Genomic DNA, 53,043 nt, shown 5'->3' with positions numbered 1-53,043 from the left:
TTCACCCGGCTCGGCCAGCTCGCCTCCCTGGATGCGCGGGAGGCGGCGCGGCGCTTCGGCGAGGAGGGGCCGGGGCTCGCCGCCCGCGCCCGCGGCGAGGACAGCCGCCGGATCGACCCGGCGCGGGAGACCAAGAGCGTCAGCGCCGAGACCACCTTCGATGCCGACCTCGCCGATCTCGCCGCGCTGGAGGCGCCGCTCTGGCGGCTGTGCGAGAAGCTCGGCCGCCGGTTGAAGGAGAAGGAGCTGGCCGCCGCCGGCGTGGTGCTGAAGCTGAAGACCGCGGGCTTCGCCCAGCGCACGCGCAACACCCGGCTGCCCATCCCGACCCTGCTGCCGGAGGTGCTGTTCGCCGCCGCCCGCCCGCTGCTGGCGCGGGAGGCGGACGGCACCGCCTTCCGGCTGATCGGCATCGGCGCGCAGCCGCTGGCCCCGGCGGCCGGCGCCGACCGCGGCGACCTGGCCGATCCGGGCGCGCCGAAGCGGGCGGCGCGGTGGCAGGCGGTGGAGGCGGTGCGGGCGAAATTCGGTGAGGCGGCCCTGGGGCTGGGGCGGGGGTTGAAGGGGCGGTAGGGCCGAGGCCGGACCGGCCGCCTCGCCGCCAGGCGCGACCCGCGCGCCGCGACCTGCTCAGCCGCCGAGCTGCGACCGCACCGCCGCCAGCTTCTCCGGGTTGCGCACGACATAGATCGCGCCGATGCGGCCGTCGCGGAGCTCGAGCGCCGTGGTCTGCGGCAGGCCGTCCGCCTCCAGCGTCACATAGCCCGGCAGCCGGTTGATCCGGCCGAGATGCACCAGCGGCACGGCGGCCTCGACCCGCTTGCGGGCGAGGCTGGCAAACAGCCGGACGATCCGGTCGACGCCGCGGATCGGGTTCAGCGCCGCTTGGCGCCGCCCGCCGCCATCGCTGAGCAGCACCGCGTCCCGCGCCAGCAGGTCGCGCAGCGCCGCCTCGTCGCCCCGGCGCGAGGCGGCGAGGAAGGCGCCGGCGATCCGCCGTGCCTCGGCATCGGTCACGGCCTGGCGGTGGGGCTGGTCCCGGCCCTCCTCCTGCAGCCGGACGCGGGCGCGGGTCGCCAGCTTGCGCAGCGCCGGCTCGGTGCGGCCGAGCAGGCCGGCGATCTCGGCGAAGGGCGTCTCGAACAGGTCGTGCAGGATGAAGACCGCGCGTTCGGCGGGCGAGAGCCGCTGCAGGGTCAGCAGGAAGGCGACCGAGAGGTCGTCGGCGAATTCGCGGGCCGCCTGCTGCGGCGGCTCGGGGCTGTCCAGCACCGGCTCCGGCAGCCAGGGGCCGACATAGGCCTCGCGCCGGTGCCGGGCGGATTTCAGGTGGTCCAGGCTGAGCCGGGCGGCGGCCTTCAGCAGCCAGGCGCGCGGCACCACCACCTGCGCGCGGTCGGTGCCGTGCCAGCGCAGGAAGACCTCCTGGGCGATGTCCTCGGCGGTCGCCCAGGACCCCGTCATCCGGTAGGCGAGCCCGATCAGCTCGGCCCGCAGCGGCACGAAGTCGCCGACGGGGTCGGTTCCGGAAGCGGGCTCGCCCGGCATGCTCAGGCCGCCGCGGCGGCCACCGGCGCCTGGCCCGGCACTGCGCGGAAGCCGATCGCCAGGCGGTTCCAGGCGTTGATGGTGGCGATCAGCAGCGACAGCTTGACGATCTCCTCCGCCGAGAAGTGCGGCGCCAGCGCCGCATAATCCGCATCCGGCGCATGGCTTGCCGCGACCAGCGTCAGCGCCTCGGTCCAGGCCAGCGCGGCGCGTTCCCGCGGCGTATAGTGCGGCGCCTCCGCCCAGGCATCCAGCAGGAAGAGCCGCGCCGCGGTCTCGCCGGCCTGCAGCGCGTCGCGGGTGTGCATCTCGATGCAGAAGGCGCAGCCGTTGATCTGCGACGCCCGGGTCTTCACCAGGTGGATCAGGCCGGGTTCCAGCCCGCTGGAGGCCACCGCCCGTTCCAGCGCGAGCATGGGCTGCAGCACCTTCGGGGCGACGGCGAAGTAGTCGAGGCGGGGGGTCATGGCGGGCTCCTGCAGGGGTTTCGCCCCAAGGACGAGGCAGCGGCGCCGAATGTGACCCGCCGCCGGCAGAAAAATCCGCCCGTCGCCGTCACATCGCCCCGCCCCGCCTCGTCCTGAACCGGACAAATGGAGCGGCAGGGCATGAGGATCGTGGTCATCGGCGGCACCGGCCGCATCGGCGCGCAGGTGGTGGACCGGCTTCGCCGGCAGGGGCACGCGGTGCTCGCCGCCTCGCCCGCCCGCGGCATCGACAGCGTGACGGGCACAGGGCTGGCGCCGGCGCTGGCCGGCGCGCGGGTGGTCGTCGACCTGTCGAACGCACCCTCCTTCGAGGACCGGGCGGCGATGGAATTCTTCCAGGCCTCGACCCGCAACCTGCTGGCCGCGGGGGCGGCGGCGGGCGTCGGCCACCATGTCGCGCTCTCGATCGTCGGCACCGACCGGCTGCAGGAGAACGGCTATTTCCGCGCCAAGCTGGCGCAGGAACGGCTGGTCGAGGCAGGGCCGGTCCCCTGGACCATCCTCCGCTCGACCCAGTTCCTCGAATTCCTCGACGGCATCATCGAGGGCGGCGCCGGGCCGGGCGGCATCCGGCTGCCCGCGGCGCGGTTCCAGCCGATCGCCGCGGCGGATGTCGCGGCCATGGTGGCGGATGCGGCGCTGCAGCCGCCGGCCAACCGCATGATCGAGATCGCCGGCCCCGAGCGCGTCGGCATGGCCGAGCTCGCCGGCCGCTACCTGGCGGCGCGGGGCGATGCGCGCCGCGTCGTCGCGGACCCGGCGGCGCGGTATTTCGGCGCGGTCATCGACGACCGCGCGCTCACCGCCGGGGAGGACGCGCGGCTCGGCCCGACCCGCATCGCCGACTGGCTGCGCGCCGCCGCGCCCGCCCATGCCTCCTGACCGGGACCTTGCATCCATGCCGCGCAAGACGATCGCCGCCCTCGCCTTCCTCCTGGCCTCGATCGCCGCCGCGGTGGCGCAGGGCCTGCCGCCCGGGGAGGCCCGGGTGACCCAGATCTATGCCCATCCGCTGCCGAACCTGCCGGGCAAGAGCCTGAAGGGCGTGCTGGTGGAATACGGGCCGGGCAGCGGGTCGCCCCCGCATACCCATGCGCCATCCGCCTTCATCGCCGCGACCGTGCTGGACGGCGCGATCCGCAGCCGGATCAACGGCGGGCCGGCCCAGGTCTACCAGGCGGGCGAGAGCTTCACCGAGCTGCCGGGCGACCACCATGGCCTCAGCGAGAATGCCAGCGCCACCGCGCCGGCGCGGCTGCTCGCGGTCTTCGTGGTCGATACCGCCGATGCGGTGCTGACCATCCCCGACCGGCGCTGAGGCCGCATCGCGCCTACTGCGCCGGGATGGTCACGATCGGCGTCGGCTGGCCCTGGCCGCTTTCCGCCAGCACCTGCAGCACATGGGCGAAGGTGAAGGCGCCCTTCGACCTGTAGTCGCCCGAATCGATCCAGAACCACCGGCCGCGGTACTGCACCGCGGCGTAAGGGTCGGCCGGGGCGCGGTCGCCCTGCCGCACCCGGATCAGCCGGTCGCCCGGCTCGGTCGGCCGGGTCTCGCCATGCGCCACGTCGGCCGCCGAGACCTCGATCTGCGCGCCCAATTCGTACAGCACCTGCAGCACCGACCGCGTCAGCACCGCCATCTGGCCGGGCCGCCGCGGCTGCCGGCCATAGACCACCTCCAGCTCCCGCGTCCCCGGCGGCAGGCCGAGCAGCCGGCCCACCTGCCGCGCCGCCTCCCCGGTCGGCCCGTTGCCGTCGCCGAGCGCCAGGAACACCCGCGGCGAATGCGGACCCGGCTCGAACCGCAGGCTGACCGCGCCTGCCGCCTGGATGGTCCGCAGCGCATGCATCAAGGCGAGGAACCCGCCCGAGGGGTCCTGCGACTGCCCCTCCTGCGTGGTGGCGTTCGGCAGCCCGTTCACCGACTGCACGCCGAGCCGGAACAGCAGGTCCATCGGCGCGCCGCTCTGCGCCAGCGACAGCAGCTCGGCCGGGGCCAGCGGCCGCAGGTAGGACTGCGCGAAGCGCTGCCCGGTCACCGGGGTGAAGGTGAAGGTCGGCCGCGCGGTGTACTGCACCGTGCCGCCGACCGTCGCGTAATTGCCCGGCCCGGCGCTGGGATAGGCGTTCAGCCCGAGCTGCCCGGTGCTCTGCAGCTGGTAGCCGGAGATCACCTGGCTGACCGACAGGAAGCTCGGCACGTCGGCGTAGCGCAGCCGCACCATGTTCAGCAGCATCTGCCGCTTGAGCCCTTCCCCCAGCGCATCGGCATAGCCCATCTGGTCGCCTTCCAGCCGCTGCGGCCCGACGGCGGCGTTGCAGCCGGCGAGCCAAAGCGGGAGGCAGGACAGGGCCAGCGCGGCGCCGAGGCGGCGCCGGGATCGGGGCGGAGTTGGCAGGGGCATGCGGGACCAACGCGGCAGCGCCGCCGCGGATCGCCCGGCCCGGCATCGCCGCGGTGACAACCCGGGCGCTTGCCCTGCCCGGCCGGGACGCTCCAGGCTGGCGAGGGAGGAGGCCGCGATGGACGACCCGGACACCGACGACCACGCCGCCGGCCGCATCGCCGCCCGGCCCGGCCCGGCGGCGGACAAGCCCTGGCCGCTGCCGCCCGGGCTGCATCCGCTGGGGCTGGGCGGTGGGCGCGACGGGCTGCTGCGCGTCCCGGCCGCCGCGGCCCCCGGGGCGCTGCCGCTGATCGTCATGCTGCACGGTGCGACCGGCGACGCGACGCGGGCGCTGCGCCGCATCGCCCCGGTCGCCGAGGCCGCGCTGCTGGTGCTGCCGGACAGCATCGGCCGCAGCTGGGACGTGCTGGAGGGCGGCTACGGGCCCGACATCGCGCGGATCGACGCGGCGCTGGCCCGCATCCTGGCGGACTGGCCGGTCGATCCCCGGCGGATCGCGGTGGCGGGCTTCTCCGACGGCGCCTCCTACGCGCTGTCCCTCGCGCTGATGAACGGCGCGCTCTTCACCCATGCGCTCGCCTTCTCGCCCGGCTTCGTGGCGCCGCTGCGGCTGGAGGGCCGGGCGCGGCTCTTCCTCAGCCACGGCACCCGGGATGCGGTGCTGAACGTCGACCTCTGCAGCCGCCGCCTGGTGCCGAAGCTGCGCCAGGCCGGCTACCCGCTGATCTACCGGGAATTCGAGGGCGGGCATGAGGTGCCCGAGGACATCGCGGTGACGGCGCTGGCCTTCCTGATGGCGGCGTGACCGCCGGCCGGCTATTCGGGCCGCGCGAAGGTCTGGTGCGGCACCCGGATCCGGCAGCGCAGCCCGGTCAGGTGCCAGGCATGCTCCATGCTGCCGCCGATCTGGCGGATCAGCCCGGTCGTCAGCCGGGTGCCGAAGCCGTGCCGCTCGGGCGGGCAGTCGATCGGCGGGCCGCCCAGCTCGGTCCATTCCAGCAGCAGGTCGGCGGAGTCCGGCTCGACGTGCCAGCGCAGGTGCAGCGATCCCGTCGGCACCGAGAAGGCGCCGTGCTTGGCCGAATTCGTCGCCAGTTCATGCAGGAACATGCCGAGCGGCTGCGCCGCCTCGGCACTGATCCGCACCGCCGGCCCGTCCAGCCGCAGGCGCCCCGGCGGACCGGCGAAGGGGGCCAGTTCGCGCTGCGCCAGCAGCTGCAGGTCCGCCCCTTCCCAACGCGCCTCGGCCAGCAGGGAATGCACCCGGGCCATGGCCAGGATCTTCTGCTCCACCCGCCTGGCGAACTGCGCCGGCTCGTCGCGCGGCACCAGGCGCAGCAGGGCGGCGACGACCGCCAGGACATTCTTGGCGCGGTGGTCGATCTCGCGCCGCAGCAGGGCTTCCCGGCCCTGCGCGACGACGGTGCGGTCGAGCACCGCCAGCAGCCCCGCCAGGGCCAGCACGGTGAGCCCGCGATTGGTCCACATCACCCCGCCATGCGTGCCCGGCAGGCTTGCCAGGCCGATCAGTCCGGCCAGCACCGTCAGGCTGCAGGCCGCTGCGCCGATGCCGGCCAGCCAGCGCCGCGAGCGGCTCCCGGCGGCGAGGACCATGGCGATGAGGTAGAAGACGCCGACCACGAAATCGGCCGGCGTGACGCAGTCCAGGCCGAAGACGCCGGCGGTGAGGAGCGTCGACAGCAGCTGGCTATGCGGCAGGGAGGCCCGCCGCATCCCGTTCCGCAGGGCGGCAAGGGCGCCACCGGCCCACCGCTGCCGCTTCACTTGAACCTTCCGGGCGGGTGACAATACACCCTTTTCTCTGCGGCGGTTGATCGAGCTTATCAAGCGGAATCCTGTGCGAAATCAGAGTATCCGTAACGCTTGAGTTGGTATTCGCGGATTTGAGCCGCCGTTTCCGGTGGTTATTGCACAAGGACCGGTGAGATCACGTCGACAGGATGGCGCGGATGCTTTCCGCCCGGCGGCGTTGCTGGACCCGTGGTGGCCGGCCGGGCTGCCGCGCCGGCGCCGCCGGCATCCCCCGGTTGAGCCCCACCGCCGCCGGTGCGAGGCTCGCCGCCAAGCAACCGGAGGGAACGCGGCATGGACAGCATCGAGGAGGGCCTGAAGGGCAAGGTCGCCATCGTCACCGGCGCTGGCTCCCGCCCCGGGGAAGGCGTCGGCAACGGCCGCGCCGCCGCCATCCTGCTGGCCCGGGCCGGGGCCAGGCTGGTCTGCGCCGACGCCATCATCGGCTGGGCCGAGGATACCAGAAGGATGATCGAGGCCGAGGGCGGCGAGGCCGTCACCGTCGAGGCCGACGTCACCAAGCCCGCCGATTGCCGGAGGATCGTCGAGGCCGCGACCGCCCGCTGGGGCCGGCTCGACGCGCTGGTCAACAACGTGGGCATCTCCGGCCCGAAGGGCACGGCGGAGGAGGTGGACCCGGAGGACTGGGCGCAGGGCCTGCTGGTGAACGTCACCTCGATGATGCTGATGGTGAAATACGCCGTGCCGGCGATGCGCGCGGCGGGTGGCGGCGCCATCGTCAACATCGGCTCGGTCGCCGGGCTGAAGGGCGGGCACCCGTCGCTGCTCTATCCCACCTCCAAGGGCGCGGTGGTGAACATGACCCGCGCCATGGCGGTGCATCATGCCAAGGACGGCATCAGGGTGAACTGCGTCTGCCCGGGCATGGTCTACACGCCGATGGTCCAGGCCAACGACATGACGCCGGCGAAGCGCGAGGCGCGGCGGAAGCGCAGCATCCTGCAGGTCGAGGGCTCGGGCTGGGACATCGGCGCCGCGGTCGCCTTCCTGTGTGGCGGCAATGCCCGCTGGATGACCGGGGCGATCGTGCCGGTCGATGCCGGCGCCACGGCGATCGCCGCCCTGCCGTCCGGCATCGGGTAGCCGGCCAGGGTCTTTCCTCATTCCCCTCGGCGGCATCCTGGCGCAGGATGCCGCCGACACGGGATTGTGATGAACCAGATCAGCAGCGCGCCGGCACCCCGGCCACGCTCCGAGGGCCGGCAGGACCAGGCGCCCTGGCGCGCCGCGGCGCTGCCCGCGGCGGCGCTGCTGCTGCCGCTGCTGCTGCTCGGCGCCAATGCCTGGGTCGGCTGGCAGGCCGCCTGGCGCGGGGCGGCGACCGAGCTGTCCCGCACCGCGGATGCGGCAGCGGAATACGCCACCCGCGTCCTGGCCGGCTACGCCTTCGCGCTCGGCCGGATCGGCGACCTGGTGCGCGGCCTGCCGGATGCCGGGATCACCGCGCGGGAGGCCGAATTGCACGCCGAGCTGCACCGGATCCTGGCCGACCTGCCGCAGGCCGAGGCCGGCTTCGTCATCGACCGGCACGGCTACCCGCTGCTCGGCGCCAACATCTTCCCGATCCCGCGCGGCGTGCCGACCGCCGTCGACCGCAGCTTCTTCCTGGCGCTGTCCGGGCCGAACCCGCCGGCGCTGCATGTCAGCGAGGTCTATCGCAACAAGTGGGACGGCACGCCCTTCTTCGCGCTCAGCCGGCGCCGGGTCGGTGCCGGCAACGGCCTGCCCGAGGGCGAATTCGACGGGCTGATCAACGTCTCGGTCTTCCCCGACACGATCGGCGAAGGCATGCGCTACCTGCTGCGGGAGGCCGACGACGCGCTGTCCCTGGCCACGGTGGCGGGGGTGGTGATCGGCCGCACCGGCGGGCTGCCCATGGCCCGGAGCCAGAGCACCCGGCCGCTGCCGGACGGGATCGACCGCGAGTTGCTGCCGGACGTGACCTCGATCGTCGATGGCCGGCAGCAGATGATCGCCCGCCGCCGGATCGAGGGATTCCCGCTCTATGTGGCGGCGCGGCGGCCGCATGCGACGATCCGCGCCGCCTGGTGGCGCGACCAGCGGGCGGCGCTGCTGTTCGGCCTGCCGGCCACGCTGGGGCTGTTCCTGCTCGCCCTGCGGGTGCAGCGCGCCCAGGCCCGGCTGGGCGCGGCGCTGGACGAGAGCGAGGACTGGCTGCGCCGCACCACCGAAGGCGCCGGCATCGGCACCTGGGAGAGCCACCGCGACCGCGGGACATTCGTCATCTCCGCCCAATGCCGCCGCGTCGCCGGCCTTCCCCCTGGCCGCAACTCGGTCAACCTCGCCAAAGTCCTGGCCCTGATCCCGCCGGCGGCGCAGCGGGAGATCACCGCCATGATGGCGACCGCGCGGCGGACCGGCCATGCCAGGATGGAGCTTCCCATCCAGCGGCCCCGGCCCGGCCTGCCGCCCGAGCCGGCCTGGCTGGCGGTGGAGGCGCAATGCCCCGAGCCCGGCGGCGCGGCCGCGGGCCGCGTGGTCGGCATCGTCTACGACATCACCGCCCGCCGCGCGGCGGAGGAACGCGCCGCCCTGCTGCTGCGCCGCAGCGTGGAGCAGCAGGAGGCCGAGCGGCTGCGCATCGCCCGCGACCTGCACGACCGGCTCGGCCAGCATCTGGCGCTGCTGCACCTGGAACTCGGCGGGCTCGCCGCCGACCCGGCGCCGGCCGCCCGCGCCGTCCGGCTGCAAGCCATCGCCTGCGCGATCGGCGAGGAAGCCAACCGCCTGGCGGTCGAGCTCCGCCCTACCGCGATCGACGACCTCGGGCTGGAGACCGCGCTGCGCCAGCTGGTCGAGGAATGGGGCAGCCGCACCGGGCTCGGCAGCGAGATCCACCTGCGGCTGCACCCGGGCCGCCTGCCGCTGCCGGTCGAGACCACGCTCTACCGCATCCTGCAGGAGGCGCTGAGCAACGTGGTGAAGCATGCCGGGGCGACGCAGGTCGGCGTCACCCTCGAGAGCAGCCGGTATCAGCTCCGCATGGTGATCGAGGATGACGGGGTCGGCATGCGGCCGGGCGGGCGCGGCGCCGGGCCGGCGGCGCTCGGCCTGCGCGGCATCCGCGAACGCCTGGCGCTGCTCGGCGGCAGCCTGGAGATCGAATCGGCGCCCGGCCAGGGCACCACGCTGCTGATCGGGGTGCCGCTGTGAACCGGCTGCGCATCCTGCTGGCCGACGACCACCCGGTGGTGCTGGCCGGCATCCGCGCCCTGGTCGAGGCGGAGCCGGACATGGAGGTGATCGCCACCGCGGCGGACGGCACCGCCGCCTTCGATCTGGCGGACCGGCTCCGCCCCGACGTCGCGGTGCTCGACATGTCGATGCCCGGGCCGAACGGCGCCGAGGTGGCGGAGCGGATCGCCCGCTACTGCGCGCAGTGCCGGGTGGTCATGCTGACGGTGCACGAGGACCGCGCCTATGTCCGCCGGCTGCTGGAGGTCGGCGTTGCCGGCTACGTGCTGAAACGGTCCGCCCCGGCCGAGCTGGTGCGGGCGATCCGCGCGGTGGCCGCGGGCGGCCTGCACCTGGACCCCGCGGTCGCCGCCCTGGCGATCTGCCGCGACCCGCCGCGGCCGGCGGCACCGGAAGCCGCCGCCGAGCCGACCGAGCGGGAGGCCGAGGTGCTGCGGCTGACCGCCGCCGGCCACGGCAACAAGGCGATCGCCCAGGCGCTCGGCATCGCGGTGAAGACGGTGGAGGCGCACAAGGCGAACGGCATGGGCAAGCTTGGCTTCCGCAGCCGGGTGGAGCTGGTCCGCTACGCCGCCAGCCGGGGCTGGCTGGGTTCCCTGCAGCCATGACGATAAGGGTTCTCCCTGATCGCCGCACAGGGAAGTCCCGGATGGCGACATCACGAAAATGAGAACACCCTGGTCGTATTATCGCAGGGGCGAGAGGATGGCGGTTTCGCGGCTGTTCGATTTGCGTCCAACACCGACCGGGCTGCACGACCCTGCCTGGGCGCTCAGCCGCTACCGCGGCGAATGCCGCGTGATCGCCGAAAGCCCCGACCAGGCAAGGCGTTTCGCCGACGGCGCCTTCCTCCTGCCGATGCGCGACAGCCTGGCCGGGCAGGCTTGCCGGTCGCCCTGGCAGCAGGCGGCGCTGGTCGAGGTCGTCACGCTGCCCGCCTACGGCGCGCGCAGCCACCGCCGCCGCGGCGAAGTGTGGTGCATCGCCCCCGCGTTCCATGGCGGCGCATGAACGTCGCCGACGATCGCCGGGGGGCCTGATGCGCACGCCGAAGCGCGCCGGGCCTGCTGCATCCTTCGGCGCGCCGCCGGACGCCGGGCAGCTGCGCCGGGCCGCCGAGGCGCTGGCCGGGTGCGAAGCCGCCAACCTGCGCCTGGCCGCCGAGGTCGCCCGGCTGGAAGGCGCCGCCGCCGGCTGGCAGGCCCTGGCGGAGAGCTGCGGCCTGGTCGCCTTCGCCTGCGACCCGCAGGGGGTGATCGGCTGGCTGACCCCGGCCGCCGTGGCCATCCTGCCCGGGGCCGGGCCGGGCCAGCGCCTGGCCGAGGCCACCTGCCGGCTCGACGGGATCGACCTGGCGGCGGAGGCGCGCCAGGTGCTCGACCGCGGCGCGCCGACGGAGCGCCGGGTCACCGCGCATGACGGCACCGAGGCCTGGCTGATGCGGCTGCTCCCCCATGCGGCGAGGCCGGGCGAGGCGGCGGCGGCGGGGGTGGTGGCCAGCTTCGTCCATGCCGGCCAGCCGGCGCAGGACGCCCTGCAGGCCACATTGATCGAGGAACTGAACCACCGCATCCGCAACACCGCCCAGGTGGTGCTGTCGGTCGCCAGCAGCACGCGGCGGCACGCCGCCTCGCTCGACGATTTCGGCCGCAGCTTCACCGGCCGGATCGTCGCCATGGGCCGCACCCAGGACATGGTGGCGCAGTCCGGCAGGGCCGGGGTGCCGCTGCGCGACCTGGTGCGGCGGCAGCTGGAACCCTATGCCAGCGACCCGGCCAGCCTGGTGATCGAAGGCCCGCCGGTGCAGCTGACCGCGAAGGCGGCCTTCGCGCTCGACCTGGTGCTGCACGAGCTGGCGACGAATGCCGCCAAGCATGGCGCGCTCTCGGCGGTGGGCGGCCAGGTCCGGCTGGCCTGGGCCGAGGCGCCGGCTCCCGAAGGGCCCGGCCTGGTGCTGCACTGGATCGAGACCGGCGGCCCCCCGGTGGCGCCGCGGCCGGCCCGGCGCGGCTTCGGCTCGGAGCTGATCGAGCGGCAGGTCCGCTACGGCCTCGGCGGCGCGGTCGCGCTGGAATTCGCCGCGACCGGGCTGCGGGCGGAACTGGTCCTGCCGCCGGGGGTGATGCCGGACGCCGCCGGCGGCGCGGCGGCCTCCCGGGCCTGAGTTGGCGGCGCGGCGTGCCGCTGGGCCTCAGTTGCGCGCATCCTCGCGGATCAGGTCGGCCGCCTTCTCGGCGACGCTCAGCACCGTGGCGTTGATGTTGCAGACGGGGATGTCGGGGAAGACCGAGGCATCGACCACCCGCAGCCCCGCCACGCCGCGCAGCCGGAGCCGCGCGTCCAGCGGCGCGGCCGGGTCGCCGCCCATCCGCACCGTGCCGCAGGGGTGGTAGACGGTGCCGCCGGTTTCGCGGGCGAAGTCCAGCAGGTCCTCGTCCGTCCCCGCCGCCGGGCCGGGCCGCGACTCGCCCAGCACGATCCCGGCCAGCGGCGGCGCCGAGAGCCAGCGGCGGGCGAGGCGGATGCCGCGCAGCACGCAGGCGCGGTCGGCCTCGGTCGCCAGGTAGCGCGGCGCGATGCGCGGCGCGGCGGCGGGGTCGGCGGAAGCCAGGGTGACGCTGCCGCGGCTTTCCGGCCGGCATTGCCAGACGCCGATGGTCAGGCCGGGCTCGGCTTCCGGCACGCCGATCCGCAGGCCGGGCCAGCGGCCGGCGCCGGGCTCGTCGGCCCAGGACAGCGGGCCGCCGTTGAGCTGGATGTCGGGTGCCTCCAGCCCCGGCGCGGTGCGGGCGAACAGCGAGAACATCCCCGGCGACCAGGTCAGCACGCCGGTCCCCCGCGTCGCCCAGCGCAGCGCCTCCAGCGGCAGCCGCCAGCCGGCGATGCGCCGGTTGGCCGACCAGCGGTGGCCGGCCAAGCGGAAGCCCATGCGGGTGATGTAGTGGTCCTGCAGGTTGGCGCCGATCCCCGGCATGTCGCGCAGCACCGGGATGCCGAGCGCGGCGAGCTGTTCCCCCGGCCCGATCCCCGAGAGCATGAGCAATTGCGGGGAGCCGATGGCGCCGGCGCAGAGCACCACCTCCCGCCGCGCCCGCACCACGCGCTCGGCGCCGCCCCCTTGGCGCAGCACGATGCCGGCGGCGCGGCCGCGCTCCAGCACGATGCGCAGCACCAGCGCCCGGTCCAGCACCGTCAGGTTCGGCCGGGCCAGGGCCGGGTGCAGGTAGGCGCGCGCGGCCGAGATCCGCCGGCGGCCCCGCCTGGTCTGCTGGAAGGTGGAGAAGCCCTCGCGCTCGGGCCCGTTCATGTCGGCCTGCACCGGCAGGCCGATGGCGCCGGCCGCCGCAGCCAGCGGGGCGACGATGGGCGGGACATCGGCCAGGTGTTCCACCGGTTGCGGCCCGTCGCTGCCGCGCTCGGCCCCGCCATCCGCGAAGGCCTCGTGCTTGCGGAAATAGGGCAGCAGCCCGTCCCAGCCCCAGCCGGTGCAGCCCTTCTGCGCCCAGAGGTCGTAGTCGGACGGATGCCCCCGCACATGGCCCAGCCCGTTGATCGAGGACGACCCGCCCCAGACCCGGCCGCGCGGATAGTCCAGCGCCCGGCCGCCGGTCGCCGCGTCGGGCTCGGTCCGGTAGCCCCAGGTCAGCCGCGGATGGCCCAGGATCTTCGCATAGCCGGCGGGGATATGGATCCAGGGGTGGCGGTCCGGCCCGCCGGCCTCGACGAGCGCGACCGTCGCGCCATCCGCCGAGAGCCGGTTGGCCAGCACGCAGCCGGCGCTGCCGGCGCCGATGACGATGTAGTCGTAGCCGCTCATGGTGCGGGTGCCTCCGGTCCGGCGGGGGCCACGTCGCGGGCGATGGCCAGGATCAGCCGGCGCAGCCAGGCATGGCCGGGATCGGCCTCGAAGCGGCGGTGGAAGACCAGCGACAGGCGGGTGTGCTCGACCGCGACCGGCGGGTCGCGCAGCACCAGCCGGTGCTCGACCGCGAATTGGCAGGCCAGCCGGGCCGAGAGGGTGATGACCATGTCGGTCCGCCGCAGGATTTCCGGCACCGCGGTCAGGTGCGCCACCACGGCGCCGAGGCGCCGGGGGTGCCCGGCGTCCCGCATCACCGCGTCCAGCGCCCCGTCGCGCGAGCCGTTGGGCGAATGCAGCAGATGCGGCACGCCGGCGAAGCGTTCGAGGGTGAGGTCGCCCTCGGCCAGCGGGTGGCCCGGCCGCATCAGGGTGCAGAAGGCCTCGGGCAGCAGCCGCAGCCGGGTATAGAGCGCCGGCGGCTCCGGCAGCACGCCGACCGCCAGGCTGGCCTGGCCGCCCTCCAGCAGGGAGGCCCAGTTGGTCCGGTCGACATGGGCGATGGCCAGCATGCAGCCCGGCGCCTCCCGGCCCATGCGGGCCAGCAGCGGCGGCGCCAGCACGGCTTCGGCGTATTCGCTGCAGCCGATCGGGAAGATGCGGTCGCTGGTCGCGGGGTCGAAGGGCGCGCGGGCGGCCAGCGTGTCGCGCAGCCGGTCGAGCGCCTCGGCCACCGGCCCGGCCAGCGCCTGGGCCAGCTCGGTCGGCTCCACCCCGCCGGGGCGGCGGAGGAAGAGCTCGTCGCCCAGCGCCGCGCGCAGCCGGGACAGCGCGTTGGAGACGGCGGGCTGCGAGAGGTGCAGCGTCTCCGCCGCGCGGGTCACGTGGCGCTCCCGCGCCACCGCGTCGAAGACCCGCAGCAGGTTGAGGTCGAGGCTGCCGAGATCGGCCAAGGATCCACCCCCGCATCATTCACCGGCGTGATGATGGCCGTTCCGACCCCGCGTTGGAAGCGCGCCGCGGCGGCGCTGCATCCTGCCGTCCACCGCGGCGCCCCCGCCGCCCCACCTGACGGAGACCACGATGCCCGACGAGAAGACCACCGCCCCCTACGCCGCCCTGCTGCTGCGGGTCGGGATGGGCACGATGTTCCTGGCGCACGGCGCGCTGCTGAAGCTCGGCACCTTCGGGGTGGCCGGGACGATGGGGTATTTCGGCTCCATTGGTTATCCGCCGGCGCTCGGCGTCCTGGTCATTGCCGCCGAGATCCTGGGCGGGCTGGCGCTGATCCTCGGCATCGGGGTGCGGGTGGTCAGCCTGGCGCTGATCCCGCTGATGCTCGGGGCGCTGCTGCAGCATGCGGGCAACGGCTGGATGTTCGCCGGCAAGGGCGGCGGCTGGGAGTTCCCCGCCTTCTGGACGCTGGCGCTGCTGGTGCAGGCCGGACTGGGCGCCGGCGCCCTGGCGCTGGACCTGCGGGGCCTGGCGGCGGGCCGGCGGGCGGCGGCGGCCTGAGGCGCGCCGAGGATGCTTGGCGACGGCATGCTCGCTAAAAAGTGAACATGCCGTCGGACGGGACCAGGCGTCCCCATTCCCGGGCATCCGGTCAAAATGTAAACCCGCGGCGGCCCGATCGGGTGCCGGAGCATGGCCAGGGGCAGGAAAGCCGCGGTTCCCGGCTGGGACCAGCAAGGCGGTGAACCGCCCATGCAACAATTCGATGCATCGCAACCGCGCACGCCGCACGGAATATTGCATTCGCTGCGACATATCACTTTTATGCGATTCGGGTTTCGTCTAGGCACGCCGGAGTTCCAGAGCGCCGCCGGGGTTCCGATGACGATGCACAGCGCAAGCGGTCCCGGGCGGCAGCCGGCGGGATCCGACGCCCCCGATCTTTCCGTCCTGGTGGTCGACGACGAGCCGATGCTCGCAGAGGAACTCGCCGACGGCCTGCGCGAGGAAGGCTTCGCGGTGGAATGCGCCAATTCCGCCGTCGCCGCCCTGGCCGCGCTGCGCGCCGACCCCGGCATCGGCGTCGTCGTCTCCGACATCCGCATGCCCGGCGGCAACGGCCTCAGCCTCGCCGCCGAGGTGCTGCGCAAGGAACCCGAGGCCACCGCCCGCGGCGTCATCCTCATCACCGCGCATGGCTCGCTGGACCAGGCGGTGGAGGCGATGCGCAGCGGCGTCTCCGACTTCCTCACCAAGCCCTTCAGCCTGGAGGACGCCGCCCGCGCGGTCGGCGGCGCCATGCAGCGCACCCGGGCGCGCCGCGCCGACGCGGCCGAGCGCGTCGCCACCGACCGCCGCCTGGCGCAGGCCGAGCAGGCGGGCAACGACCTCGCCGGCCGGCTGTCCGAGGCCCTGGCGAAGCTGGAGGCGGCGCGGCCCTCGCTGCCGCCCGAGGCGGGTGAGACCGAGCACCGCCTCCGCCTGCTAGCGCACGAGCTGCGCACCCCGCTGGTGCCGGTGATCGGCTTCGCCGAATTGCTCGAAGGCGGCCATGCCAAGACCCCGGAAGCCGCCCAGAGCTACGGCCTGCACCTGCGCGAGGCCGGCGAGCGCATGCTGGAGACGGTGGACAAGCTGCTGACCTGGGAAAGGCTGCGCGGCGAGGCCCGCCGGCCGGCCGAGACGGTGGACGCCTATTGCCTGCTGACCGAGGCGGTCTCCCGTACCCGCCGGCTGGCCGGCCAGCGCGACGTCCGCGTGGCGCTCGGCCCGCTGGCCGGGACCGCGCTGCGGGTCGAGGTCGATGTCGTCGGCGCCGCCCTGGCCGGGCTGCTGGACAACGCCATCCGCGCCACGCCGGAACACGGCACCGTCGAGCTGGGCGCCGAGCAGGCCGGCGGGCTGGTCCGGCTGGTGGTGCGCGACCGCGGCCCCGGCGTCCCGGCCGCGCTGCTCGCCGATCCGGGCAAGCCTTTCGCGGTGGACGGCTCGGCGCTGACCCGCAAGCGGGACGGGCTCGGCCTCGGCCTGGCCATCGCCCGGCTGGCAGCGGCACGCCACGGCGGCCGGCTGGTGCTGCGGACGCGGCCGGAAGGCGGGACCGAGGCGGCCATCGAGCTGCCGCTGGCGTGAGCCCGGCGCCGTGACCCCCGGGTCCTGGTTGCGGGCGCGGCGGGGGCTGCTGCTCGGCCTCGGCCTCGCCTTGCTGCTGACCGGCGCGGCGCATCTGGCGGTCGAGGCCTTCCTCGACCACGAGCGGCGCCAGGCCGAGGCCGCGGCCTTCGTCGAGGCCGGGCGCGACGCCCAGGCGGCGCGGCTGACGCTGCTCCGCACGCTCGACGCCGTCGATACGCTGGTCCAGCTGATGCGCGAACGCCAGGTGCTGGCCGAGCGCGGCAACAAGGAAGGAATGGCGGGGCTGGAGGCGCTGGCCCGCAACGTGGTGGCGCGCCGCGCCTTCGGCGTCCTGCAGGTCGCCATGATCGGGCCGGACGGTCGGGTCACCTGGTCCTCGGTCGCCGGCTGGACGCCGGTCGACCTCTCGGATCGGCCGCATTTCCGCGCCCACCGGCCGGGGCCGGACGGTGCGGCGCCGGCCGACGCCCTGTTTGTCTCGGAGCCGGTGCTCGGGCGCGTCTCGGGCACCGTGACCGTGCAGGCGACCCGGCCGGTGCCGACCACGACCGGGCAGTTCGGCGGCGTCGCGGTGATCTCGCTCGACCCGGTCGATCTGGCCCGGCTGCTGCGCGAGCTGCTGTCGGACGAGAACGGGGTCATCTCGGTGTTCCGTGCGGACAGCACCTTGCTCAGCCGCAGCCACGACCCCGCCACGAGCATCGGCCGCCGGCTGAAGCCCGACAGCCCGACGCTGCGGCTGATCAGGGCCGGACAGGAGGGCGACGTCCGCACCAACGGCTCGATCGCCGGGCGCGAGATCCTCGTCGCCCTGCGGCGCGTGCCGGACACGGTGCTTTATGTCACGGCCCATATCGACGTCATCGCGGTCCAGGCGGCCACCCGGCAGGTCACGACCCTGCTGCGGGCCGGCGAGGTCGCCTTCGCGCTGCTCGCCTTCGGCGCCATCGGGCTGCACCACCAGCGCCGGCAGCGCCGCCGCGACCAGGTCGAGCTCGCCGCGGTCGAGGAGGTGCGGCGGGAGACGGCGATGGTGCTGGAAGGCCTGCCCGGCGCCGCCTACCGCGCCGAGCTCGACGCCCAGGACCGGTTCCGCTTCCTCTACGGCAGCCCCACCATCACCGAGCTGACCGGCATGCGGCGGTCCGAGCTGGCCGGGGTCGCCGACTGGCAGGCCCGCTGCGAGGCGGTGGACCCGCCGCAGGGCCTGCAGGCCCTCGTCGCCGCGGCGCGGCACGGGCCGCAGAGTTTCGACATGCTGTTCCGCCGCCCGGACGGCGCGCGGCGCTGGCTGCGCACCTCGGTGCAGCCGCTGCGCCGGCACGCCGACGGACGCTGCGAACTGGTCGGCTTCACCAGCGACGTCACCGAGCACCGCGAGGCGCTGTCGGCCATGGTCAACAGCGCCAAGCTGGCCACGCTGGGGGAGATGGCGACCGGCCTGGCGCACGAGCTGAACCAGCCGGTCTCGATCATGGCGCTGGCGGCGGAGAACACCGCCCGCGGCCTGCGCCGCCACGGCGGCGCGGCGATCCCCGACGCGCTGCTGCGGATGGACCGCATCGGCGCCCTGGCGCAGCGGGCCAAGGCGATCATCGACCACCTGCGCGCCTTCGGCCGCACCGATCCCGGGCCGCTGGAGGCGGTCGCGGTCGAGGAGGCGGTGGCCGGCGCCGCCATGCTGGCCGGTGCCGCGCTGCGCGAGGCGGAGGTCACCCTGGTGCTGGACCTGCCGGCCGGCCTGCCGCCGGTGCGCGGCCAGCTGCTGCTGCTGGAACAGGTGCTGATCAACCTGCTGCTGAACGCGCGCGACGCGCTGCTCGAGATCCCCCCCGCGGCGCGGCGGATCGCCGTCTCGGCCAGGCTGGTGGACCAGGCGGCCCCGGGCGGCGGGCCGGCGGAGCGCCGGATGGCGGTGACCATCGCCGATTCCGGGCCGGGCATCCCGCCGGCGGTGCTGCCGCGGCTGTTCGAGCCCTTCTTCACCACCAAGCCGACCGGCCAGGGCACCGGGCTCGGCCTGTCGCTCTGCCACGGGATCATGCGCTCGCTCGGCGGCATGATCGGCGCGGCGAACGGGCCGGCCGGCGGGGCCGAATTCCGCCTGCTGCTGCAACCGGCGGCGGCGGCGCCGGCCAGCCCCGGGGCCCTGGTATCCGCGCCCCCCTTGCCCGGCGCGCTGGCCGCCGACGCGGCTGAGCCGTAGTGCGAAGGCCGCCGGTCATGCTAACGCAAATCTTGACAACGCGTGCAGTTCATCGCGCTTGGGTTGTGGAGACCTGATGCCCTACCGGGTTGCGCTGGTGGATGACGAACCGGATTTCGCGGCCGAATTGGCCGCGTATCTCGAAGCGAACGGCTGCGCGGTGAGCCAGCACGGCAGCGGGGCCAGCTTCCTCGGCGCCCTGGTGGAGGACCGGCCGGACCTGGTCATCCTCGACCACCGGTTGCGCGGCGAGACGGGCATCGCCGTGTTGCGGCAGTTGCGGACGATAAGCGACCTGCCCTGCATCATGCTGACCGGGGCGGCGAGCGAGGTGGACCGCATCCTCAGCCTGGAGCTCGGCGCCGACGACCATGTGGAGAAATCCGCCTCGCCACGCGAATTGCTGGCGCGGATCAGCGCGGTGCTGCGGCGCACCGGCGCGCTGCCGCGGCGGGCCCAGGGCGAGGCCCTGTGGCGGCTGGACGATGGCCGGCGCGACGTGATCCGCCCGGATGGCCAGGGCATCGGCCTGACCGCGGCGGAATACCGGGTGCTGGCGGTGCTGGCGGCCCGCGAGGGCCAGGCGGTGGAGCGCGGGACGATCTGCGAGGAGGCCCTGGGCTGCGCCTGGCAGGCCGCCGACCGCCCGGTGGACGTGCCGGTGGCCAGGCTGCGGCGCAAGCTGGAGGGGCAGGATTGCATCCGCTCCCTGCGCGGGCGGGGGTACCTGTTCGTGGGGTTCGAGGCGGGGTGATGCAGGGAAGGCCAGGGAGGAGGTAGCCTCCCCGGACCCTCCTCCGTTTCTCCGAGTCGGCACCCGCCGCGCAGCGGGTGCCAGGCCCGGAGAAAGGAAGGGAGGGGTTCGGGGAGGGAATGCATTTCTTGCCCCGACCTTGCTTCCTCGGGGGGTTCGATGACGCGCCACGCCGCCCTGGTGATCGGCCTGGCGGTCGCCGCGGTCGGGCTCTCCACCACCCTGCCGCTGCCGCTCTACGGCGCCTATGCCGCAGCCGGCGGCCATGGCGCCGGCGCGCTGGCGCTGGCCTTCGCCTGCTACGCCACCACCGTCATCGTCACCGCGCCGCTGCTCGGCCCGCTGCCGGACCGCATCGGCCGCAAGCCCTGCGTGCTGCTGGGCCTGGGCTTCGCCGCGCTGTCCACCCTGGTGCTGATCCTGCAGCCGGGGCTGGCGGCGCTGGCCCTGGCGCGGGCAGCGCAGGGGCTCGGCATGGGCTGCGTCGCCGGCGCCGCGGCGGCCTGGGCGGCGGAGCTCGCCGGCGGCGGGGTCCGCGGCGCGGGGCAGGCGGCGCGCATCGTCGCCGCGGCGACGATCGGCAGCTTCGCGCTCGGCGGGGTGCTGACCCTGGCGGCGTTGTGGGCGGCGCCGCTGGCCTATCCGCCGGCGACCTTCGCGCTGCATCTGGGATTCGCCGCGCTGCTGCTGGTGCTGGTGGCGCGGCTGCCGGAGACGCGGGCACCGGACGCGCCGCGCGGCGCCTGGCTGCGCCGCCCGGCCTTCCCGCGCGGCACCTGGCCGACCACTTTGGCGGTCGTCCCCGGCTGGGGCGTGACCGGGACGGTGCTGACCAGCGTACCGGCGGCGCTGGCCGCGGCCGGGCTGCCCAAGGCCGGGCCGCTGGCGGCCTGCGCGATGATGGCGGTCGGCGTGCTGGCGCAGCTGCCGCTGCGCGGCCTGGCGCCGCGCCGGGCGGTGGCCGCGGGGCTCGGGCTGCTGGTGGCGGGGGCGGCGGCGTGCTTCTGGGGCGCGGCGATCCAGGCCCTGTGGCCGCTGCTGCTGGGCGGGGTCGCGGTCGGCGTCGCGGTCTATGCGCTGGTCTATCCCGGCGGGCTGGCGGCGGTGGCGGAGGCCGCCACGGGCGAGGAGCGGGCGCGGGCGGTGGCGGGGTATTTCGTCGTCGCGCATCTGGGCTTCAGCGCCGTGCCGCTGGCGGTCGGCCTGGCGGTGGATGCGCTGGGCGCCGCGGCGGCGCTGGGGCTGGCCTGGCTGGCGCTGGCTGCGACGGCGGCGGCGCTCGGCCGCCGGCTGCGCTGAGCCGAGCCGGTCAGAGCGGGCCGAGCAGCCCCAGTTCCATCGCCTTGATCTGCAGCGCCAGGTACTTCGAATTGATCCGGCATTGCGCCAGCTCGCCGGCGATGAACCACAGACCCTGCTGCGGCGTGCGCTTGTACATGTTGCTCAGCTCGCCGTCGGCGCCGATGCCCCAGACCGGCCCGATGCGCTCCACCATCGCCTCGCCCAGCGCGCGGCGGACGAGCTCCTGCTGCGGGTAGTAGCCGGTCGCCAGGACGATGAGGTCGGCCGGCAGCCGCGCCCCGTCCTTCAACAGCAGGCCGTCCGCGGTGAAGCATTCGATCCGGTCGTATTGCAGCAGGCCGATCTCGCCCTGGATCATCAGCGCCGAGCTGCCGGCATCGAGGTTGTAGCCGCCGCCGCGGCGGAAATACTTCATCTGGTGGCCGGTCTCGTCGGCGCCGACATCGTGCTTGAAGCCGATGCGCTTGAGCCCGTCGATCATCTCGCGGTCGAGCGCGACCATGCGCTGGGTCACCGCCTTGTAGGCCTTGATGACCAGCGGCGGCGGCGGCGAGGCGACGATCAGGTCGTTGTCCTCGAGCGCGCCCGGCTCGTCCCAGATCGCCTCGTTCAGCCGGGCGCTCGGGTTGATCGAGATCACCGTGGTCGAGCCGCGCTGGATGAGCGTGGTGTCCACGCCGTGGCTGTGCAGGTCGAGCGCGATGTCGTTGGCGCTGCTGCCGGTGCCGAGGATGAAGGCCCGCTTGCCGGCGAAGCCGGCGCCGCTGTCGAAGCCTTCCGAATGGATGACCTGGCCGGCGAAGTCACCCAAGCCAGGCAGGTCGGGGATCATCGGGTAGCTGCTGACCCCGTTGGCGAAGACGATGTGCCGCGGCCGGAGGGTGCGTTCGGTGCCGTCGCCGCGCTTCAGCCGGGCGGTCCAGCGGCGCGCCACCGCGTCCCAGCTGCCTTCGACGAATTCGGTGTCGGTCCAGCAGTTGATCTCCATGGCGTCGGCGTAGAATTCGAACCAGTTCCCCAGCATGTCCTTCGGGATGTAGGTCGGCCAGGTCGGCGGGAATTCCATGTAGGGCAGGTGGTTCAGGTGGATCGAGTTGTGCAGCGCCAGCGAATGGTAGCGGCGGCGCCAGCTGTCGCCGATGCGCGGCCATTTCTCCACCACCAGCGTGTCCACGCCCAGCTGGTTGAGCCGCGCGGCGATCGAGAGCCCGGCCTGGGCGGCGCCGACCACCAGCACCGCCGGCTCGCGGTCCTCGTAGGCGCTGACGCGGCGGCGCATGTCGGCCCAGTTGTCGCCGCCGAAATTGCGCGAATAGGCCGCGCCGGTCGGCCGGTTGGCGCCGATCCGCTCCTCGTGGCCGGTCAGCGCCTGCAGCGTGGTGGACAGCAGCCAGGCCCGGGGCGCCTCGCCCTCGGCCGGCGACAGGCGGATGATGCCGGCGCCGCGGCCCGCGGCGGTGGCGAATTCGAAGATCGCCTCGATGCTGTCGATCCCGAGCCGGGTGACCCGGCGCGGCGGCTTGCGGCCGCGCGGCACCCGGAAGCCCTGCGCCGCGGTGCGCGGCTGCTCCGCCGCCAAGCGCTGCGCGATGGCCTCGGCGCCGGCGACGGGGGTCATGTGCCAGGTGAAGGCGAGCACGTCGCGCCAATGCGCATCCGGGTGGAACAGCGCGCCGATGCGGCCGGCGTCGCCGGACCGCAGCGCCGCCTCGAAGGCCTCGATCCACACGGCGGCGGTGCGGCGGTGCTGTTCCGCCTGCCGGGCCTCGTCCAGCGCCTGCTCGAACTCGTCCATGCTTCCCTCGCCCTGCGGCAGTGCCCCGGGGCCCGCCGCTTGGCCGATGATAGTCAGACGACCGGCCTGGCGTCCATGCGGCGGGCGGCGGGCGGGATTCCGTTGCCTTTTCCGGCATGGAGGCGTAATAGGAATATCGTCAACGGCCCCGCCGCGCCGGTCGCCCGGCCCCATCGCCCGCCGGGCCGGCGCTTCAAATATTCAAATCGGCAAATGCTGAAGCCGTATCCGCCGCAACCCGCGCCCGGCCTGGCCTGCTGCGGAACCGGGCCGGATCGGCCTCAAGGAAATTGAAGCGAATTGCCCGGGATTTCAGGCTTCAGCCGCCTCAATTCCTGTGCCCTACCGCTCGCAGCGGATGAACACGGTGCTGCGCTGCGCGATCTCCCCCACATCCGCCGCGCTGCGTTCCGGCCCGGCGCTTTCGGCGAGGCGCGGGGTCAGGCCGGCGCGCTGGACGAAGCTCAGCGCCGCCTCGCCCTTCACCGCGAAGTTGATGTTCTGCGGGATGTCGCCGGTCGCCTGGGCCAGCTTCTGCGCATTCAGCTTGGACACCACCACGCCCACCAGGTGGCCCCGCATGTCGAGCATCGGCCCGCCCGAATTGCCCGGCTGCACCGGGGCGCTGACCTGGAACTGGCTGCGGTTGTCGGCCAGGCCCGACAGCCCGTTGATCTCGCCGCGCGTCAGCACGGCATCCGACAGGATCCCGGCCAGCGGGTAGCCGTAGACCACCACGCCCTCCCCGCGGCGGACGGCGGGGCCGCTGCGGAAGGCGAGCGCCGGGCCGGGCAGGCCGGGCACCGCCAGCAAGGCGAGGTCGAGCTTCTCGTCCACCCGGGCCGGCGGCACCGCGCCCAGCCAGCGGCCGTCGGCGGCGCGGACGATGACGCGGTCGCAGCCGTCGACCACGTGGTGGTTGGTCATCACCCGGTCGGGCGCCACCAGGAAGCCGGACCCGGTCGAGACCCGCTTGGCCTGCGCATTGGGCCGCTGCTGCGGCACCTGCGGGGCGGGGGTGACCGGCACCGGCATGGGTGCTGCGGGGCGGGCGGCGGCGGCCATCTCGACCTCCCGCACCGCGCAGATGTCCTGGTCGCGCAGCACGCTCTCCCGCCCGTCGGCCAGCACCAGGCGCAGGTCGAAGCGGCAGCCGGCGCCATCGGCCGGGGCGACGCGGAAGCCGCCGTCGGGCGTCAGCGCCCGGTTGCCCGGCAGCAGGTTGCCGCCCCAGTCGTTCTGCGCCCCGCGCGGGGTGCGCACGGCATGCAGCGCGGTGGCGTCGGTGCCGGTGCGGTTGACGATGCGGAAGGGCTGCGTCTCGGCCAGCGCGGGGGCGGCGAGCGACAGGGCGAAGGCGAGGGCGAGGGGGCGGCGCATGCGGCCGGCATGTCGGCGGATCGTGCCGGGGGTGTCAATCGGCAGCGTAGCGCCGCGCCGCCGTGGCCAGCGTGGCCAGCAGCGCCGCGGCCTCGCCCGGGCGGCGGGCGCCCATCGGCTGCGGCACCGCCTGCCAGCGGCCGGGGAAAGCGGCGTCGAGCGCCCCGCGCAGCACGGCGGCGACGGCCCGGCCGATGACAACGACATGGTCCGGGGCCAGCGCCGGCAGGATCGCCGCATGGTAGCGGTCCCAGGAGAGGCGGACCGCATCGGCATGGATCCGCGCTGCCTCGCGCGCCCCGCCCGGCCCGGCGACGGCGACGAGGGAGGCATCGGTCAGCCAGATCCCCCGCGCCCGCAGCCGCCGCAGCAGCGCCGCCTTGGCGGCGAGGCGCCGGGCCGGATCGGGGCAGGCGGCGCGGGTCGGGGCGGGCCGGCCGTCCAGCGCGGCGAACAGCCGCCAGTATTGCGGCGTGCCGGCATTGCCGGCGGGCAGGCCGGGGACCAGCGCCGGCTCGCCATAGGCCGGGCAATAGAGGTGGCGCACGAAGCCGGCGGGGAGCGGCCAGTCGAGGCCGGGCGGCAGGCGGATGGGGCAGGCCAGCTCGGCGGCGCCGGTCGCCATGTGGCTCTCGGCCAGCAGCAGCAGCCGGATGCGGGGCGGCCGGAAGGCCTGCCGCCAGGCCTCGGCCGCCAGCGCCGCGGCCGGCGGCTCGGCCAGCGGCAGGCACGCGGCAAGCGCGGAAAGGGCGGCGGCGAGGTCGGGCATGACGCGGAGATGGGGATGATCCGGCGCAAGGCGCGGGGGGCTTGACCCTCCCATGATGGGAAACCCCACATGGTCGGGCATCATGCCAGAAGCACCCATCTCCGCATCGCCTCCCCTGGGCCCGACCCTGGGCCCGACCCTGTCCCTGCCGATCGCCGGCATGACCTGCGCCGCCTGTGCCGGGCGGGTGCAGCGTGCCCTCGGCAAGGTGCCCGGAATCGCCGAGGCCACGGTGAACCTGGCCACCGAACGCGCCGAGTTGCACGGCACCGCGCCGCTGCCCGACCTGGTCGCGGCGGTCGAGCGGGCCGGGTATGCGGTGCCGGAGGCCCGCGTCGAGCTCGGCATCGGCGGCATGACCTGCGCCACCTGCGCGCTGCGGGTGGAGAAGGCGCTGACGAAGGTGCCGGGGGTGCTGGCCGCCAGCGTGAACCTGGCGACCGAGACCGCCTCCGTCCGGATGCTGGCCGGCACCGAGGAAGCCGCCCTGGCCGCCGCCATCGCGCGTGCCGGCTACAGCGTGCGGGCGGCCGAGACCACCGAGGCGGAGACCGCGGCGCAGGGCGGGCGGGAACGGCGCGACCTGATCCTCGCGGCGCTGCTGACCGCGCCCTTCCTGGCCGGGATGGTCGGGATGGCTTTCGGCGCCGACTGGATGCCGCATCCGTACCTGCAACTGGCCCTGGCCATCCCGGTGCAGTTCTGGCTCGGCGCGCGGTTCTACCGGGCGGGCTGGGCGGCGCTGCGGGCGGGCACCGGCAACATGGACCTGCTGGTGGCGCTCGGCACCTCGGCCGCCTTCGGGCTGTCGGTGTGGATGCTGGCCAGGCACGGCGAGCACGCCGCGCACCACCTGTATTTCGAGGCCAGCGCCACCGTCATCCTGTTCATCCTGCTGGGCAAGTGGCTGGAGGCGCGGGCGCGAAGGGCGACGGGTGCCGCCATCCGCGCCCTGCTCGAACTCCGCCCCCGCACCGCCCGGCGGCTGGATGCCAGGGGCGCGGAGGAGGAGGTGCCGGCCATCGCGCTGGCGATCGGCGACCGCGTGGTGGTGCGGCCGGGCGAGCGCATCCCGGCCGACGGCCTGGTGCTGGAAGGCCGCGCCGGCGTGGACGAGAGCGCGCTGACCGGCGAGAGCCGGGCGGTGGAGAAGGAGCCCGGCGCCACGGTCTCGACCGGCACCATCGCCCTCGACGGCCGCCTGGTGGTCGAGGCGCGGGCGGTGGGCGGGGAGACGGTGCTGGCCCGGGTCGCGGCGCTGGTCGCCGCCGCCCAGGCCAGCCGGGCGCCGGTGCAGAAGCTGGTGGACCGGGTCAGCGCGGTCTTCGTCCCCGTGGTGATCGGCATCGCCGCGCTGACCCTGCTCGGCTGGCTGCTGGCCGGCGTGGGGGCGGAGGTGGCGGTGCTGCGGGCGGTCGCCGTGCTGGTCATCGCCTGCCCCTGCGCGCTGGGCCTGGCCACGCCGGCCGCCATCATGGCCGGGACCGGCGCCGCGGCGCGGGCCGGCATCCTGGTGCGCGACGCCGAGGCGATCGAGCGGGCGCAGGGCGTGACGCTGGTGGCCTTCGACAAGACCGGGACGCTGACCGAAGGCCGGCCGCGGCTGGCCGCGGCGCACGGCGCCGACCAAGCCACCGCCCTCCGCCTCGCCGCCGCGCTGCAGGCCGGCTCCGAGCATCCGCTGGCCCGCGCCGTGCTGGCCGCGGCTGGCCCCGACCTGCCGCCGGTGCAGGACTTCCGCGCCCTGCCCGGGCGCGGCGTCGCCGGCCGGGTGGCGGGCCGCGCCCTGCTGCTCGGCAGCCCGCGGGCGCTGGCGGAATCGGCGGCCGATCCCGGCCCGCTCGCCGCTGCGGCCGAGGCCGAATCGGCGCAGGGCCGCACCCTCGCCTGGCTGGTCGAGACGGCGCCGAGCCTGCGCGTCCTCGCGCTGCTGGCCTTCGAGGATGCGGAGAAGCCCGGCGCCGCGGCGGCGATCGCCGGGCTGCGCGCGCTCGGCGTGAAGGCCGCCATGATCAGCGGCGACTCCTCGGCGGCGGCCGGTGCGGTGGCGGCCCGGCTCGGCCTCGACGACGTGGCGGCCGAGGTGCTGCCGGACGGCAAGGCGGCGCGCATCCAGGCCTGGCAGCAGGCCGGCGAGCGCGTGGCGATGGTCGGCGACGGCGTCAACGACGCGCCGGCCCTGGCGGCGGCCGATCTCGGCATCGCCATGGGCACCGGGACGGACGTGGCGATCCAGGCGGCGGCCATTACCCTGCTGCGCGGCGACCCCGCGCTGGTGCCGGCGGCGCTGGATATCACCCGGCGGACACTCGGAAAAATCCGGCAGAACCTGGGCTGGGCCTTCGGCTACAACCTCGTCGGCCTGCCGCTGGCGGCGGCCGGCCTGCTCTCCCCGCCGATCGCCGGGGCGGCGATGGCGCTGTCCTCGGTCTCGGTCCTGGCGAATGCGCTGCTGCTGTCGCGCTGGAAGCCGGAGGGGATGCGATGATGAATATCGGCGAGGCATCGCGCGCCTCGGGCGTCTCCGAGAAGATGATCCGGCACTACGAGGCGATCGGTCTGCTGCACCCGGCGCGGCAGGCCAATGGCTACCGCGCCTATGCCGGCGGGGATGTCGCCGTGCTGCGCTTCATCCGCCATGCCCGCGACCTGGCCTTCCCGCTGGAGGACATCCGCCGGCTGCTCGGGCTCTGGCGCGACCGCGGCCGGGCCAGCGCCGAGGTGCGCGGCCTGGCGCTGGGACACATCGCGGCGCTGGAGGCCAAGGCCCAGGCGCTGCAGGCCATGGCGACCAGCCTGCGGCACCTAGCCGCCACCTGCCACGGCGACGACCGGCCGGACTGCCCGATTCTCGACGGCCTCGAAGGAAGACAGGGATGATCGAACTCAAGGTGAGCGGCATGACCTGCGGGCACTGCGTCCGCGCGGTGACCCAGGCGATCCGGGCGGAGGACCCGCAGGCGGCGGTGCAGGTGGACCTCGGCGCCGGGACGGTCCGCGCCGAGACGCGGCTGCCGCGGGACAAGGTCGCGGCGCTGGTGGCAGAGGAAGGCTACCAGGTCGCCGCCGGTTAGCCTGGGGTCAGCGCCCGCACATAGGCCAGCTGCGCATCGTTCTCGATGGTGCCGCCGCGTGCCGCGCGCACCGCGAGGATCGCCGCCTGTGGTGCCATGCCCTGCTCGATCAGCAGCGTCGCCGCGATGGTGCCGGTGCGGCCGAGCCCGCCCTTGCAATGCAGCAGGACCCGCCGGCCCTGCCGCAGCCAGCCATGCAGCCGCGGCCCGGCGGCGGACCAGGCGGCATGGAACGGCGCGCGGGGGATGTCGCCATCGACGATCGACAGCGGCAGCCAAGCCATGCCGCGCGCCGCCACCGCCGCGCCCAGGCCCTCGACGCGGAGCTCGGCCAGCTCGTGCGGCTCCATCAGCGTGACCACGGCGACCGCCCCCCAGTCGCGGATGCGGTCGAGGTCGAGCGCCAGGTCACGCTGCCAATTGCCGGTCAGCCCCTGCGGCTGGTGCTTGCCGGGGCAGAAGGTCATGCCGATCTCGCCGCCGCCCGGCGCCGCGACGGCGTCGATCCGCAGCGGGTGGGTCGCGCTGGTCTTCGCGGGGCGGGTCATGCCGCTGCCCCCGCATCCAGCAGCGCATCGGCGGCGGCGACCAGCCTGTCCCGCCAGGCCAGCGGCGCCAGCCAGCGGTCGGGGATGCCGGACAGGCCATGCAGCGCGCCGGCGAGCTGGCCGGTGACCGCGCCGACGCTGTCCGCATCGTCGGCCAGGTTCACCGCCAGCACCACCGCCGCCTCGAAGCTGTCGGTGCGCTCCACCGCCCAGAGCGCGGCTTCCAGGGTGTGCAGCACGTAGCCGGAGGAGCGCACTGCCGCCCGGTCGCGGCCGCGCCAGGCCCCGCTTGCGGCGCCGGCGATGCCGGGATCGCCCGCCCAGTCGCGCGGCGCCAGCACCGTGGCGCGCGGGGCGCCGAGGATCGCCTCCCGCAGCAGCAGGGCGAGGAATTCGCAGGCCTCGACCGCCTGCGGCGCCGCATGGGTGGTGCGGCTCTGCCCGGCGGCGAGACGGCGCGTGGCGGCGGCGTCGCGCCAGCCATGCAGCGCCACCGGCGCCAGCCGCATGAGCGAGCCGTTGCCCGCGGTCTGCGGGTCGGTGGCGCCGGCCATGGGGTCGCCCGTGGCCTCGAAGCGGGCCAGGGCCTGGCGGGTGGCGATGCCGATGTCGAAGCAGCGGCCGGTGCAGGAATACTCGCCCTGCCGCCACCAGCGGCGGAAGCGGTCCATCAGGTCGCGCGCATCGAGCCCGCCCGTCGCCACCAGGCTGTCGGCCAAAGCGAGGGCCATGCTGGTGTCGTCGGTCCATTGCCCCGGCTTCAGGCCGAAGGGGCCGCCGCCGGTCATCTCGGCATGGTGGGGGTGCTGGTCGCGGCGGCTGAATTCCAGCGTGGTGCCCAGCGCGTCGCCGACCGCGAGGCCGAGCAGGGCGCCACGGGCGCGGTCGCGCAGGGCGGGGTCCGGCAGGGCGGGCATGGGGCGCATCGGCGGCTCCTGGGCTTCGGCGCGGCGGGCGCCGTCACCCGGTTCATCGCCATTTAAGGGCTTTCGGTTGAATGAATAGGCGGAACATACGCCGAAAGATATTTGCGTGGACTTCGTCTCACGGGTTCGCGATGGTGATTAAAGTATACGGCTCGTCGGTCACCTACACCAACAGATGAGGTCCAGGGTGCAGCAGGCGGAATGGTGGCGCGGTGCCGTCCTCTACCAGGTCTATCCCCGCAGCTTCGCGGATTCCGACGGCGACGGCATCGGCGACCTGCCGGGCCTGCTCGACCGGATCGACCATATCGCCGATCTCGGCGTGGACGGCATCTGGCTGTGTCCCACCTATGTCTCGCCGCAGCGGGATTTCGGCTACGACGTGGCCGACCACTGCGCCATCGACCCCAGCTTCGGGACGCTGGAGGATTTCGACCGGGTGCTGGACGCGGCGCATGCGCGCGGGCTGAAGGTGCTGATCGACCTGGTCGGCGGGCATACCTCGGACCAGCATCCCTGGTTCGACACCAGCCGGCGCGGCAAGGCCGCGCCGACCGCCGACTGGTATGTCTGGGCCGACCCGGCGCCCGACGGCACGCCGCCGAACAACTGGCTCAGCGTCTTCGGCGGTTCGGCCTGGAGCTGGGAGCCGCGGCGGCGGCAGTATTTCCTGCACCATTTCCTGCCCTCGCAGCCGACGCTGAACCTGCAGCACCCGGCCTGCCTGGACGCGCTGCTGGATGTCGCGCGGTTCTGGCTGGACCGCGGGGTGGACGGCTTCCGGCTGGATGCGATCGACTTCCTGACGCATGACCTGCGGCTGCGCAGCAACCCGGCGGCGCCGCGCGGCGATGGCACCGTGCCGGCCAAGCTGTTCGCGCTGCAGCGGCACGACCACGACATGATCCAGCCGGCCAGCATGGCGGTGCTGCGGCGGATCCGGGCGCTGCTGGACGAATACCCGGGCACCGTTTCCCTGGGCGAGGTTTCCTCGCAGGAGGGCGCCTTCGACCGGATCGCCGGCTACACCGGCGCGCCCGACCTGCTGCACATGGCCTATACGCTGCGGCCGCTGCGGCACGGCTTCGACCGGCCGACCCTGCAGGCCCTGCTGCGCGACGCGATCTCCACATGTTCGCGCGGCTGGCCCTGCTGGTCCTTCTCCAACCACGACGTGGAACGCGCCGCGACGCGCTGGGCGCCGGAGGGCCGGGCGGATACCCGCTTCACCCGGCTGCTGCTGGCCCTGCTGCTGACGCTGCCCGGCAGCGCCTGCCTCTACCAGGGCGAGGAGCTGGGCCTGCCCGAGGCGCAATTGGCCGAGGACGAGATCCGCGACCCCTTCGGGATCACCTACTGGCCGGAATTCAAGGGCCGCGACGGCAGCCGCACGCCGATGCCCTGGGCGGAGGACGAACGCTTCGCCGGCTTCACTGCCGCTTGGGCCTATCCCTGGCTGCCGGTCCCGGCCTCCCACCGCGCCCTGGCGGTGGACGGGCAGGAACGCGACGCGGACAGCACGCTGCGCTTCACCCGAAGGCTGCTGGCGCTGCGGCGGGCGGAACCTGCCCTGCGGCACGGCACGGCGGCCGAGCTCGACCTGCCGGCGCCGCTGTTCGGCTTCACCCGCGAGGCGGCGGGACAACGGGTGACGCTGGTCTTCAACCTGGCGGAAGCGCCGGTCGCGCTGCCGGCGGGGCTGCTGGCGGGGATGGCCGGGCTGAGTGGCTTCGATGCGGCGGCCGGCGTGCTGCCGGCCTTCGGCTTCGCCCTGCTGGTGCCGGCGATGGCGCGGGTGCGGGAGCCGGCCTGACCGGCGGCCGGCCCGGCCGCGCGCCGCCCGGCCGGCAACCGGATCGCCTCGGTCCCCGTCCTCGCGGCCGCGTGCATGGCGGCCGATGCCTGGGCGACGGCCTGCATGGTGCTGGGCGAGGAGGCGGCCGGCAGGCTCGCGGCGGCATCCGGCCCGGACACGATCTTCGTGTTCGACGACGGGACGGTCAGAGCGATGGCCCATTCGCCGCCGCCCGGCCGGGCCGCGTCGGCATGACGGCGCCTGCGGCCATCGGGGACCCCTTCGGCGCGCTGCGCGGCCTGCTGCCGGCCAGCGGGCGGCAGGCCGTGCGAAGGCTGCTGCGCAGGGCGGTGGACGCGGTGCCGCCGCTGGCGCGCGCGCGTGACGCCAGGGCGCTGCGGCGACGGATGCGTACGGCGCTCGGCTACGAGCCCGATCTCCGCAGGCCGCCCACCTACACCGAGCGGCTGGCGCACAGGATCCTGCACGACCGGGACCCGCCACTGGTCGTCACCTCCGACAAGGTCGCCGTGCGGGACTACGTCGCCGCGCGAAACGGGCAGGACTACCTGGCCCCGCTGCTCGGGGCCTGGGATCGTGCGGAGGCGATCGCCTGGGACAGGCTGCCCGACCGCTTCGTGCTGAAGGCCAACAACGGCTCCGGCACCAACCTGATCATGCGCGACAAGGCGGCGTTGGACCGCGCGGCGGCAACGCGCGAAGCCGCGCGGCGGCAGGAGGGGAACCACGCCCTCTGGACCGGGGAGTGGGCCTATGGCCGCATCCGGCCGCGGCTGCTCGCCGAGGCGCTCCTCGAGGGGCCGGGCGACGATGCGGCGCCGGTGGACTACAAGTTCCACCTGTTCGGCGGACGCCCGCGCATCCTCGAGGTGGCGCTCGGCCGCTTCACGGACCACCACCGCCATCTGCTGCGGGACGCCGAATCCTTTCGTCCCTTGCCGTTTCGCTGGGGCGCTCGGGCAGCGACCCGGGACGAGGAAGCGGCCTTCGTGCCGCCGCCCGAGGTGCACGCGATGGCCCGCCTCGCCGTTCGACTCGGCGCGCCCTTCGCGCAGGTGCGGGTGGATTTCTATCTGTGCGCGGGCCGCATCCGGTTCGGTGAGCTGACGCACTACGCCGGCAACGCCTGCGACGCCTTCGTGCCAGGCCGGTACGACCGCGTGCTCGGCGATATCTGGGCGGCGCCCGAGCGGAGCTGGTCCGGCTGATCCGGTCCGCGATCGCCGCGGCTCCGGTGTTGCCCGGCACGGTCCGCGGCAGGCGACGTCAGCGTTCCAGGGTCTTGAGATAGGCCACGAGATCGGCGATCTGGGTTTGGCCGAGCTGGAATTCGGGCATCACCGCATGGCCCGTCTCGATCCCTTCCGCCAGCGCCTCGGCGAGTTGCTCGACGGGATAGCGCTGGTGGATGGCACGGAAAGGCGGCGCCGCCGCAAGCGGGCTGCTCCCCGTCCGGCCAATGGCATGGCACCTGGCGCAGTTCGCCTGCGCCAAGGCTCTCCCGGACTCGGGTCGTCCGTCCCGCGCCAGGGCCGCGGGTCCGCCGCAGAGAATCACGACGGCGGGGACAAGGCGCAGCAGGGACAGCAATGCGGCGATGCTCCTCAACGAACGTTGGGCATGCATGGTGCGGCGCCGTGCCGCGGGCAACGCTGCCCTGTCCCGCCTATCCCGTCGATGACCCCCGACCCTGGCGGCGTCCGGTCGGACGACCCGTACCTAGCCTATGACGCCGCGTTGAGCCGGTCCTTCAGCGCCTTCGCGGGGGCGAACTTGGCCACCTTGGAGGCGGCGATCTGAATCGCGGCGCCGGTCTGCGGGTTGCGGCCTTCGCGGGCGGCACGTTCCGTCGCGCTGAAGATCCCGAAACCGTTGAGCCGCACTTCCTTGCCGGCAACGAGCTCGTCGGAGACGGCGCCGAGGACGGCGTCGATGGCCTTGGCGGCATCTGCCTTCGAGAGGCCAGCGGCATCGGCGACATGGGCAATGAGGTCGGCTTGGTTCATGGATGATCTACTCTGCTGGTGGGGGATGATCCGCTACAACGCCGTGATCGGGGGAGCAAGCGCGAAGAAATCCAGCCCGGCGCCGGCCGCAGGCCGATGCGGGCAAGCGGATCGGCGTGGACCGGTCCGCGAGCGGTCATGCTGCCGCACGCGGCGTCATCGCCCGGGCCCAAGACGCGACCCGTCTGACGGCACGGGCCACGGCGCCTGGCGCGACCTCCGGCCTCGCGGTCGTCCCAACCTCCGTTGTGCCGGCGAAGCGGCGGGTGCTGGCGGAAACGGCGTTGCCGGAAGGGGCCAACGCATGGCGTGGACCGGTCGGACAGCGGCGGGCGCCCTGTGCGGCCGCGCAAGCCCGGCGTCAGCCCGCGATCCAGCGCGCCACGTCCTCGGGCTTCGGCAGGCCCCCGGCGTGGACGACCTTGCCGTCGACGACCAGGCCGGGCGTCGAGACCACGCCGAAGCCGGCGATCTCGGCATAGTCGCTGACCTTCTCGACCGCGACCTCGACGCCGAGACTGGCCGCGGCGTCATGCACCATCCGCGACACCGCGTCGCACCGCTTGCACCCCGGGCCCAGTACCTTGACGCTCTTCATGGCCATGATCCTTCAGGCGAACAGCAGGTTGAACAGGAAGCCCACGGCGAGGATGCCGACCGTCACGATGCCGGCGAACACCAGGATCAGCTTCAGCGACAGCACCTTGCGCAGGATCACCAGCTCCGGCAGCGACAGCGCGGTCACCGACATCATGAAGGCGAGCACGGTCCCCAGCGCCGCGCCCTTGCCGAGCAGCGCCTCCACCACGGGAATGATGCCGGCCGCGTTGGAATACATCGGGACGCCGATCAGCACGGCGGCCGGGACCGACCACCAGGCCTCCTTGCCCATGATCGAGGCGAGCAGCGCCTCGGGCGCATAGCCGTGGATCAGCGCGCCCACCGCGATGCCGGCGATGATCCAGTACCAGACGCGGCCGACGATCTCGCGCACCGCCTCGGTGCCGGCGCGGATACGGTCGGGCCAGGTGATCGATGCGGCCGGGATCTCGGTGGCATCGGCCTGGATCTTCAGGACCCAGGGCTCCAGCCAGCCTTCCAGCCTGAGCCGGCCGATGACCCAGCCCGCGCCGATCGCGATGGCAAGCCCGAAGGCCAGGTAGGTCAGCGCGATCCGCCAGCCGAGCATGGCGAACAGCAGGCCGAGGGCGACCTCGTTGACCATCGGCGCCGCGATCAGGAAGGAGAAGGTGACGCCGAGCGGCACGCCGGCCGAGACGAAGCCGATGAACAGCGGGATGGCCGAGCAGGAGCAGAAGGGCGTGACGATGCCGAGCGATGCCGCCATGGCATTGCCGGCACCTTCCCGCCGCCCGGCCAGCAGGGCGCGGGTTCGCTCCGGCGAGAAGAAGGAACGGACGATGCCCATGGCGAAGACAACGCCGGTCAGCAGCAGCAGCACCTTCGGCGTGTCGTAGGCGAAGAACCACACCGCCTCACCCAGCCGCGTGTCCCGCACCAGCGGCGTGAGGCCGAAGGCCAGGTCGGCGAGCGGCACCAGCGAGGCATAGAGCAGTATCCAGACCGGCGCGGCGAGCAGCCACAGCAGCGTCGGGTCGAATCCCATGCGACGGAGGCTTCGGGCCGCCATTGGCAAATCCTCCTGGCGGATGGAGCTTGCCATCCGGCCCGCCCGCAGCCTGCGCCCGGTGCGGACGCCACGCCTTGAGGCAGCGCAACAGGCCCCAAGGCGTCAGCCCGGCCGCAGCTCGCCCTCGATGCGGCCGTCGCGCAGGCTCACCAGCCGGTCGAAGCGGCTGAAGATCTTGTCGTCATGCGTCACCACCAGCACCGCGGCGGCCTGTTCCCGCGCCACCCGGCGCAGCAGGTCCATCACCACCTGGGCGCGTTCGGAATCGAGCGCCGCGGTCGGCTCGTCGGCCAGGATGATATGCGGCCGGTTCGCCAGGGCGCGGGCGATCGCCACCCGCTGCGCCTCGCCGCCCGAGAGCTTGGCGGGCATCGCGCCGGCCCGCCTGCCGACCTGCAGGTAGTCGAGCAGGGCGCGGGCCCGGTCGCGCGCCACGGCCAGCGGCACGTCGTTCAGCGTCATCGCCAGGGCGACGTTGTCGGTGGCGTCGAGGAAAGGCAGCAGGTTGTGGAACTGGAAGATGAAGCCGATCGTCCGCCGCCGCAGCGCGCGCAGGTCGGCCTTGGCCCAGCCGCCCTGCCACACCGTCTCGCCGGCCAGGCGGAGCACGCCGGCATCCGGCTCGAGGATGCAGGCGACCAGGTTCAGCAGGGTGGACTTGCCGCTGCCGGAAGGGCCGCGCAGGCCCACCACCTCGCCGGCGGCGACGCTCAGGGTGATGTCGGACAGCGCCTGGACCCGTGCCTCGCCTTCGCCGAATCCTTTGGCGACGCCCTGCAATTCCACGAGCGCGTTCACCCCCCGAGCGCCTGGGACGGCTCGACCCGCAGCGCGTAGCGCACGCCCAGCAGGCTGGCGAGAAGGCAGATGCCGAAGACCAGCAGGCCGAAGCCGGCGACCTCCTCGGGCCCCAGCACCACGCGGCGCGGGAAGCTGTCCTTCACCGCCAGCAGCAGCGCCGCGCCGCCGGCGAAGCTGACGGCGCCCAGCAGCATCGCCTGCTGCATCACCAGCGCGACGATGGTGGCATCCGGCGCGCCGATCAGCTTCAGCGTGGCGATCTCGCGCATCTTGTCCATCGTCAGCGTGTAGATGATCAGCGCGACGATCACCGCCGAGACCAGCAGCAGCACGGTGGTGAACAGGCCGAGCTGCTTGCGGGCGCGGTCCACCACGCTGCGGGTCAGCACCTGTTCCTGCTCGGCCGCGGTCAGCGCGGCGAAATGCTTCCAGCGGCGGATCTCGGCCGTCACCGACGCCGGGTCGGCATACGGGGAGAGCCGGGCGATCACCGCGTTCACCGTGTCCTGCGGCAGCGCGCCGCCGCCGCCCTGCTGCGCCCGCCGCGCCGCCGGCGGGTTCAGGCGGAATTGCAGGTCCTGGCTGTCCCGCAGGGTGATCCAGGCGAGCGGGTCGCCGCCGGTCGATACCGTGCGGGTGCTGAGGCCGACCACGCGGTAGCGGATATTGGCCATCTCCACCATGCCGCCGAGCGGCACGCCGGCGCCGCGGTCCAGCACCATCTCCAGCCGGCCGCGGCCGATGCCGCGGCCGGCCAGGATGCCGGGCGGGCCGCCCGGCCGGTCCGGCTCGTAGCCCACCACCTGCAGCCGCAGCACGGCGCCGATCCGCTGCCGCCCGGCCTCGCCGGCCCGCTCGCGCACCAGCGCCTCGCTCGGCGCCTCGCCGCTGCCGGGGCCGCCGGCGTGGCGCGCCTCCACCGTCTGGATCGTCAGGCTGCCGGCCGCGGTCACGCCGGGCAGCCGGGCCACAGCCTCGCGCACGTCGCCGGGGATGCGGCTGGCCTCGGCGAAGGGGCCGCGGCTGCCGCCCTCGACCACCCAGAGGTCCGCGCGCAGCCCGCGCGCGAGCGACAGCGCCTCCTCGACCACCCCGCCATAGATCCCCACCATGGCCAGCGCCACGCCGAGCAGCAGGCCGAGGCCGAGGCAGGTCAGCAGGAAGCGCCCGAGGTTGTGGCGGATGTCGCGCAGCGCCAGGTTCATCGCGGCCGCGCCGCCCGGCCTTCCTGCATGGCACCCGAAACCCGGGTCACCACCGCCAGCGTCTCCGGCAGGGCCGGGTCCAGCGCCAGCCGCGCATCCAGGGTGCGGGCGACGAAGCGGACGTCCCGTTGCCGCAGCGTGCCGGCCTCGATGGTCCAGACCCGGCCGGTGGCGCCATCGAAGCCCTCGACCGCGGTCTCCGGCACCAGCCGGGCGGCGGGCAGCCGGCCGGTCTCGATCTCCAGCTGCACCTGCTCGCCCAGGACGATCCGCGGCGGGCAGGTCTCGCAGCGGACGTAGATGCGCCGCTCCTCGGTCACCCGGTCGCTTTCCAGGCCGATGCGGACCACCCGCGCGGCGAAGGCCTCGCCGGGCAGGGAGCGCAGCCGCAGCACCGCCGGCTGGCCCTCGCGGACCTGCCCGGCGCGGCCCTCGTCCACATGGGCCAGGGCCCAGAAGGTGGCGGCATCGACCAGGGTGAAGACCGTCTCGCCCGGTGCCAGGGCGCTGCCCGGCTCGCGCTGCCTGCCGACCACCAGGGCGTCGTAGGGCGCGGCGAGGGTGTGCTTGGCCAGCGAGGTCTGCTCGGCGAGCAGCCCGGCCTGCGCATCGGCCAGGGCGGCGCGGGCGACGGACAGGTCGGCGCGGGCCACGGCCAGGTCGGCGGCGGCGATGATTGCCTCGGTCTCGGCCAGTTCCGCGACCTCGACCGAGGCATTGCCGCGGGCGGCCAGCTCGCGCCGGCGGTTGGCCTGGCTGCGCTTCTGCTGCGCCTGGGCGGTCGCGCGGTCCAGCGCGGCGGCGACGCGCAGCTGCTGCGCCTCGGCGCTCTGCAGCGCGGCCCCGGACCTGGCGACGCGGGCCTGCTGCGCCGTGGGATTCAGCCGGGCGAGGACCCGCCCGGCCACCACCATGTCACCATGATCGGCGAGCACCGCGACCAGCGTGCCGGCGACCTCGAAGCCGATGCGGGAGGTGACCTGCGCCTCCATCGTGCCGAGGCCGAAGACGCGCACCGGCACGTCCCGTTCCACCCGCGCCACCGGCACCTCGACCGGCCGGTGGCGCAGCGTCCAGGCGGCGCCCGCGCCGACAATGGCCACCAGCGCGATGCCGGCGAGAACCCGCTTGCGGCGCACGCGGTGCGATCAGGCGCTACGCTGGTCGAGCGGGCAGGTGTTCAGCCCCAGCAGGCTATAGACCGGGCAGGTCCCCATCAGGCCGGTCGCCAACGGCACCAGGCCGATGAGCCCCCACCAGCCGAGCGGGCCGAGCCAGCCGAGCGCGAGAAGGACAAGGCCGGCCGCGATCCGCAGCCCCTTGTCGATGCCACCCACATTGCGTGTCATGTCCGTTCTCCTGCCTCTGCGCGAAGACTAGGCGCCGGTCGCGTATGTGCATTGCGCTGGGTCAAGCCGGTACATGGGCGCCCGCCCAGGCGACGATGCCGTGCGCAGGCAGGGCGCCGGCCTGGCGCGCCACCTCGCGCCCGCCGGCGAACAGGGCGAGCGTCGGGATGCTGCGGATCGCCAGTTCGGCGGCGAGCTGCGGCGCCTCCTCGGTCGAGACCTTGACCAGCCGCAGGCGCGGCTCGAGCGTCCGCGCCGCTGCCTCGAAGGCCGGCGCCATGGCACGGCACGGGCCGCACCAGGAGGCCCAGAAATCCACCAGCAACGGGATGCCGCTGTGCTTGAGGTGGCGGCGGAACCGCGCCTCCGACAGGGCGGCGAGCTTCGCCTCGAACAGGGCGGCGCGGCATCCGCCGCAGCGCGGGCCGTCGCCGAGCCGCGCGGTGGGGACGCGGTTGATGGCGTCGCAATGCGGGCAGACGACCTGGAGCGGCGTGTCCATGGCTGGTTCCTCCGTCAGTTGGTGGCGCGGGACGCTGCGGGGTTGGCGCGCAGCCAGTCCTGGATCGGCGCCCAGGGGCCGAAGCGGTGCTGTTCCGGCGCGAAGGGTCCGACGAAGGGCGGGTAGCCGGCATCGACCGGCTTCTTCGAGCGATCGGGGTAGTCTGCCTCCAGCCCGGCCTTGTGCGGGCGCGGCTGGCTGTTGACGAAGGCCATCACGTCGAAGGCGTCCTCGGCGGCGATCGCCGGCGCCGCGAAGGTGGTGCCGAGCGGCATGTTGGCGTGGACGAAGCGCGCGGCGGTGATGACGCGCGCCATCCCGGCGCCGTCGTTGTAGCTGTCCGGGCACAGAGCGGCGGGAAGCGGTAGCGCCGCCCCGTCTCGGCGGCCTCGGCGGCCTCCAGCCGCTGGCCCTCGCCCTCGGCGCCATGGCAGGCGGCGCAGGTCTCGGCGAAGACCTGCCGGCCGCGTGCCGGAGCCGCGGCGCGGCCGGGCAGCGGCAAGGGCGGCGAGCCGCGGCCATGCAGCGACTGGCCGACGCGTTCGGGCGCACCGGTGTGGCGGATGGAGATGAGGATCGCCTTCGTCTCCGGCCCTTCCACCGGCAGGGGGCGGCCGTTCATGCTGCGCTCCATGCAGCCGTTCACCCGCTCCTCCAGCGTGCGGACCTCGTCCTCGCGGCCGATATGCTGCGGGAAGACACCCCAGACCCCGGCAAGCGGCAGGCCGAATTGCTGGCTGCCCGCCTGCAGGTGGCAGGACTGGCAGTCGAGGCCGTTGCCGGCGAAGCGCATGGCCGGATCGGCGGCGTCGGGCCCGATCAGCGAGGAGGTGCGGGTGATCAGGTCGCGGCCGCGGCGCACGGTGCGGCCGTAGATGTCGTTAGGCAGCGCATCCGGGTCGGGCACGGTCCATGCCTCGGCGGTGGCGGGCTGGGCGGTGGCGGGCTGGGCGGCAGCCGGCGTCGCGGCCACGGCCGCCGGGACCGGGCTCAAGGCGGGCGCCGGGGCCATGGCGGGCGCGCTGGCGGACGGCGCGACGGCCTGCGCCGTCCCCGGCGCCACCGGTTCGGGCCGGTGCAGCGCCAGCGCCAACCCGCCGGCGGCGACGGCCGCGATGGCGACCTGCATCAGCGATGGTCCGCGCATCCTGGTGTCCTCCCGCACGTCTTCGGTGCCTGTGGTCCCTCAGCCCGGCCGCGCCGCTGCCGGTCCGGTGCCGGTTGCACCGCCGCGTCGCGCCCCGACCGCGAGGTGGTAGAGCCCCATCCCGCCCAGCATCGCCGCCACGAAGACCAGCACGGGCCAGCCGCCGAAGCCGAGCGAGGCCAGGGCCGGACCCGGGCAGAAGCCCGCAAGTCCCCAGCCGATGCCGAACAGCGCCGCGCCGCCCAGCAGGCGCGCGTCGATCCGCCGGCGCGCGGGCGGCGCGAAGGCGGCGTCGCAGAGCGGCGCCCCCATCCGGCCGCCGAGCCGGAAGCCGAGCGCCGCCACGGGGATCGCCGCCGCCATGACGAAGGCGAGGCTGGGGTCCCAGTCGCCGGCGAGGTCGAGGAAGCCGAGCACCTTCGCCGGGTTCACCATCCCCGAGACGACGAGCCCGAGGCCGAACAGCAGGCCCGAGGCGAGGGCAGCCAGGATTTGTGGCATCGGCTTAACTCCCCAGCACGTGGCGCGACAGGAAGACCGTCGCCGCGGCGGTTGCCATGAACACCCCGGTCGCGGCGATCGAGCGCGGCGAGAGCCGGGCGATGCCGCAGACGCCATGCCCGCTGGTGCAGCCGGTGCCGAGCCGCGTGCCGACACCGACGAGCAGCCCCGCCAGGACCAGGCGCGCCGGTCCCGCGGCGATCGACACCTCCGGCGCGCCGAGCGCCGCGAGGTAGAGCAGCGGTGCCCCGACCAGCCCGGCGAGGAAGGCGAGCCGCCAGCCATGCTCGCCGGCCGGCGCCCCGGCGAGCCCGCCGAGGATGCCGCTGATGCCGGCGATGCGGCCGAGCGAGACCCAGAGCAGCGCTGCCGCCGCGCCGATCAGCGCGCCGCCCGCCGCGGCCGACCAGGGGGTGAACTGCGTCATCCGATGTATCTCATGCCTCAGGTCGCCAGCTCCGGCTGCGCCAGCCATTCCCGGCCGCGCAGCATCGCCTTCCAGTAGATCCAGGGCAGCATGCGCTCCTTCAGCAGCCAGGCGAGGCGGCTGGGCCGCGTCCCGTCGATCAGCCAGGCCGGGAAGCTCGGCAGCAGCCGGCCGCCGTAGCCGAATTCGGCCAGCACGATGCGCCCGCGCGCGACGGTCAGCGGGCAGGAGCCGTAGCCGTCGTAGAGGGCGTCGTTTCCCTGCACCGCGCCCATGTCGCGCAGCAGGTTGTGCGCGACGATCGGGGCCTGCTTGCGGGCGGCGGCGGCGGTCTTGGCGTTCGGCGCGTTGCAGGCGTCGCCGAGGCCGTAGATGCCGGGGAAGCGCGCGTGGCGGAGCGTCGCCGCGTCCACGTCCAGCCAGCCCGCGGCATCGGCCAGCGGCGAGGCGCGCAGGAAGTCGGGCGCCGTCTGCGGCGGCACCACATGCAGCATGTCGAAATGCCGCTCGACCTCCGTGGTGGCGCCGTGGGGGCTGGTGCGGGAGAACCAGGCGGTGCGCGCCGGCCCATCCACCCGCGTCAGCCTTTCCTGGAAATCCAGGTGGATGCCGTAGCGTCCGACGTATTCCATCAGCGCCGGAACGTAGTCCTTCACCCCGAACAGCACGGCGCCGGCGTTGCAGAAATCGATGCGGATGTCGCCGAGCACGCCGCTGCGCCGCCAGTGGTCGGCCGCCAGGTACATCGCCTTCTGCGGCGCCCCGGCGCATTTGATCGGCATCGGCGGCTGGGTGAAGATCGCCGCGCCGCGCTTGAGGCCGCGCACCAGTTCCCAGGTATAGGGCGCGAGGTCGTAGCGGTAGTTGGAGGTGACGCCGTTCCGCCCCAGCGTCTCGGACAGGCCTTCGATGCCGCCCCAGTCGAGCTTGAGTCCAGGGGCGACGACCAGCCGGCCATAGGTGACGACCCGGCAGCCGTCCAGGATGACGGCGTTGTTCGCCGGCTCGAAGGCGGCGACCGCGGCCTTGATCCAGGCGACGCCGCGCGGGATGAGCGAGGCCATGGTGCGCGCCGTGGTGCGGGCGGCGAAGACGCCGCCGCCCACCATCGTCCAGCCGGGTTGGTAGTAGTGGATGTCGGCCGGGTCGATGATGGCGATGTCGAGGTCGGGGCTGCGCGCCTTGAGGCTGGCGGCGACGGCGATGCCGGCGGCGCCGCCGCCGATCACCACGACCTCGTGCCGCACCTCCCCGCTGGTGGTCGGGGTGCGGCCGCCATTGGCGATGCGGCGGGCGACGCCGGTCATGTCGTAGCCGGCCGCCTTGGCCGCGGCGGTGATCTCCGGCAGGGCGCGGCCGCGCGCCGCCTCGGCCAGCGACCAGAGCGTCGCCGAGCGCGTGCCGGTGCGGCAATAGGCGAGCACGGGCTTCGGCAGCCGGTCGAGCAGCCGGCCGAAGGCGGCGGCGTCCGCATCCGTCACCTTGCCCGAGACGACCGGCAGATAGGCGGCTTCCAGCCCCGCCTCGGCGGCGGCGCGGGCGAGCTCCTCGAAGCCGGGCTGGTCGGGGCCCTCGCCGTCCGGCCGGTTGCAGATGACGGCGCGGAAGCCGAGGGCAGCGAGGTCGGCCACCTCCGCCGGCCGGATCTGCGGCGCGGCCGAGACGGTCTCCGAAAGGCGTTTCACGTCCATCACGCGTCCTCCCCTGCGGTTCAGAAGACGTCCAGCGGCACCTTGAGGAACCGCTTGCCGTCTGGGCCGGGCGCCGGCAACTGCCCGGCATGCATGTTCACCTGGATCGAGGGGATGATGAGCCGCGGCATGGCCAGCGTCGCGTCGCGCGCCGTGCGCATGGCGACGAATTCGTCCTCCCCGACGCCGTCGTGGACGTGGATGTTGTGGGCGCGCTCCTCGGCGACGGTCGTCTCCCAGCGGATCTCCCGCCCGTTCGGGCCGTAGTCGTGGCACATGAACAGCCGCGTCGCCGGCGGCAGCGCGAGGACGCGCCTGATGGAGCGGTAGAGCACGCCGGCGTCGCCGCCGGGGAAGTCGGCCCGCGCGGTGCCGCCATCCGGCATGAACAGCGTGTCGCCGACGAAGGCGGTGCCGCCGATCACATGCGTCATGCAGGCGGGCGTATGGCCGGGCGTGTGCAGCGCCACCGCCGTCATGCCGCCGATCGTGTAGCTGTCGCCGTCCTGGAACAGCCGGTCGAACTGGCTGCCGTCGCGGCGGAACTCGGTGCCCTCGTTGAACACCTTGCCGAAGGTGTCCTGCACCACGGTGATGCGGTCGCCGATGCCGATGCGGCCGCCGAGCTTCTGCTGGATATAGGGCGCGGCCGAGAGATGGTCGGCATGCACATGCGTCTCGATCAGCCATTCGAGGCTGAGGCCGCGGTCGCGGATATGGGCGATGACCGCATCCGCCGAGCGGGTGGCGATGCGCCCCGCCGCCCAGTCGAGGTCGAGCACGCTGTCGACGACGGCGCAGGCGCTGGAGCCGGGATCCTTCACCACGTAGCTGATGGTGTTGGTGTCCGCATCGAAGAAGGGCGTGACCTCCGGCCGGATGCTGGTGTCGATGCCCACGGGGATGTCCGACATGGCGATATCCTTGTTGTGGCGCGGGCCCGTCACGCGTGGCCGACCGAGCGCCAGATGATGTAGACGGCCACGGTGAAGACGATGCCGGCGAAGATGCGGTTCAGCGTGTTGCGGTCTGCCGCCAGCCGGCAGGCGGCGCGCATGCCGAGCCAGCCGCCGGCGATGCCGCCGGCGATGAATTGGGCGGCGACCATCCAGTCCACCAGGCCCGATGCGGCGTAGTTCATCGCGGTCGCCAGGCCGAAGACGCCGACCGCGAGCAGCGAGGTGCCGACGGCGTTGATCATCGACATGCCGGTCGCCAGGATGAGGCCGGGCACGATCAGGAAGCCGCCGCCGATCCCGAAGAAGCCCGAGAGCAGGCCGACGCCGAGGCCGACGCCGCCGACCCGCAGCGCGACGGCGCGGGTCAGCGGCGCGGCGGCCGCACCGGCGCCGGCATGGCGCGGCCGCAGCATGGCGCCGCCGATCACGATCATCATGAAGGCGAACAGCAGGATGAGCCGTTCGCCGTCCACCGCCTTGCCGAGGGTCGAGCCGGCCAAGGCCCCGAGGACGCCGGCCAGCGAGAACACCGCGGCGATGCTCCAGCGGACGTTGCCGGCGCGCGCATGCCCGGCGAAGTTGACGAGGGCATTGGCCGAGACCGCCAGTGCGCCGGTGCCGAGTGCCGCGTGCGGCGAGAGGCCGACCGCATAGAGCAGCAGCGGCGTGGCGACGATCGACCCGCCGCCGCCGATCAGGCCGAGCACGAAGCCGACGACGCCGCCGGAGCCGAGCGAAAGGAGCGCCTGCATCATGACCGCGCTCCCATGTCCCAGCCGGCCATGGCGAAGACCCCGGCCTCGCCCGGCGCGCGTCGCGGCGCGATCGCGGCGGCCGGGTCCTCGGGGCGTGGCATGGCCGTGGCGGCACGGGCCGGCGGCGTGGCCAGGCCGCCCATGGCGCGGCGCAAAGCCTCCAGCATGCCGGCAACGCGGTCGTCGGCGAGGCGGTAGACGACCGACTTCGCCGCGCGCCGCGTCGCCACCAGCCCCGCCTCGCGCAGCGTCGCCAGCTGCTGGGACAGGTTGGGCTGGCGGAGGCCGAGCTCGGCCTCGAAGCCGGCCACCGCCAGCTCGCCCTCGAGCAGCCGGCAGAGGATGCGCAGGCGCATCGGGTGGGCCAGCACGCGGAGGAATTCCGCGGCCGCCTCGGGGTCGCAGCCGCCGGGGGTCTCGGGGCTCATCGCGGCGCCCCCGCCTGGGACAGGTAGTACCAGTCCTGGGCACCCGCGGCATTGCGCGCGGCGGCCTCCTGCACGGTCTGCGGCGGCGGCAGCACGCCCGCCTCGCCGGGCCGCCAGTCGGCCGGGGTGGAGAGGCCAGAGGCGTCGGTCTCCTGCAGCGCCGCCAGGCTGCGCAGCAGTTCCTCGACGCTGCGGCCGGTGGTCATGGGGTAGTAGCTCAGCATCCGGATGGTGCCGGCGGGGTCGATCAGGAAGCTGCCGCGGACCGTCGCGGTGCTGGTATCGGCCGGGTGGAGCATGCCGTAGGCGCGCGCCAGTCCCATCGAGATGTCCTCGGCGATCGGGAAGGGAATCTCGACGCCGAACCCGGCCTCGATGCTGCGGACCCAGGCGAGGTGGGCGAAGAGGCTGTCGACCGAAATGCCAAGCAGGTCGCAACCGAGCGCCTGGAAGCGGTCATGGGCGCGGGCGAAGGCGATGAACTCCGAGGTGCAGACCGGGGTGAAGTCGGCGGGGTGGGAGAACAGCAGCAGCCAGCGGCCGCGGTAGTCTGCGAGGCTGCGCTCGCCCCGGGTCGTGCGAACGCGGAAGGGCATGGCCGGCGCGCCGAGGCGCGGCGTCCATCCGGTCGCGGGATCGGGCAGGGCAGGGGCTGCGTCGCGGAGCGCGGGATCGGGGGTCGGGACGTCGGGCGGTATCGGCATGGGCCAGCCTCATGATCTACATTATATATTTAACGATATTGTATAATGTCAAGTGAATCGATGCCGCCGCCGCGGTGCGCGAAGCGGCCCCGCACAGGCGATGAAACGGCCCTTGCGCCGGGCGGCTGGCGCCGCAGGCGCGTCCGGGAGGCACGCGGGCACCCAGGTCTTTCCCCGAGGCCGGATGGCCCGGCGGCGGCGCCCGGGCCGCCCGCCTGCCGATGCGACCGGTCCGGATGGACCCTTGCGGCAGCCGGGCGCGGGTGCTGGACTCGGGCGATGCCGGACACGCTGCTCGACCTGCAGGGCCTGACCTGCCCCTTGCCCGTCCTCAAGGCCAACAAGGCGCTGCGCGGGCTGCCGCCCGGGGCGCGGCTGACCGTGCTCGCCACCGACCCCGCCACCACCCGGGATTTCCCCGCCTATTGCGCGGAGACCGGGCACCTGCTGCTGGCCAGCTCGGAAGCCGAGGGCATCTACCGCTTCGAGCTGCAGAAAAGGGCCGAGCCCGCATGAGCACCCTGCTGCTGACCCACCGCGCCTGCCTGCTGCACGAGCCGGGCGAGGAACACCCGGAATGCCCGGACCGGCTGCGCGTGGTGCTGAAGGCGCTGGACCAGGAGGACTTCGCCGACCTGATCCGCGACGAGGCGCCCGAGGCCAGCGTCGAGCAGCTCTGCCGCGTCCACCCGCGCAACTACGTCGACGCCATCCTCGGCATCCGGCCGGCGGCGGGGGAGACGGTGCCGCTCGACGGCGACACCATCATGAGCCACGGCAGCGCCGAGGCCGCGCTGCGCGCCGCCGGCGCCGCGGTGGCGGCGACCGATGCGGTGATGCGGGGCGAGGTCCGCCGCGCCTTCTGCGCCACCCGCCCGCCCGGCCACCATGCCGAGCCTTCCCGGCCGATGGGCTTCTGCTTCTTCGCCAATGCGGTGGTGGCGGCGCGGCACGCCATCGCGGCGCATGGCGCGGCGCGCGTCGCGATCATCGATTTCGACGTCCATCACGGCAACGGCAGCCAGGCCTGCGTCGAGCGCGACCCGGCGATCCTCTATGCGTCGAGCCACCAATGGCCCTGCTACCCCGGCACCGGCGACGCACGGGAGAAGGGCGTGGGCAACATCTTCAACGCGCCGCTCAGCCCCGGGGCGGACGGCCCCGCCTTCCGCGCCGTCTGGGCGGATACGCTGCTGCCGGCGATCGAGGCCTTCGTGCCGGACCTGCTGGTGATCTCGGCCGGGTTCGACGCGCATGCGCGCGACCCGCTGGCGCAATTGCGGGTGCGGGAGGCCGACTTCGCCTGGCTGACGGCGGAGCTCTGCGCCATCGCCGAGCGGCACGGCCGCGGCCGCGTGGTGTCGCTGCTGGAAGGCGGCTACGACCTGGAAGCGCTGGCGCACAGCACCGCGGCGCATGTCCGGGTGCTGATGCGAGCGTGACGGCGCCGGGTCATGCCGAGGCCCGCCGGCTTGCCCTGGCACTGCCTGGCGCGGTGGAAAGCGCGCATGTCGGCAAGGCGGATTTCCGGGTCGGCGGGAAGATCTTCGCCTCCCTGCCGGATGCCGGGCTGGTGGTGCTGAAATTCCTGGCCGACCAGCAGGCGCTGCGCGTGGCGGCCTTCCCGGAAGCCTTCGCCCCGGTCCCCGGCCGCTGGGGCCGCAAGGGCTGGACCCGGCTCCGCCTCGCCGCGGCGGACATGGACCTGTTGCAGGACGCGCTGGTCGCCGCCTGGCGCAACGTCGCGCCGCGGCGGCGGCAAGGCGAGGCCACGGCTACTTCCGCGCCTGGACATAGTCCCAGAAGTTGAAGGCGAAATCCTGGTTCGGCCGGGTCTGGATGTGGCAGGTGAAGCAGGCCTCGACGCTGGCGTCGTTGCGGCGGCCGTCGCCGAAGAACCGGGCATATTCCCAATTGCCGTTGCGCTTTTCCGGCGGGTAGCCCTCGCCCCAGCCGGCGCGCTTCTCCTGCACCCCGATCGCCGCCCAGCCTGGCTCCGGGATCAGCCGCCCCTGCTGGTCGAGCAGCGGCGCCCCGTCCGCGCCCAGCCGCGCCTTGTTGTCCGCCAGGATGATCAGCGTGCCGTCCGGCAGCGGCGTCCCGGGCTTCGCCGCGGCGAAGGCTTCCGGGTTGACGTAGAAATTGCGGACGATCTTGCGCCCCGGATTGTCGAGCGTGGCGTAGCGGATGAAGCTGGTCTCCCAGCCAGCCGGCAGGGTGATGTTCTGCGGTCCCGGCACATAGGCCTGCTGGGCGAGGGCGACGCCCGCCAGCAGCAGCGGCAGGGCGGCGATCGGCGCGAGGCGGCGCAGGCGCATGGATGGAGTCCTCCCGGGTTCTGTGCCGGCGAGTGAATACGCCGTGTCCGCACGAGGCAAGCGCGCCGTCACGCCTGCCGGCGGAACGGCCCGCCGCGCCCGCGGCTGACGCCGGCGAGCAAACCGCCTATCAGGCGGCGGTTCGCGGAACCGGAGACACGCATGCAGGATCACGCCGACACCATCACCGAGGCCCGGTCCAACCGCCGCGTCGCGCTGCTGATCGCGGCGATGGCCCTGGCGCTCGCCCTCACCGAGGTGGCCGGCGACGACGCCAAGACCGAGGCGCAGATCAGGAACGTCGAGAGCGCCAATCTCTGGGCCTTCTTCCAGGCCAAGACGGTGCGGCAGACCATGCTGCGCGGCCTGTCGGACATGCTGCCGGTGCTGGAGGCCGGGGACGGCCGCGAGGCCGATGCCGCGCGGCTGCTGGAACGCTGGCAGGCCAGCATCCAGCGCTGGGAGTCCGAGCCCGAGACCAACGAGGGGCGGCGCGAGCTGATGGCGCGCGCCAAGCAGGCCGAGGCGGCGCGGGACGAGGCGATGTGGCGGGACAGCCGGTTCGACACCGCCTCCGCCGCCCTGCAGGTCGGCATCGTCGTCGCCTCGGCGGCGATCATCACCGGGACGGGCGCGCTGATCTGGGCGGGCGCGGCGCTGGGCGCGGCGGGCGCCCTGCTCTCCCTCACCACCGTCCTCGGGGTGGGCTGAGCGGCCCGGGGAGAAGACCGTCCCCCCGGCCTGGCCTACCCCGCCAGCACCCGCCGCGGCGCGAACCACGCCGCGGCGGTCTCGGACGCCGGGGCCGGGCGGCCGAACAGCCAGCCCTGCACCTCCATCTCCGCCTGCGGCTCCAGCGCCCGTTCCAGCGCCGCGGCCTGGCTGGCGGTCTCCACCCCCTCCGCCGTCACCGCCATGCCGAGGCTGCCGCACAGCGCCAGGATCGCCCGCATGATCGCCGCGCTGTCCTGCCGCCGGCCGGGATCCTCTGCATCGAGGTCCTCGACGAAGGAGCGGTCGATCTTCACCCGGTCGAAGGGGAAGCGGCGCAGGTAGCCGAGCGAGGAGTAGCCGGTGCCGAAATCGTCCATGGCGATGCCGATGCCCAAGCCCTGCAGCCCGCGCAGCGTTGCCAGCGTCGCCTCGGTGTCGTGCAGCATCGCCGATTCGGTGATCTCCAGCTCCAGCCGTTCCGGCGCCAGGCCGGAGTCGCGCAGCGCATCCGCCACCATCGCCACCAGCCCGCCGGCGGTGATCTGCGCCGGTGAAAGGTTCACCGCGATCCTGGCCGCCGGCGCCCCCTGGCCGGGCCAGGAAGCCGCCTCGGCGCAGGCACGGCGCAGCACCCATTCGCCGAGCGGCAGGATCAGCCCGCATTCCTCGGCGAGCGGGATGAAGTCGGCCGGCGAGACCAGGCCGCGTTCCGGGTGGCGCCAGCGGACCAGCGCCTCGAAGCCACAGAGGATGCGGCTCCGCAGGTCGAGCTTGGGCTGGTAGAAGACCTCGAACTCCCCCCGGCAGGCGCAGGCGGCGCCGAGCGCCGGCCGGCAATTGTCCAGCGCCCGCCGCAGGTCGAGCTCAAGGCTGAGCCGCGTCTGCATCCGCGCATCCATCGCCGGTTCGAAGAACCGCCAGCCCGCCTGCACGCCGTCCTTGGCGCGGCGCAGGGCGAAGCCGGCATGGCGCAGCAGCGTGTCCGGCGCGTCGCCGTCGGCCGGCGCAATGGCGATGCCGATGCTGGCGCCCACCACCACCTCCCGCCCCGGCAGGTCGAAGGGCTGGGCCAGCGTCTCCAGCACCTGGCGCGCCAGGGCGGTGGCGTCCTGCGGCTGCGGCATGCCGGCACACAGGATGGCGAAGCGGTCGCCGCCGATCCGGGCGACGGTGTCGGTCGGCTGCACGCAGCGCAACAGCCGCCGCGCCACCCCCTGCAGCACCGCATCGCCGCCGGCCTGGCCGAGCACGTCGTTCAACGGGCTGAAGCGGCGCAGGTCGAGGCAGAGCACCGCGGTGCTGCCGCCCTGCTGGCGGAGGCCGGCAAGCGCCTGGCCGAGCCGGTCGATCAGCAAGCTGCGGTTGGCCAGCCCGGTGAGCGCGTCGTGATGCGCCATATGCTCGATCCGCGCCTCGGCCTGCAGCCGTTCGCGCATGTCTCGCAGGGCGAGCACCGGGCGTGGCCCGGCCTCGGTCTCCAGCAGGCCGGCGCGCACCTCGACCGGCAGCGGGCCGCCGGCGGTTGCCAGCAGGGCGGTGACGGTGCGTTGCCGCGCCTCGGCCAGCACCCCTTCGATCGTCGCGGCGCCTGGGGTGGCGTTTCGCACCAGCAGGGCGCCGAGCGGCAGGCCAACCGGCGCCTGGCCCAGCATCTCCGCCAGGCGGCGGTTGCAATCGGCGATGCGCAGATCGGCGGTGAGGATGGCGATGCCTTCGAAGCTGGCCTCGGCCAGGTCATGCAGCCGGGTCGCCGCCGCCCGGCTGGCCGCTTCGCGCAGTCGGGCCCGCACCGTCACCACCGTGGCGCCGGCCAGCAGCACCGCCACGGTGCTGCCGCCGACCAGCACCGCCAGCCAGTCCCGGCCGAGCGTCGCGGCCGGGACGGCGATGCCGCCATCCGGCGAGATGTGCATCGCCAGCATGCCACCAAGATGCACCGTGACCACCGCGCCGGCGAGCAGCCCGGCCGCGGCCAGGCGGGCAGGCCGGCCGGGGCGCGGCGCCAGGGCCAGCGCCGCCAGTCCGAGCGCCACGCCGCCGAGCAGCGAGGCGAGCACCAGCGGCGCGTCGAATTCAAGCCGGCCCGGCAGCCGCAGCGCCGCCATGCCGAGGTAGTGCATGCCGCCGATGCCGAGCCCGATGATGGCGCCGCCGGACCGGGCAAGCCCGGCCGGTCGGGCCAGGTGGCAGGCGAAGCCGAGCACCGCCGCCGCCATCATCAGGCCGAGCGAGGCCAGAGTCGGCCAGGGCGCGAAGGCCACCGGCAGCCCCGGATCATAGGCCAGCATGCCAAGGAAATGCGTCGCCCAGGCGCCTTCCCCGAAGGCGGCGCCGGCGAGGCCGAGCCAGAACAGCCGCGGCCCTGGCCGGGCCAGCATCGCCCGGTCGAGCAGGCCAAGCGCCGCCAGGCTGGCGAGCAGGCAAACGCCGGCCGCGACGGCAAGGAGCGCCCCGTCATGGGTCTCCGCCAGGCAACCGATCACGCGTAGCATCCAAATTCCTTCGGGCGAGCGGTGCGGGGAGCGTTTCGACTAGTAGTTGAACATTGCCAGTAAAAGCACGCAATCAAACAAACAAAAGAGCCTGGGAACCCCTGGCATATTGTACTCATGCTGAGTGCATCGCCCGGATGAATGCGATGAAGCCCGAGCACGACCGCCCCAGTTCGCCAGGGTTGGTCCGCGGCTGGCGGCCGCTGCCGGGCCTCGCGGGTCAGGACGGGGCGGGTGGTCGCGCCGCTCGTGGCGGCCTGCGTCCGGGGCGGCACGCGGCACCGCCGGCGCTGCCGAAGCCTGGCGTGCCGGCGCACCACCTCCCCGCACGCGACAGCCATGTCCGGCCGCCACGGCACGCTCCGCCGCAGCGGGCCGGCACTACCCAGAAGCACCGCGGCCCAGCCATGCCCCGCATCGTGGGCCGCGACGCTGTTGGAGGACGGCACGCCGCACAGGCCGCGCCGCCGGGGAAGCACATGCCCTCCGACCACCTCGGCCCGATCAGGCGGCGGGGGCTACTGGCGCATGGCGCGCTGGTTGACGCACTGCCGCGCCCGCCGCCAGGATCGCCATGGGGGAGACGCATCATGGCCAATACGCGCAACCTGCTGATCGTCGGCGCCAGCGGCGCTGCGGCGATGCGGGTGACGGAACAGGCGCTGGCCGATCCGGGCCTCGCCGTCACCGGCCTGTCGCGCCGCGTGCCGGAGGGCGCCGGCGACTGGATCGCCGCCGACCTGACCGATGCGGCCGGCCTGAAGCGCGCGCTGGCGACACGGCCGGAGATCAGCCATGTCGTCTATGCGTCGCGCGCTCCCTTCGGCGAGGGCGGGGTCGAGGACGTCCCCGGCAACCTGGCCATGCTGCGCAACCTGCTGGATGCGGCGGAAGCCAGCCTGCCGCGCTTCGCCCACATCCACATGGTGCATGGCGGCAAGTGGTACGGCGTGCATATCGGCCCGCTGCGCACCCCGGCGCGGGAGGACGCGCCGCGCCACATGCCGCCGAATTTCTACTACGACCAGCAGGACCTGGTCGCCGCGCGGCAGCAGGGCAGGGATTGGTCCTGGAGCGCGAGCCGCCCCGGCTTCGTGGTGGACGTGGCGCCGGGCCGGGCGCGCAACATGGTCTCGACGCTCGGCGCCTATGCGGCGATCTGCCGCGAACTGCGGGTGCCCTTCGACTTCCCCGGCAAGCCCGGCACCTGGGAGGCGCTGCACGACGTGACCGATGCGTCGCTGCTGGCAGAGGGCGTGCTGTGGATGCTGGGCGAGCCGCGCGCCGCCAACCGCGCCTTCAACATCACCAACGGCGACTGCTTCCGCTGGTGCGACCTGTGGCCATACCTGGCGGCGCAATTCGGCGTGGACTGCGGCGTGGTCCGGCCGATGTCGATGCCGCGCTGGATGGCCGACAAGGCACCCGTGTGGGAGGCGATCCGCGCCCGGCACGGCCTGGCCCTGCCGATCGGGCAGGTGGCGAACTGGGACTTCGCCGATTTCTTCCTCGGGATGGACTACGACATCATCCTGTCGACCACCGCGGCGCGCAGCGCCGGCTTCACCGGCTTCGTCGACAGCTGGGCGATGTTCGCGGCGCAGATCGAGGGCTATCGCGCGGCGCGGGTGCTGCCGCGGTGAAGGTCGGGGGAAAAGTGTTCCCTCCCCCAAACATCAATGTCCCCCTTGGCCTTCCTTCTTGTGGGTTGGCACCCGCCGCGCGGCAGGTGCCAAGCCCGGAGAAACAGAGGGGGGGGCCAGGGAGGATACTTCCTCCCTGGCCTTGCCTTCTATTCGCGCAGCAGCGGCGCCTCCGTCCGCGCCTGCAATTCGTCGAAGCCCAGCCCGGCGACCATGTCGAGCACGACGAAGCCGCGCGGCGTCACGTCCAGCACCGCGAGGTTGGTATAGACCCGGCTGACGCAGGCCGCCGCGGTCAACGGGTAGCTGCAGCGCGGCAGGATGCGCGCGCCGCCGTCCTTGGTGGTGTGTTCCATCACCACCCAGACCCGCTTGGCGCCCACGGCAAGGTCCATCGCGCCGCCGATCTGCTTGCCGGCCTCGTTCGCCGAATGCGCCCAATTCGCCAGGTCGCCGTTGGCCGCCACCTGGAAGCCGCCGAGCACGCACAGATCGAGATGCCCGCCGCGGACGATGGCGAAGCTGTCGGCATGGTGGAAATAGCTGCCGCCCGGCCTTAGGCTGACGCGCTGCGAGCTGGCGTTCACCAACCAGGGGTTCTGCTTGTGCGGCTCCGGCGCCGCGGCGACGCCCAGGATGCCGTTCTCGGAATGCACCACCACCTCGCGGTCCGCGGGGATGTGGTCCGCCACCAGGGTCGGGATGCCGATGCCGAGGTTGACGTACCAGCCTTCCGGGATGTCCTGCGCCACCCGCGCCGCCATGCCGGTGCGGCCGAGCGGCCTGTAGCCCTGC

56 protein-coding genes and 1 pseudogene (2 of these 57 cut by a window edge) are annotated in these 53,043 nt (G+C 74.0%); 25 read left to right on the top strand and 32 right to left on the bottom strand.

Features of this window, described 5'->3' with window-relative positions:
- Positions 1-573 carry the 3' end of a DNA polymerase IV gene (locus tag ACFQS7_RS23340; RefSeq protein WP_380069545.1) on the top strand. 687 nt of this gene lie to the left of the window's left edge, so 573 of the gene's 1,260 nt are visible here — the last part of the coding sequence; the start codon falls outside the window, past its left edge; its stop codon occupies positions 571-573.
- Between the two features lie 57 nt (positions 574-630).
- Here ACFQS7_RS23340 and ACFQS7_RS23335 read toward each other — a convergent pair whose 3' ends face one another.
- Complete coding sequence (locus ACFQS7_RS23335) at positions 631-1,548, bottom strand: sigma-70 family RNA polymerase sigma factor (RefSeq protein WP_380069544.1); 918 nt, start codon at positions 1,546-1,548, stop codon at positions 631-633.
- 2 nt (positions 1,549-1,550) lie between these two features.
- Positions 1,551-2,015: a carboxymuconolactone decarboxylase family protein gene (locus ACFQS7_RS23330; protein ID WP_380069543.1), complete on the bottom strand. Its 465-nt coding sequence runs from the start codon at positions 2,013-2,015 to the stop codon at positions 1,551-1,553.
- A 141-nt stretch (positions 2,016-2,156) separates the two neighbouring features.
- Between ACFQS7_RS23330 and ACFQS7_RS23325 the strand changes: the two genes are divergently transcribed.
- Positions 2,157-2,918, top strand: a complete 762-nt coding sequence (locus ACFQS7_RS23325) for an SDR family oxidoreductase (protein ID WP_380069542.1) — start codon at positions 2,157-2,159, stop codon at positions 2,916-2,918.
- 16 nt (positions 2,919-2,934) lie between these two features.
- The gene (locus ACFQS7_RS23320; protein ID WP_380069541.1) at positions 2,935-3,354 is read left to right on the top strand and encodes a cupin domain-containing protein; all 420 of its coding nucleotides are present in this window, start codon (positions 2,935-2,937) and stop codon (positions 3,352-3,354) included.
- A 13-nt stretch (positions 3,355-3,367) separates the two neighbouring features.
- Here the strand turns inward: ACFQS7_RS23320 and ACFQS7_RS23315 are convergent, their stop codons facing one another.
- Positions 3,368-4,444 (bottom strand): hypothetical protein, encoded by a 1,077-nt coding sequence (locus ACFQS7_RS23315; RefSeq protein WP_380069540.1) that lies wholly within the window; start codon positions 4,442-4,444, stop codon positions 3,368-3,370.
- Positions 4,445-4,562: 118 nt separating this feature from the next.
- Between ACFQS7_RS23315 and ACFQS7_RS23310 the strand changes: the two genes are divergently transcribed.
- Positions 4,563-5,252, top strand: a complete 690-nt coding sequence (locus ACFQS7_RS23310; protein WP_380069539.1) for an alpha/beta hydrolase — start codon at positions 4,563-4,565, stop codon at positions 5,250-5,252.
- Positions 5,253-5,263: 11 nt separating this feature from the next.
- Here the strand turns inward: ACFQS7_RS23310 and ACFQS7_RS23305 are convergent, their stop codons facing one another.
- Complete coding sequence (locus ACFQS7_RS23305; protein WP_380069538.1) at positions 5,264-6,232, bottom strand: HWE histidine kinase domain-containing protein; 969 nt, start codon at positions 6,230-6,232, stop codon at positions 5,264-5,266.
- A gap of 321 nt (positions 6,233-6,553) precedes the next feature.
- Between ACFQS7_RS23305 and ACFQS7_RS23300 the strand changes: the two genes are divergently transcribed.
- The 5 genes from ACFQS7_RS23300 (at position 6,554) to ACFQS7_RS23280 (ending at position 11,660) form a co-directional block, all read left to right on the top strand.
- Entirely contained in the window at positions 6,554-7,363 is an 810-nt protein-coding gene (locus ACFQS7_RS23300; RefSeq protein ID WP_380069537.1) for an SDR family NAD(P)-dependent oxidoreductase, read from the top strand.
- 69 nt (positions 7,364-7,432) lie between these two features.
- Positions 7,433-9,454: an ATP-binding protein gene (locus ACFQS7_RS23295; RefSeq protein WP_380069536.1), complete on the top strand. Its 2,022-nt coding sequence runs from the start codon at positions 7,433-7,435 to the stop codon at positions 9,452-9,454.
- Positions 9,451-10,104 carry a response regulator gene (locus ACFQS7_RS23290; RefSeq protein ID WP_380069535.1) on the top strand — a complete coding sequence of 218 codons (654 nt, stop codon included), beginning with the start codon at positions 9,451-9,453 and terminating at the stop codon, positions 10,102-10,104. The genes ACFQS7_RS23295 and ACFQS7_RS23290 overlap by 4 nt, the downstream gene beginning before the upstream one ends.
- Before the next feature lie 97 nt (positions 10,105-10,201).
- A complete protein-coding gene (locus tag ACFQS7_RS23285) occupies positions 10,202-10,507 on the top strand; it encodes a hypothetical protein (RefSeq protein ID WP_380069534.1) in 306 nt (101 codons plus the stop codon).
- 28 nt (positions 10,508-10,535) lie between these two features.
- On the top strand, positions 10,536-11,660 hold the full coding sequence (locus tag ACFQS7_RS23280) for a sensor histidine kinase (protein ID WP_380069533.1): 1,125 nt from the start codon (positions 10,536-10,538) through the stop codon (positions 11,658-11,660).
- 27 nt (positions 11,661-11,687) lie between these two features.
- Here the strand turns inward: ACFQS7_RS23280 and ACFQS7_RS23275 are convergent, their stop codons facing one another.
- Together ACFQS7_RS23275 and ACFQS7_RS23270 are read right to left on the bottom strand one after the other, a co-directional pair.
- Positions 11,688-13,313 carry a GMC family oxidoreductase gene (locus ACFQS7_RS23275; RefSeq protein ID WP_380069532.1) on the bottom strand — a complete coding sequence of 542 codons (1,626 nt, stop codon included), beginning with the start codon at positions 13,311-13,313 and terminating at the stop codon, positions 11,688-11,690.
- Positions 13,310-14,248, bottom strand: a complete 939-nt coding sequence (locus ACFQS7_RS23270) for a LysR family transcriptional regulator (RefSeq protein WP_380069531.1) — start codon at positions 14,246-14,248, stop codon at positions 13,310-13,312. Before ACFQS7_RS23270 ends, ACFQS7_RS23275 begins: the two co-directional genes overlap by 4 nt.
- A 130-nt stretch (positions 14,249-14,378) precedes the next feature.
- Here ACFQS7_RS23270 and ACFQS7_RS23265 point away from each other — a divergent pair, with 130 nt between their 5' ends.
- The 5 genes from ACFQS7_RS23265 (at position 14,379) to ACFQS7_RS23245 (ending at position 20,644) form a co-directional block, all read left to right on the top strand.
- Positions 14,379-14,810, top strand: a complete 432-nt coding sequence (locus ACFQS7_RS23265; protein ID WP_380069530.1) for a DoxX family protein — start codon at positions 14,379-14,381, stop codon at positions 14,808-14,810.
- 393 nt (positions 14,811-15,203) lie between these two features.
- Positions 15,204-16,382, top strand: a complete 1,179-nt coding sequence (locus ACFQS7_RS23260) for a response regulator (protein WP_380069529.1) — start codon at positions 15,204-15,206, stop codon at positions 16,380-16,382.
- Between the two features lie 10 nt (positions 16,383-16,392).
- Positions 16,393-18,591, top strand: a complete 2,199-nt coding sequence (locus ACFQS7_RS23255; protein WP_380069528.1) for an ATP-binding protein — start codon at positions 16,393-16,395, stop codon at positions 18,589-18,591.
- A gap of 76 nt (positions 18,592-18,667) precedes the next feature.
- Complete coding sequence (locus tag ACFQS7_RS23250; RefSeq protein ID WP_380069527.1) at positions 18,668-19,345, top strand: response regulator transcription factor; 678 nt, start codon at positions 18,668-18,670, stop codon at positions 19,343-19,345.
- A 159-nt stretch (positions 19,346-19,504) separates the two neighbouring features.
- The gene (locus ACFQS7_RS23245) at positions 19,505-20,644 is read left to right on the top strand and encodes an MFS transporter (RefSeq protein WP_380069526.1); all 1,140 of its coding nucleotides are present in this window, start codon (positions 19,505-19,507) and stop codon (positions 20,642-20,644) included.
- Positions 20,645-20,654: 10 nt separating this feature from the next.
- Here ACFQS7_RS23245 and ACFQS7_RS23240 read toward each other — a convergent pair whose 3' ends face one another.
- The 3 genes from ACFQS7_RS23240 to ACFQS7_RS23230 all read right to left on the bottom strand — a co-directional run bounded on the left by ACFQS7_RS23240 (position 20,655) and on the right by ACFQS7_RS23230 (position 24,591).
- A complete protein-coding gene (locus tag ACFQS7_RS23240) occupies positions 20,655-22,442 on the bottom strand; it encodes an FAD-dependent oxidoreductase (RefSeq protein ID WP_380069525.1) in 1,788 nt (595 codons plus the stop codon).
- Positions 22,443-22,784: 342 nt separating this feature from the next.
- On the bottom strand, positions 22,785-23,822 hold the full coding sequence (locus ACFQS7_RS23235; protein WP_380069524.1) for a trypsin-like peptidase domain-containing protein: 1,038 nt from the start codon (positions 23,820-23,822) through the stop codon (positions 22,785-22,787).
- A 34-nt stretch (positions 23,823-23,856) separates the two neighbouring features.
- A complete protein-coding gene (locus tag ACFQS7_RS23230) occupies positions 23,857-24,591 on the bottom strand; it encodes a hypothetical protein (RefSeq protein ID WP_380069523.1) in 735 nt (244 codons plus the stop codon).
- An 82-nt stretch (positions 24,592-24,673) separates the two neighbouring features.
- Here ACFQS7_RS23230 and ACFQS7_RS23225 point away from each other — a divergent pair, with 82 nt between their 5' ends.
- From ACFQS7_RS23225 to ACFQS7_RS23215, 3 genes are read left to right on the top strand one after another with little or no spacing between them, the layout of a single operon-like run.
- On the top strand, positions 24,674-27,079 hold the full coding sequence (locus tag ACFQS7_RS23225; RefSeq protein WP_380069522.1) for a heavy metal translocating P-type ATPase: 2,406 nt from the start codon (positions 24,674-24,676) through the stop codon (positions 27,077-27,079).
- Complete coding sequence (locus ACFQS7_RS23220) at positions 27,079-27,471, top strand: Cu(I)-responsive transcriptional regulator (protein ID WP_380069571.1); 393 nt, start codon at positions 27,079-27,081, stop codon at positions 27,469-27,471. Before ACFQS7_RS23225 ends, ACFQS7_RS23220 begins: the two co-directional genes overlap by 1 nt.
- The gene (locus ACFQS7_RS23215) at positions 27,468-27,665 is read left to right on the top strand and encodes a heavy-metal-associated domain-containing protein (RefSeq protein ID WP_380069521.1); all 198 of its coding nucleotides are present in this window, start codon (positions 27,468-27,470) and stop codon (positions 27,663-27,665) included. Before ACFQS7_RS23220 ends, ACFQS7_RS23215 begins: the two co-directional genes overlap by 4 nt.
- On the opposite strand, the gene ACFQS7_RS23210 is transcribed toward ACFQS7_RS23215, so the two are convergent.
- On the bottom strand, positions 27,662-28,213 hold the full coding sequence (locus ACFQS7_RS23210) for a cyclin-dependent kinase inhibitor 3 family protein (RefSeq protein ID WP_380069520.1): 552 nt from the start codon (positions 28,211-28,213) through the stop codon (positions 27,662-27,664). The genes ACFQS7_RS23215 and ACFQS7_RS23210 overlap by 4 nt on opposite strands.
- Positions 28,210-29,139, bottom strand: a complete 930-nt coding sequence (locus ACFQS7_RS23205; protein ID WP_380069519.1) for an ADP-ribosylglycohydrolase family protein — start codon at positions 29,137-29,139, stop codon at positions 28,210-28,212. Before ACFQS7_RS23205 ends, ACFQS7_RS23210 begins: the two co-directional genes overlap by 4 nt.
- A gap of 175 nt (positions 29,140-29,314) precedes the next feature.
- Between ACFQS7_RS23205 and ACFQS7_RS23200 the strand changes: the two genes are divergently transcribed.
- The 3 genes and pseudogenes from ACFQS7_RS23200 (at position 29,315) to ACFQS7_RS23190 (ending at position 32,163) form a co-directional block, all read left to right on the top strand.
- On the top strand, positions 29,315-30,952 hold the full coding sequence (locus ACFQS7_RS23200) for an alpha-amylase family glycosyl hydrolase (RefSeq protein WP_380069518.1): 1,638 nt from the start codon (positions 29,315-29,317) through the stop codon (positions 30,950-30,952).
- A gap of 24 nt (positions 30,953-30,976) precedes the next feature.
- Positions 30,977-31,189: pseudogene (locus ACFQS7_RS23195) on the top strand (FAD:protein FMN transferase); the annotation flags it as partial.
- Positions 31,186-32,163 carry an ATP-grasp fold amidoligase family protein gene (locus ACFQS7_RS23190; protein WP_380069517.1) on the top strand — a complete coding sequence of 326 codons (978 nt, stop codon included), beginning with the start codon at positions 31,186-31,188 and terminating at the stop codon, positions 32,161-32,163. The pseudogene ACFQS7_RS23195 and the gene ACFQS7_RS23190, both read left to right, overlap by 4 nt.
- Before the next feature lie 58 nt (positions 32,164-32,221).
- Here the strand turns inward: ACFQS7_RS23190 and ACFQS7_RS23185 are convergent, their stop codons facing one another.
- The 18 genes from ACFQS7_RS23185 to ACFQS7_RS23100 form a co-directional block, all read right to left on the bottom strand.
- Positions 32,222-32,545 carry a c-type cytochrome gene (locus tag ACFQS7_RS23185; RefSeq protein ID WP_380069516.1) on the bottom strand — a complete coding sequence of 108 codons (324 nt, stop codon included), beginning with the start codon at positions 32,543-32,545 and terminating at the stop codon, positions 32,222-32,224.
- A 134-nt stretch (positions 32,546-32,679) separates the two neighbouring features.
- Entirely contained in the window at positions 32,680-32,988 is a 309-nt protein-coding gene (locus ACFQS7_RS23180; RefSeq protein WP_380069570.1) for an HU family DNA-binding protein, read from the bottom strand.
- 334 nt (positions 32,989-33,322) lie between these two features.
- A complete protein-coding gene (locus ACFQS7_RS23175; RefSeq protein WP_380069515.1) occupies positions 33,323-33,559 on the bottom strand; it encodes a thioredoxin family protein in 237 nt (78 codons plus the stop codon).
- Positions 33,560-33,571: 12 nt separating this feature from the next.
- Positions 33,572-34,588 carry a permease gene (locus ACFQS7_RS23170; protein WP_380069514.1) on the bottom strand — a complete coding sequence of 339 codons (1,017 nt, stop codon included), beginning with the start codon at positions 34,586-34,588 and terminating at the stop codon, positions 33,572-33,574.
- A 126-nt stretch (positions 34,589-34,714) separates the two neighbouring features.
- Positions 34,715-35,410 carry an ABC transporter ATP-binding protein gene (locus ACFQS7_RS23165; protein ID WP_380069513.1) on the bottom strand — a complete coding sequence of 232 codons (696 nt, stop codon included), beginning with the start codon at positions 35,408-35,410 and terminating at the stop codon, positions 34,715-34,717.
- Entirely contained in the window at positions 35,407-36,618 is a 1,212-nt protein-coding gene (locus ACFQS7_RS23160) for an ABC transporter permease (protein ID WP_380069512.1), read from the bottom strand. Before ACFQS7_RS23160 ends, ACFQS7_RS23165 begins: the two co-directional genes overlap by 4 nt.
- Positions 36,615-37,757 carry an efflux RND transporter periplasmic adaptor subunit gene (locus ACFQS7_RS23155; protein ID WP_380069511.1) on the bottom strand — a complete coding sequence of 381 codons (1,143 nt, stop codon included), beginning with the start codon at positions 37,755-37,757 and terminating at the stop codon, positions 36,615-36,617. The genes ACFQS7_RS23160 and ACFQS7_RS23155 overlap by 4 nt, the downstream gene beginning before the upstream one ends.
- A gap of 9 nt (positions 37,758-37,766) precedes the next feature.
- Entirely contained in the window at positions 37,767-37,967 is a 201-nt protein-coding gene (locus ACFQS7_RS23150) for a DUF2892 domain-containing protein (protein WP_380069510.1), read from the bottom strand.
- Positions 37,968-38,028: 61 nt separating this feature from the next.
- Complete coding sequence (trxC, locus tag ACFQS7_RS23145) at positions 38,029-38,469, bottom strand: thioredoxin TrxC (RefSeq protein ID WP_380069509.1); 441 nt, start codon at positions 38,467-38,469, stop codon at positions 38,029-38,031.
- Between the two features lie 14 nt (positions 38,470-38,483).
- Positions 38,484-38,744 (bottom strand): hypothetical protein, encoded by a 261-nt coding sequence (locus tag ACFQS7_RS23140; RefSeq protein ID WP_380069508.1) that lies wholly within the window; start codon positions 38,742-38,744, stop codon positions 38,484-38,486.
- On the bottom strand, positions 38,684-39,616 hold the full coding sequence (locus ACFQS7_RS23135; RefSeq protein WP_380069507.1) for a c-type cytochrome: 933 nt from the start codon (positions 39,614-39,616) through the stop codon (positions 38,684-38,686). Before ACFQS7_RS23135 ends, ACFQS7_RS23140 begins: the two co-directional genes overlap by 61 nt.
- A gap of 39 nt (positions 39,617-39,655) precedes the next feature.
- Positions 39,656-40,117 carry a DUF6691 family protein gene (locus ACFQS7_RS23130; protein WP_380069506.1) on the bottom strand — a complete coding sequence of 154 codons (462 nt, stop codon included), beginning with the start codon at positions 40,115-40,117 and terminating at the stop codon, positions 39,656-39,658.
- A 4-nt stretch (positions 40,118-40,121) separates the two neighbouring features.
- Complete coding sequence (locus ACFQS7_RS23125; protein WP_380069505.1) at positions 40,122-40,544, bottom strand: YeeE/YedE family protein; 423 nt, start codon at positions 40,542-40,544, stop codon at positions 40,122-40,124.
- A gap of 17 nt (positions 40,545-40,561) precedes the next feature.
- Entirely contained in the window at positions 40,562-42,235 is a 1,674-nt protein-coding gene (locus ACFQS7_RS23120) for a TIGR01244 family sulfur transferase (protein WP_380069504.1), read from the bottom strand.
- Between the two features lie 20 nt (positions 42,236-42,255).
- Positions 42,256-43,149 carry an MBL fold metallo-hydrolase gene (locus ACFQS7_RS23115; RefSeq protein WP_380069503.1) on the bottom strand — a complete coding sequence of 298 codons (894 nt, stop codon included), beginning with the start codon at positions 43,147-43,149 and terminating at the stop codon, positions 42,256-42,258.
- A 29-nt stretch (positions 43,150-43,178) separates the two neighbouring features.
- On the bottom strand, positions 43,179-43,949 hold the full coding sequence (locus ACFQS7_RS23110) for a sulfite exporter TauE/SafE family protein (RefSeq protein WP_380069502.1): 771 nt from the start codon (positions 43,947-43,949) through the stop codon (positions 43,179-43,181).
- Positions 43,946-44,377, bottom strand: a complete 432-nt coding sequence (locus ACFQS7_RS23105; RefSeq protein WP_380069501.1) for an ArsR/SmtB family transcription factor — start codon at positions 44,375-44,377, stop codon at positions 43,946-43,948. The genes ACFQS7_RS23110 and ACFQS7_RS23105 overlap by 4 nt, the downstream gene beginning before the upstream one ends.
- The gene (locus tag ACFQS7_RS23100) at positions 44,374-45,081 is read right to left on the bottom strand and encodes a peroxiredoxin (protein WP_380069500.1); all 708 of its coding nucleotides are present in this window, start codon (positions 45,079-45,081) and stop codon (positions 44,374-44,376) included. Before ACFQS7_RS23100 ends, ACFQS7_RS23105 begins: the two co-directional genes overlap by 4 nt.
- Positions 45,082-45,360: 279 nt before the next feature.
- Between ACFQS7_RS23100 and ACFQS7_RS23095 the strand changes: the two genes are divergently transcribed.
- The 3 genes from ACFQS7_RS23095 to ACFQS7_RS23085 are packed head-to-tail and all read left to right on the top strand — an operon-like array spanning position 45,361 to position 46,891.
- Positions 45,361-45,597 carry a sulfurtransferase TusA family protein gene (locus ACFQS7_RS23095; protein ID WP_380069499.1) on the top strand — a complete coding sequence of 79 codons (237 nt, stop codon included), beginning with the start codon at positions 45,361-45,363 and terminating at the stop codon, positions 45,595-45,597.
- Positions 45,594-46,523, top strand: coding sequence for a histone deacetylase family protein (locus tag ACFQS7_RS23090; RefSeq protein WP_380069498.1), 930 nt, complete (start codon positions 45,594-45,596; stop codon positions 46,521-46,523). Before ACFQS7_RS23095 ends, ACFQS7_RS23090 begins: the two co-directional genes overlap by 4 nt.
- On the top strand, positions 46,520-46,891 hold the full coding sequence (locus ACFQS7_RS23085; RefSeq protein WP_380069497.1) for an MmcQ/YjbR family DNA-binding protein: 372 nt from the start codon (positions 46,520-46,522) through the stop codon (positions 46,889-46,891). Before ACFQS7_RS23090 ends, ACFQS7_RS23085 begins: the two co-directional genes overlap by 4 nt.
- Here the strand turns inward: ACFQS7_RS23085 and ACFQS7_RS23080 are convergent.
- A complete protein-coding gene (locus ACFQS7_RS23080; RefSeq protein WP_380069496.1) occupies positions 46,857-47,399 on the bottom strand; it encodes a cytochrome P460 family protein in 543 nt (180 codons plus the stop codon). The genes ACFQS7_RS23085 and ACFQS7_RS23080 overlap by 35 nt on opposite strands.
- A 162-nt stretch (positions 47,400-47,561) precedes the next feature.
- Between ACFQS7_RS23080 and ACFQS7_RS23075 the strand changes: the two genes are divergently transcribed.
- Positions 47,562-48,110 carry a DUF4337 domain-containing protein gene (locus tag ACFQS7_RS23075; protein ID WP_380069495.1) on the top strand — a complete coding sequence of 183 codons (549 nt, stop codon included), beginning with the start codon at positions 47,562-47,564 and terminating at the stop codon, positions 48,108-48,110.
- A 35-nt stretch (positions 48,111-48,145) separates the two neighbouring features.
- Here ACFQS7_RS23075 and ACFQS7_RS23070 read toward each other — a convergent pair whose 3' ends face one another.
- Positions 48,146-50,605: an EAL domain-containing protein gene (locus ACFQS7_RS23070; RefSeq protein ID WP_380069494.1), complete on the bottom strand. Its 2,460-nt coding sequence runs from the start codon at positions 50,603-50,605 to the stop codon at positions 48,146-48,148.
- Between the two features lie 590 nt (positions 50,606-51,195).
- On the opposite strand from ACFQS7_RS23070, the gene ACFQS7_RS23065 reads away from it, so the two are divergent.
- Positions 51,196-52,248 (top strand): SDR family oxidoreductase, encoded by a 1,053-nt coding sequence (locus ACFQS7_RS23065; RefSeq protein ID WP_380069493.1) that lies wholly within the window; start codon positions 51,196-51,198, stop codon positions 52,246-52,248.
- Between the two features lie 149 nt (positions 52,249-52,397).
- On the opposite strand, the gene ACFQS7_RS23060 is transcribed toward ACFQS7_RS23065, so the two are convergent.
- Positions 52,398-53,043, bottom strand: the 3' portion of a protein-coding gene (locus ACFQS7_RS23060; protein WP_380069492.1) for a 3-oxoacid CoA-transferase subunit B. The gene runs 14 nt beyond the window's last position; the window shows 646 of its 660 coding nt (coding positions 15-660); its start codon lies off the right edge, out of view; it ends in the stop codon at positions 52,398-52,400.

The organism is Dankookia sp. GCM10030260, from assembly GCF_042666655.1.
GTDB lineage: Bacteria > Pseudomonadota > Alphaproteobacteria > Acetobacterales > Acetobacteraceae > Paracraurococcus.
The sequence above is the reverse complement of the archived record's forward strand: the minus strand, read 5'-3'. Positions and strand labels throughout refer to the sequence as shown.

What these genes read in the sequence shown, in the direction of transcription:
- ACFQS7_RS23335 (WP_380069544.1), bottom strand. Translation starts at nt 1,548, where the DNA reads ATGCCGGGCGAGCCCGCTTCCGGAACCGACCCCGTCGGCGACTTCGTG.
- ACFQS7_RS23330 (WP_380069543.1), bottom strand. Translation starts at nt 2,015, where the DNA reads ATGACCCCCCGCCTCGACTACTTCGCCGTCGCCCCGAAGGTGCTGCAG.
- ACFQS7_RS23325 (WP_380069542.1), top strand. Translation starts at nt 2,157, where the DNA reads ATGAGGATCGTGGTCATCGGCGGCACCGGCCGCATCGGCGCGCAGGTG.
- ACFQS7_RS23320 (WP_380069541.1), top strand. Translation starts at nt 2,935, where the DNA reads ATGCCGCGCAAGACGATCGCCGCCCTCGCCTTCCTCCTGGCCTCGATC.
- ACFQS7_RS23315 (WP_380069540.1), bottom strand. Translation starts at nt 4,444, where the DNA reads ATGCCCCTGCCAACTCCGCCCCGATCCCGGCGCCGCCTCGGCGCCGCG.
- ACFQS7_RS23310 (WP_380069539.1), top strand. Translation starts at nt 4,563, where the DNA reads ATGGACGACCCGGACACCGACGACCACGCCGCCGGCCGCATCGCCGCC.
- ACFQS7_RS23300 (WP_380069537.1), top strand. Translation starts at nt 6,554, where the DNA reads ATGGACAGCATCGAGGAGGGCCTGAAGGGCAAGGTCGCCATCGTCACC.
- ACFQS7_RS23295 (WP_380069536.1), top strand. Translation starts at nt 7,433, where the DNA reads ATGAACCAGATCAGCAGCGCGCCGGCACCCCGGCCACGCTCCGAGGGC.
- ACFQS7_RS23285 (WP_380069534.1), top strand. Translation starts at nt 10,202, where the DNA reads ATGGCGGTTTCGCGGCTGTTCGATTTGCGTCCAACACCGACCGGGCTG.
- ACFQS7_RS23280 (WP_380069533.1), top strand. Translation starts at nt 10,536, where the DNA reads ATGCGCACGCCGAAGCGCGCCGGGCCTGCTGCATCCTTCGGCGCGCCG.
- ACFQS7_RS23275 (WP_380069532.1), bottom strand. Translation starts at nt 13,313, where the DNA reads ATGAGCGGCTACGACTACATCGTCATCGGCGCCGGCAGCGCCGGCTGC.
- ACFQS7_RS23265 (WP_380069530.1), top strand. Translation starts at nt 14,379, where the DNA reads ATGCCCGACGAGAAGACCACCGCCCCCTACGCCGCCCTGCTGCTGCGG.
- ACFQS7_RS23250 (WP_380069527.1), top strand. Translation starts at nt 18,668, where the DNA reads ATGCCCTACCGGGTTGCGCTGGTGGATGACGAACCGGATTTCGCGGCC.
- ACFQS7_RS23245 (WP_380069526.1), top strand. Translation starts at nt 19,505, where the DNA reads ATGACGCGCCACGCCGCCCTGGTGATCGGCCTGGCGGTCGCCGCGGTC.
- ACFQS7_RS23240 (WP_380069525.1), bottom strand. Translation starts at nt 22,442, where the DNA reads ATGGACGAGTTCGAGCAGGCGCTGGACGAGGCCCGGCAGGCGGAACAG.
- ACFQS7_RS23235 (WP_380069524.1), bottom strand. Translation starts at nt 23,822, where the DNA reads ATGCGCCGCCCCCTCGCCCTCGCCTTCGCCCTGTCGCTCGCCGCCCCC.
- ACFQS7_RS23230 (WP_380069523.1), bottom strand. Translation starts at nt 24,591, where the DNA reads ATGCCCGACCTCGCCGCCGCCCTTTCCGCGCTTGCCGCGTGCCTGCCG.
- ACFQS7_RS23225 (WP_380069522.1), top strand. Translation starts at nt 24,674, where the DNA reads ATGCCAGAAGCACCCATCTCCGCATCGCCTCCCCTGGGCCCGACCCTG.
- ACFQS7_RS23220 (WP_380069571.1), top strand. Translation starts at nt 27,079, where the DNA reads ATGAATATCGGCGAGGCATCGCGCGCCTCGGGCGTCTCCGAGAAGATG.
- ACFQS7_RS23215 (WP_380069521.1), top strand. Translation starts at nt 27,468, where the DNA reads ATGATCGAACTCAAGGTGAGCGGCATGACCTGCGGGCACTGCGTCCGC.
- ACFQS7_RS23210 (WP_380069520.1), bottom strand. Translation starts at nt 28,213, where the DNA reads ATGACCCGCCCCGCGAAGACCAGCGCGACCCACCCGCTGCGGATCGAC.
- ACFQS7_RS23205 (WP_380069519.1), bottom strand. Translation starts at nt 29,139, where the DNA reads ATGCGCCCCATGCCCGCCCTGCCGGACCCCGCCCTGCGCGACCGCGCC.
- ACFQS7_RS23200 (WP_380069518.1), top strand. Translation starts at nt 29,315, where the DNA reads ATGAGGTCCAGGGTGCAGCAGGCGGAATGGTGGCGCGGTGCCGTCCTC.
- ACFQS7_RS23190 (WP_380069517.1), top strand. Translation starts at nt 31,186, where the DNA reads ATGACGGCGCCTGCGGCCATCGGGGACCCCTTCGGCGCGCTGCGCGGC.
- ACFQS7_RS23175 (WP_380069515.1), bottom strand. Translation starts at nt 33,559, where the DNA reads ATGAAGAGCGTCAAGGTACTGGGCCCGGGGTGCAAGCGGTGCGACGCG.
- ACFQS7_RS23170 (WP_380069514.1), bottom strand. Translation starts at nt 34,588, where the DNA reads ATGGGATTCGACCCGACGCTGCTGTGGCTGCTCGCCGCGCCGGTCTGG.
- ACFQS7_RS23160 (WP_380069512.1), bottom strand. Translation starts at nt 36,618, where the DNA reads ATGAACCTGGCGCTGCGCGACATCCGCCACAACCTCGGGCGCTTCCTG.
- ACFQS7_RS23150 (WP_380069510.1), bottom strand. Translation starts at nt 37,967, where the DNA reads ATGACACGCAATGTGGGTGGCATCGACAAGGGGCTGCGGATCGCGGCC.
- trxC (WP_380069509.1), bottom strand. Translation starts at nt 38,469, where the DNA reads ATGGACACGCCGCTCCAGGTCGTCTGCCCGCATTGCGACGCCATCAAC.
- ACFQS7_RS23140 (WP_380069508.1), bottom strand. Translation starts at nt 38,744, where the DNA reads ATGCCGCTCGGCACCACCTTCGCGGCGCCGGCGATCGCCGCCGAGGAC.
- ACFQS7_RS23135 (WP_380069507.1), bottom strand. Translation starts at nt 39,616, where the DNA reads ATGCGCGGACCATCGCTGATGCAGGTCGCCATCGCGGCCGTCGCCGCC.
- ACFQS7_RS23130 (WP_380069506.1), bottom strand. Translation starts at nt 40,117, where the DNA reads ATGCCACAAATCCTGGCTGCCCTCGCCTCGGGCCTGCTGTTCGGCCTC.
- ACFQS7_RS23125 (WP_380069505.1), bottom strand. Translation starts at nt 40,544, where the DNA reads ATGACGCAGTTCACCCCCTGGTCGGCCGCGGCGGGCGGCGCGCTGATC.
- ACFQS7_RS23120 (WP_380069504.1), bottom strand. Translation starts at nt 42,235, where the DNA reads ATGGACGTGAAACGCCTTTCGGAGACCGTCTCGGCCGCGCCGCAGATC.
- ACFQS7_RS23115 (WP_380069503.1), bottom strand. Translation starts at nt 43,149, where the DNA reads ATGTCGGACATCCCCGTGGGCATCGACACCAGCATCCGGCCGGAGGTC.
- ACFQS7_RS23110 (WP_380069502.1), bottom strand. Translation starts at nt 43,949, where the DNA reads ATGATGCAGGCGCTCCTTTCGCTCGGCTCCGGCGGCGTCGTCGGCTTC.
- ACFQS7_RS23105 (WP_380069501.1), bottom strand. Translation starts at nt 44,377, where the DNA reads ATGAGCCCCGAGACCCCCGGCGGCTGCGACCCCGAGGCGGCCGCGGAA.
- ACFQS7_RS23100 (WP_380069500.1), bottom strand. Translation starts at nt 45,081, where the DNA reads ATGCCGATACCGCCCGACGTCCCGACCCCCGATCCCGCGCTCCGCGAC.
- ACFQS7_RS23095 (WP_380069499.1), top strand. Translation starts at nt 45,361, where the DNA reads ATGCCGGACACGCTGCTCGACCTGCAGGGCCTGACCTGCCCCTTGCCC.
- ACFQS7_RS23090 (WP_380069498.1), top strand. Translation starts at nt 45,594, where the DNA reads ATGAGCACCCTGCTGCTGACCCACCGCGCCTGCCTGCTGCACGAGCCG.
- ACFQS7_RS23080 (WP_380069496.1), bottom strand. Translation starts at nt 47,399, where the DNA reads ATGCGCCTGCGCCGCCTCGCGCCGATCGCCGCCCTGCCGCTGCTGCTG.
- ACFQS7_RS23075 (WP_380069495.1), top strand. Translation starts at nt 47,562, where the DNA reads ATGCAGGATCACGCCGACACCATCACCGAGGCCCGGTCCAACCGCCGC.
- ACFQS7_RS23070 (WP_380069494.1), bottom strand. Translation starts at nt 50,605, where the DNA reads ATGCTACGCGTGATCGGTTGCCTGGCGGAGACCCATGACGGGGCGCTC.
- ACFQS7_RS23065 (WP_380069493.1), top strand. Translation starts at nt 51,196, where the DNA reads ATGGCCAATACGCGCAACCTGCTGATCGTCGGCGCCAGCGGCGCTGCG.